Origin of the sequence: Streptococcus gallinaceus (genome assembly GCF_040545695.1) — a bacterium.
GTDB lineage: Bacteria > Bacillota > Bacilli > Lactobacillales > Streptococcaceae > Streptococcus > Streptococcus gallinaceus.
The window spans coordinates 173015-230475 of record NZ_JBEPMK010000004.1; the positions used below are offsets into that span (position 1 = coordinate 173015).

Annotated in this window: 59 protein-coding genes, 3 tRNA genes and 3 pseudogenes (2 of these 65 running past the window's edge); 11 read left to right on the top strand and 54 right to left on the bottom strand. The window is 43.6% G+C overall.

All coding sequences use genetic code 11. The features are described 5' to 3' along the window. The 15 genes and pseudogenes from grpE to ABID27_RS06830 all read right to left on the bottom strand — a co-directional run. Positions 1 to 436, bottom strand: the 5' portion of a protein-coding gene (gene grpE, locus ABID27_RS06760) for a nucleotide exchange factor GrpE (protein WP_253364943.1). It extends 92 nt beyond the left edge of the window; 436 of the gene's 528 nt are visible here — the first part of the coding sequence; its start codon is at positions 434 to 436; its stop codon lies off the left edge, out of view. Between the two features lie 12 nt (positions 437 to 448). Then, complete coding sequence (hrcA, locus tag ABID27_RS06765) at positions 449 to 1483, bottom strand: heat-inducible transcriptional repressor HrcA (RefSeq protein ID WP_354281206.1); 1035 nt, start codon at positions 1481 to 1483, stop codon at positions 449 to 451. A gap of 161 nt (positions 1484 to 1644) precedes the next feature. Further along, on the bottom strand, positions 1645 to 2187 hold the full coding sequence (locus ABID27_RS06770) for a DUF2812 domain-containing protein (protein WP_354281144.1): 543 nt from the start codon (positions 2185 to 2187) through the stop codon (positions 1645 to 1647). Beyond that, positions 2177 to 2500, bottom strand: a complete 324-nt coding sequence (locus ABID27_RS06775) for a PadR family transcriptional regulator (RefSeq protein WP_253364939.1) — start codon at positions 2498 to 2500, stop codon at positions 2177 to 2179. Before ABID27_RS06775 ends, ABID27_RS06770 begins: the two co-directional genes overlap by 11 nt. A 105-nt stretch (positions 2501 to 2605) precedes the next feature. Next, on the bottom strand, positions 2606 to 3301 hold the full coding sequence (locus ABID27_RS06780) for a histidine phosphatase family protein (RefSeq protein WP_253364937.1): 696 nt from the start codon (positions 3299 to 3301) through the stop codon (positions 2606 to 2608). 89 nt (positions 3302 to 3390) lie between these two features. Continuing rightward, positions 3391 to 3972 carry a TlpA family protein disulfide reductase gene (locus ABID27_RS06785; RefSeq protein ID WP_253364935.1) on the bottom strand — a complete coding sequence of 194 codons (582 nt, stop codon included), beginning with the start codon at positions 3970 to 3972 and terminating at the stop codon, positions 3391 to 3393. Between the two features lie 74 nt (positions 3973 to 4046). Then, complete coding sequence (locus ABID27_RS06790; RefSeq protein ID WP_253365006.1) at positions 4047 to 4799, bottom strand: M15 family metallopeptidase; 753 nt, start codon at positions 4797 to 4799, stop codon at positions 4047 to 4049. A 301-nt stretch (positions 4800 to 5100) separates the two neighbouring features. Continuing rightward, complete coding sequence (locus tag ABID27_RS06795; protein ID WP_354281147.1) at positions 5101 to 6438, bottom strand: PFL family protein; 1338 nt, start codon at positions 6436 to 6438, stop codon at positions 5101 to 5103. Positions 6439 to 6449: 11 nt separating this feature from the next. Then, complete coding sequence (locus ABID27_RS06800) at positions 6450 to 6716, bottom strand: ACT domain-containing protein (protein WP_253364931.1); 267 nt, start codon at positions 6714 to 6716, stop codon at positions 6450 to 6452. 94 nt (positions 6717 to 6810) lie between these two features. After that, positions 6811 to 7911: a type 2 isopentenyl-diphosphate Delta-isomerase gene (fni, locus tag ABID27_RS06805; RefSeq protein WP_354281149.1), complete on the bottom strand. Its 1101-nt coding sequence runs from the start codon at positions 7909 to 7911 to the stop codon at positions 6811 to 6813. A gap of 9 nt (positions 7912 to 7920) precedes the next feature. Next, positions 7921 to 9000, bottom strand: a complete 1080-nt coding sequence (locus tag ABID27_RS06810) for a phosphomevalonate kinase (RefSeq protein ID WP_354281151.1) — start codon at positions 8998 to 9000, stop codon at positions 7921 to 7923. After that, positions 8997 to 10025, bottom strand: a complete 1029-nt coding sequence (gene mvaD / locus ABID27_RS06815; RefSeq protein WP_354281153.1) for a diphosphomevalonate decarboxylase — start codon at positions 10023 to 10025, stop codon at positions 8997 to 8999. Before mvaD ends, ABID27_RS06810 begins: the two co-directional genes overlap by 4 nt. A gap of 1 nt (position 10026) precedes the next feature. Beyond that, the gene (gene mvk, locus ABID27_RS06820) at positions 10027 to 10977 is read right to left on the bottom strand and encodes a mevalonate kinase (RefSeq protein WP_354281155.1); all 951 of its coding nucleotides are present in this window, start codon (positions 10975 to 10977) and stop codon (positions 10027 to 10029) included. A gap of 315 nt (positions 10978 to 11292) precedes the next feature. Continuing rightward, complete coding sequence (yajC, locus tag ABID27_RS06825; RefSeq protein WP_253364920.1) at positions 11293 to 11613, bottom strand: preprotein translocase subunit YajC; 321 nt, start codon at positions 11611 to 11613, stop codon at positions 11293 to 11295. A gap of 63 nt (positions 11614 to 11676) precedes the next feature. Next, positions 11677 to 12785: pseudogene (locus ABID27_RS06830) on the bottom strand (MFS transporter). Between the two features lie 205 nt (positions 12786 to 12990). Here ABID27_RS06830 and ABID27_RS06835 point away from each other — a divergent pair. Beyond that, positions 12991 to 13275: a DUF2316 family protein gene (locus ABID27_RS06835; RefSeq protein WP_253364909.1), complete on the top strand. Its 285-nt coding sequence runs from the start codon at positions 12991 to 12993 to the stop codon at positions 13273 to 13275. Between the two features lie 53 nt (positions 13276 to 13328). On the opposite strand, the gene ABID27_RS06840 is transcribed toward ABID27_RS06835, so the two are convergent. The 7 genes from ABID27_RS06840 to ABID27_RS06870 form a co-directional block, all read right to left on the bottom strand. Beyond that, a complete protein-coding gene (locus tag ABID27_RS06840) occupies positions 13329 to 13946 on the bottom strand; it encodes a hypothetical protein (RefSeq protein WP_253364908.1) in 618 nt (205 codons plus the stop codon). 174 nt (positions 13947 to 14120) lie between these two features. Further along, positions 14121 to 15896 (bottom strand): oleate hydratase, encoded by a 1776-nt coding sequence (locus tag ABID27_RS06845; RefSeq protein WP_253364907.1) that lies wholly within the window; start codon positions 15894 to 15896, stop codon positions 14121 to 14123. Between the two features lie 97 nt (positions 15897 to 15993). Beyond that, on the bottom strand, positions 15994 to 16533 hold the full coding sequence (locus ABID27_RS06850) for a TetR/AcrR family transcriptional regulator C-terminal domain-containing protein (protein WP_253364906.1): 540 nt from the start codon (positions 16531 to 16533) through the stop codon (positions 15994 to 15996). A 49-nt stretch (positions 16534 to 16582) separates the two neighbouring features. Continuing rightward, positions 16583 to 16942 carry a DUF2200 domain-containing protein gene (locus ABID27_RS06855; protein ID WP_354281158.1) on the bottom strand — a complete coding sequence of 120 codons (360 nt, stop codon included), beginning with the start codon at positions 16940 to 16942 and terminating at the stop codon, positions 16583 to 16585. Between the two features lie 49 nt (positions 16943 to 16991). Further along, positions 16992 to 18284 (bottom strand): adenylosuccinate synthase, encoded by a 1293-nt coding sequence (locus tag ABID27_RS06860; RefSeq protein ID WP_253364904.1) that lies wholly within the window; start codon positions 18282 to 18284, stop codon positions 16992 to 16994. A 220-nt stretch (positions 18285 to 18504) separates the two neighbouring features. Further along, positions 18505 to 19074, bottom strand: a complete 570-nt coding sequence (locus ABID27_RS06865) for a DsbA family protein (RefSeq protein ID WP_354281160.1) — start codon at positions 19072 to 19074, stop codon at positions 18505 to 18507. Then, entirely contained in the window at positions 19074 to 19934 is an 861-nt protein-coding gene (locus ABID27_RS06870) for an SDR family oxidoreductase (protein WP_354281162.1), read from the bottom strand. Before ABID27_RS06870 ends, ABID27_RS06865 begins: the two co-directional genes overlap by 1 nt. A 137-nt stretch (positions 19935 to 20071) precedes the next feature. Here ABID27_RS06870 and ABID27_RS06875 point away from each other — a divergent pair, with 137 nt between their 5' ends. The 4 genes from ABID27_RS06875 (at position 20072) to dusB (ending at position 24761) form a co-directional block, all read left to right on the top strand. Beyond that, positions 20072 to 20506: an Rrf2 family transcriptional regulator gene (locus ABID27_RS06875; protein ID WP_253364899.1), complete on the top strand. Its 435-nt coding sequence runs from the start codon at positions 20072 to 20074 to the stop codon at positions 20504 to 20506. A gap of 87 nt (positions 20507 to 20593) precedes the next feature. Beyond that, on the top strand, positions 20594 to 22843 hold the full coding sequence (gshAB, locus tag ABID27_RS06880) for a bifunctional glutamate--cysteine ligase GshA/glutathione synthetase GshB (protein WP_354281164.1): 2250 nt from the start codon (positions 20594 to 20596) through the stop codon (positions 22841 to 22843). A gap of 69 nt (positions 22844 to 22912) precedes the next feature. Then, positions 22913 to 23785 (top strand): Hsp33 family molecular chaperone HslO, encoded by an 873-nt coding sequence (hslO, locus tag ABID27_RS06885; RefSeq protein ID WP_354281166.1) that lies wholly within the window; start codon positions 22913 to 22915, stop codon positions 23783 to 23785. Beyond that, on the top strand, positions 23772 to 24761 hold the full coding sequence (dusB, locus tag ABID27_RS06890; RefSeq protein WP_253364896.1) for a tRNA dihydrouridine synthase DusB: 990 nt from the start codon (positions 23772 to 23774) through the stop codon (positions 24759 to 24761). Before hslO ends, dusB begins: the two co-directional genes overlap by 14 nt. 132 nt (positions 24762 to 24893) lie before the next feature. On the opposite strand, the gene glpK is transcribed toward dusB, so the two are convergent. The 5 genes from glpK to ABID27_RS06915 all read right to left on the bottom strand — a co-directional run bounded on the left by glpK (position 24894) and on the right by ABID27_RS06915 (position 31032). Continuing rightward, the gene (glpK, locus tag ABID27_RS06895; RefSeq protein WP_354281168.1) at positions 24894 to 26399 is read right to left on the bottom strand and encodes a glycerol kinase GlpK; all 1506 of its coding nucleotides are present in this window, start codon (positions 26397 to 26399) and stop codon (positions 24894 to 24896) included. Positions 26400 to 26469: 70 nt separating this feature from the next. Continuing rightward, positions 26470 to 27507 carry an AAA family ATPase gene (locus ABID27_RS06900; protein ID WP_354281170.1) on the bottom strand — a complete coding sequence of 346 codons (1038 nt, stop codon included), beginning with the start codon at positions 27505 to 27507 and terminating at the stop codon, positions 26470 to 26472. Between the two features lie 101 nt (positions 27508 to 27608). Then, positions 27609 to 28121 (bottom strand): GNAT family N-acetyltransferase, encoded by a 513-nt coding sequence (locus ABID27_RS06905; protein WP_253364894.1) that lies wholly within the window; start codon positions 28119 to 28121, stop codon positions 27609 to 27611. Continuing rightward, entirely contained in the window at positions 28122 to 30572 is a 2451-nt protein-coding gene (locus ABID27_RS06910; protein ID WP_354281172.1) for an ATP-dependent Clp protease ATP-binding subunit, read from the bottom strand. Between the two features lies 1 nt (position 30573). Then, complete coding sequence (locus ABID27_RS06915) at positions 30574 to 31032, bottom strand: CtsR family transcriptional regulator (protein ID WP_253364891.1); 459 nt, start codon at positions 31030 to 31032, stop codon at positions 30574 to 30576. 143 nt (positions 31033 to 31175) lie between these two features. Here ABID27_RS06915 and ABID27_RS06920 point away from each other — a divergent pair, with 143 nt between their 5' ends. Next, positions 31176 to 31535: a DUF6568 family protein gene (locus ABID27_RS06920; RefSeq protein WP_253364889.1), complete on the top strand. Its 360-nt coding sequence runs from the start codon at positions 31176 to 31178 to the stop codon at positions 31533 to 31535. 36 nt (positions 31536 to 31571) lie between these two features. Here ABID27_RS06920 and ABID27_RS06925 read toward each other — a convergent pair whose 3' ends face one another. The 3 genes from ABID27_RS06925 to rpsB form a co-directional block, all read right to left on the bottom strand. Then, entirely contained in the window at positions 31572 to 32714 is a 1143-nt protein-coding gene (locus ABID27_RS06925) for an MFS transporter (protein ID WP_354281208.1), read from the bottom strand. A gap of 75 nt (positions 32715 to 32789) precedes the next feature. After that, positions 32790 to 33830 (bottom strand): translation elongation factor Ts, encoded by a 1041-nt coding sequence (gene tsf / locus ABID27_RS06930; protein ID WP_354281175.1) that lies wholly within the window; start codon positions 33828 to 33830, stop codon positions 32790 to 32792. A 113-nt stretch (positions 33831 to 33943) separates the two neighbouring features. Then, complete coding sequence (rpsB, locus tag ABID27_RS06935; RefSeq protein ID WP_253364885.1) at positions 33944 to 34720, bottom strand: 30S ribosomal protein S2; 777 nt, start codon at positions 34718 to 34720, stop codon at positions 33944 to 33946. 247 nt (positions 34721 to 34967) lie between these two features. Here rpsB and ABID27_RS06940 point away from each other — a divergent pair. Then, positions 34968 to 35038: transfer RNA gene (locus ABID27_RS06940), tRNA-Cys, on the top strand. Positions 35039 to 35140: 102 nt separating this feature from the next. On the opposite strand, the gene nusG is transcribed toward ABID27_RS06940, so the two are convergent. From nusG to pbp2a, 4 genes are all read right to left on the bottom strand, one after another. After that, entirely contained in the window at positions 35141 to 35680 is a 540-nt protein-coding gene (gene nusG / locus ABID27_RS06945) for a transcription termination/antitermination protein NusG (RefSeq protein WP_253364883.1), read from the bottom strand. A 111-nt stretch (positions 35681 to 35791) separates the two neighbouring features. After that, positions 35792 to 35968 (bottom strand): preprotein translocase subunit SecE, encoded by a 177-nt coding sequence (secE, locus tag ABID27_RS06950; RefSeq protein WP_253364881.1) that lies wholly within the window; start codon positions 35966 to 35968, stop codon positions 35792 to 35794. Positions 35969 to 35977: 9 nt separating this feature from the next. Further along, entirely contained in the window at positions 35978 to 36130 is a 153-nt protein-coding gene (rpmG, locus tag ABID27_RS06955; protein ID WP_253364879.1) for a 50S ribosomal protein L33, read from the bottom strand. 48 nt (positions 36131 to 36178) lie between these two features. Beyond that, positions 36179 to 38359, bottom strand: a complete 2181-nt coding sequence (pbp2a, locus tag ABID27_RS06960; RefSeq protein ID WP_354281178.1) for a penicillin-binding protein PBP2A — start codon at positions 38357 to 38359, stop codon at positions 36179 to 36181. A gap of 152 nt (positions 38360 to 38511) precedes the next feature. On the opposite strand from pbp2a, the gene ABID27_RS06965 reads away from it, so the two are divergent. Together ABID27_RS06965 and ABID27_RS06970 are read left to right on the top strand one after the other, a co-directional pair. Beyond that, a complete protein-coding gene (locus ABID27_RS06965; protein ID WP_253364874.1) occupies positions 38512 to 39480 on the top strand; it encodes an NAD(P)/FAD-dependent oxidoreductase in 969 nt (322 codons plus the stop codon). Position 39481: 1 nt separating this feature from the next. After that, a pseudogene (locus ABID27_RS06970) lies at positions 39482 to 40345 on the top strand (RluA family pseudouridine synthase). Between the two features lie 27 nt (positions 40346 to 40372). Here the strand turns inward: ABID27_RS06970 and purR are convergent. The 6 genes from purR to rsgA all read right to left on the bottom strand — a co-directional run bounded on the left by purR (position 40373) and on the right by rsgA (position 45630). Then, the gene (gene purR, locus ABID27_RS06975; protein WP_354281180.1) at positions 40373 to 41194 is read right to left on the bottom strand and encodes a pur operon repressor; all 822 of its coding nucleotides are present in this window, start codon (positions 41192 to 41194) and stop codon (positions 40373 to 40375) included. A 93-nt stretch (positions 41195 to 41287) separates the two neighbouring features. Then, positions 41288 to 42229, bottom strand: coding sequence for a 3'-5' exoribonuclease YhaM family protein (locus ABID27_RS06980; protein ID WP_354281210.1), 942 nt, complete (start codon positions 42227 to 42229; stop codon positions 41288 to 41290). Beyond that, positions 42219 to 43457: a DNA recombination protein RmuC gene (locus ABID27_RS06985; RefSeq protein ID WP_354281182.1), complete on the bottom strand. Its 1239-nt coding sequence runs from the start codon at positions 43455 to 43457 to the stop codon at positions 42219 to 42221. The genes ABID27_RS06980 and ABID27_RS06985 overlap by 11 nt, the downstream gene beginning before the upstream one ends. 1 nt (position 43458) lies before the next feature. Then, positions 43459 to 44091 (bottom strand): thiamine diphosphokinase, encoded by a 633-nt coding sequence (locus tag ABID27_RS06990; RefSeq protein ID WP_354281184.1) that lies wholly within the window; start codon positions 44089 to 44091, stop codon positions 43459 to 43461. Beyond that, positions 44084 to 44743, bottom strand: a complete 660-nt coding sequence (gene rpe, locus ABID27_RS06995) for a ribulose-phosphate 3-epimerase (protein WP_253364864.1) — start codon at positions 44741 to 44743, stop codon at positions 44084 to 44086. The genes ABID27_RS06990 and rpe overlap by 8 nt, the downstream gene beginning before the upstream one ends. Positions 44744 to 44757: 14 nt before the next feature. Then, positions 44758 to 45630: a ribosome small subunit-dependent GTPase A gene (rsgA, locus tag ABID27_RS07000; RefSeq protein WP_253364862.1), complete on the bottom strand. Its 873-nt coding sequence runs from the start codon at positions 45628 to 45630 to the stop codon at positions 44758 to 44760. A gap of 116 nt (positions 45631 to 45746) precedes the next feature. On the opposite strand from rsgA, the gene ABID27_RS07005 reads away from it, so the two are divergent. After that, positions 45747 to 45829: transfer RNA gene (locus tag ABID27_RS07005), tRNA-Leu, on the top strand. 90 nt (positions 45830 to 45919) lie between these two features. After that, positions 45920 to 46008, top strand: a tRNA-Ser gene (locus ABID27_RS07010). 38 nt (positions 46009 to 46046) lie between these two features. Here ABID27_RS07010 and ABID27_RS07015 read toward each other — a convergent pair. The 14 genes and pseudogenes from ABID27_RS07015 to ABID27_RS07080 all read right to left on the bottom strand — a co-directional run. Further along, positions 46047 to 46889 carry a methyltransferase domain-containing protein gene (locus ABID27_RS07015; RefSeq protein ID WP_253364860.1) on the bottom strand — a complete coding sequence of 281 codons (843 nt, stop codon included), beginning with the start codon at positions 46887 to 46889 and terminating at the stop codon, positions 46047 to 46049. Position 46890: 1 nt separating this feature from the next. Beyond that, the gene (gene rsmA, locus ABID27_RS07020; RefSeq protein ID WP_354281187.1) at positions 46891 to 47763 is read right to left on the bottom strand and encodes a 16S rRNA (adenine(1518)-N(6)/adenine(1519)-N(6))-dimethyltransferase RsmA; all 873 of its coding nucleotides are present in this window, start codon (positions 47761 to 47763) and stop codon (positions 46891 to 46893) included. Then, positions 47764 to 48000 (bottom strand): hypothetical protein, encoded by a 237-nt coding sequence (locus ABID27_RS07025; RefSeq protein WP_253364849.1) that lies wholly within the window; start codon positions 47998 to 48000, stop codon positions 47764 to 47766. After that, the gene (locus ABID27_RS07030) at positions 47997 to 48323 is read right to left on the bottom strand and encodes a hypothetical protein (RefSeq protein WP_253364847.1); all 327 of its coding nucleotides are present in this window, start codon (positions 48321 to 48323) and stop codon (positions 47997 to 47999) included. The genes ABID27_RS07025 and ABID27_RS07030 overlap by 4 nt, the downstream gene beginning before the upstream one ends. A gap of 217 nt (positions 48324 to 48540) precedes the next feature. Next, complete coding sequence (locus ABID27_RS07035) at positions 48541 to 48693, bottom strand: hypothetical protein (RefSeq protein WP_253364845.1); 153 nt, start codon at positions 48691 to 48693, stop codon at positions 48541 to 48543. A 279-nt stretch (positions 48694 to 48972) separates the two neighbouring features. Continuing rightward, positions 48973 to 49542, bottom strand: a complete 570-nt coding sequence (rnmV, locus tag ABID27_RS07040) for a ribonuclease M5 (RefSeq protein ID WP_253364837.1) — start codon at positions 49540 to 49542, stop codon at positions 48973 to 48975. Further along, positions 49535 to 50308, bottom strand: a complete 774-nt coding sequence (locus tag ABID27_RS07045; RefSeq protein WP_354281190.1) for a TatD family hydrolase — start codon at positions 50306 to 50308, stop codon at positions 49535 to 49537. The genes rnmV and ABID27_RS07045 overlap by 8 nt, the downstream gene beginning before the upstream one ends. Positions 50309 to 50381: 73 nt before the next feature. Beyond that, a pseudogene (locus ABID27_RS07050) lies at positions 50382 to 52046 on the bottom strand (glycoside hydrolase family 13 protein). 107 nt (positions 52047 to 52153) lie between these two features. Beyond that, positions 52154 to 52291, bottom strand: a complete 138-nt coding sequence (gene rpmH, locus ABID27_RS07055) for a 50S ribosomal protein L34 (RefSeq protein ID WP_082781213.1) — start codon at positions 52289 to 52291, stop codon at positions 52154 to 52156. Positions 52292 to 52484: 193 nt separating this feature from the next. After that, positions 52485 to 53117 carry a ribonuclease P gene (locus tag ABID27_RS07060; RefSeq protein WP_253364831.1) on the bottom strand — a complete coding sequence of 211 codons (633 nt, stop codon included), beginning with the start codon at positions 53115 to 53117 and terminating at the stop codon, positions 52485 to 52487. After that, a complete protein-coding gene (gene jag, locus ABID27_RS07065; RefSeq protein WP_253364830.1) occupies positions 53110 to 54057 on the bottom strand; it encodes an RNA-binding cell elongation regulator Jag/EloR in 948 nt (315 codons plus the stop codon). The genes ABID27_RS07060 and jag overlap by 8 nt, the downstream gene beginning before the upstream one ends. Before the next feature lie 21 nt (positions 54058 to 54078). After that, positions 54079 to 54891, bottom strand: coding sequence for a YidC/Oxa1 family membrane protein insertase (locus ABID27_RS07070; RefSeq protein WP_354281193.1), 813 nt, complete (start codon positions 54889 to 54891; stop codon positions 54079 to 54081). Further along, positions 54875 to 55234, bottom strand: a complete 360-nt coding sequence (rnpA, locus tag ABID27_RS07075; protein WP_253364827.1) for a ribonuclease P protein component — start codon at positions 55232 to 55234, stop codon at positions 54875 to 54877. The genes ABID27_RS07070 and rnpA overlap by 17 nt, the downstream gene beginning before the upstream one ends. A gap of 177 nt (positions 55235 to 55411) precedes the next feature. Then, positions 55412 to 57461: part of an isopeptide-forming domain-containing fimbrial protein coding region (locus tag ABID27_RS07080; RefSeq protein WP_354281196.1), annotated on the bottom strand (this coding region is incomplete at its 5' end). Its footprint extends 641 nt past the window's final position; the window shows 2050 of its 2691 annotated nt.

Genomic DNA, 57461 nt, shown 5'->3' on the forward strand with positions numbered 1-57461 from the left:
GGGCATCATCCGCAGGCACTGTTTGGATAGCCATGTGGAAGTTGTGGTCGAAGTTGCCTTCTGTTGACACTTCTTCGATTCCTTCCTCTTTCAAGGCTTGAACCAAGCTTTCTTGGACCATTTCCAAGCCTTTTTTAACGTCTTCTGTCAACCCTTCAACAGCTAAAGCACGCTCTAGGTTGTCCAGACTTGGCAAGACTTTTTTAGCAAGATCTTGCGAGCGATAGCGTTGCAAGTTTTGGCGTTCTTCGTTGGCACGACGTTGGATATTTTGCATTTCAGCATGCGCACGCAAGTATTTATTTTCAAAATCCTCTGCTTTTTCCTGTGCTAATTCCAAATCGGTCTTTTCAGGTGCTGTCTCAGTAGCTTCAACAGTTTCATCAACCGTATCGACTTCCTCGACTACTTCCTCTTTTTTAATATCTTCTGACACGATGGCCTCCTTTTAATGTACTTCGTAATGATTGCTATTGAGATAGCGGTAATAATCGCCCAATTTCATGAAGAGCACGCGACCGATAATATTGATCAGACTCATCTGTCTGCGATAGTCCATGTCAACTGGACCAATCAGATTCAACTGCGCTATTCCCCTATAGGGAATTGGAAATTGGTGCTGAATAACCGTCACATCTTGCAGAGCCTTTTCGGGGTGATCGCCAACCCAAATCTTGGTTGACTCCATCTCCTTGAGACCGTTACGCAAGCTAAACGCCACCGCTTGTTCATTGTCTAGAAATTGGTAGATTCCCAATCCACTGTATTTCAAGGAAGCAACCTTCCCTGAAATAAATACCGTCTCTTGGAAAAGATTTTCAAAAATGTAATCCATCAAGTCCAGCACATTGTCCGTCGTAGTGAAATACTTCTGCACCACTTGAGGAATCTCTGTCCGCAAACGATAATGGATATCCAAAACCGTCTGACCACAAAAACGTTCATCAACCAACTGCTTGAAAATCAGCAAATCCCGACTGAGAAAGTTCTTAGGAATAGCAAACTGAACGGTAACCGGCTTGGACTCATCCAAAGTCAAGACTGCCAAGGCATCATGACTGCTGAGCTGCACGATATCGAAGGAAGTCAGGCATTGATTTTTCGGTTCAACATCTAACAATACAGATGTAAATCCTGTCAACTCCGCCAATAGTTGATTGGCCCGCTCCAGTATATCCTCCAAGCGAAAGGCTTCAAAATCAAAAGCCTTCATAACTTTATAGATGTCATCCTCATTGATCAGCTCACGATTGAGCGAATGAGTGACAAAATACTGAAAACCTGCTCGACTAGGAAGCCGCCCCGATGAGGTATGCGCCTTTTCCAACAAGCCCAACTGCTCCAGCTTGGCCATATCGTTTCGAATGGTTGCACTAGATGATGCAATCGCCTCTTGTAGCGCCTTAGACCCGACCGGCTCATGGTAGCGCGTAAACAAATCCACTATCAAATTTAAAATATCATTTTGACGCTGGGTTAGCACACCACCACTTCCTTTCTGACAATCTAGCAATCATTAGCACTCTATATGACCGAGTGCTAAGTCTATGATCTTATTATACTCCTAAAAAATGGATTGTCAATAGAAAAAGACCAAAAATTAGCACTCTTTTATCAAGAGTGCTAAAAAATCAGTCTGCGGATCTAGCTATTGAATTTTTTCACCAATCGACGGTAGCCTAGCCATTCATAAATCAGCACACCTGTCAAAGTAAAGATAACTAAAAATAACAATATATGAATAACCCAACTACTTTTGAATCGTTCAAGAGGAAGCCAATAGAGGTTAAAAACATTGATAAACAAAGCAAGTAGCTGAAAACCAAGCGTCCGTTTTATCACGCGCCCAATCATGTCCAACTTAGACTCAATATCACTGAAGAGCTCCTGTTCCTCACCAGATTCAAAGTTCGCAACTGCCTTACGAAAATAGGAAAAGCAATTAAAGGTTTGAATATATTCCCAACCATAATCTGCAAAAAGTCGCGTATAAGTTTCCTTTTCAGACTCTTCCTCTCGATAATCCAGCTTATAAATAACATCTGCCGGCTCTACTTTTTCAAACTGATAAATGAAACCGTTGGTCTTTTTCAACTTCCAGCCTTCCTGGTGCATCTGGCGAAGATAGTCTTCTTCCTTGTCAAAATCAACAATGGTAAACCACCGACATACTTTTTTACCGGTCATGTTTCTCTCCTCTGCTATTATGATACAAGCGCTCAATGCGAACCAGCTCAATAGCCAGTATCTCGCGTCCCAAAGCTGTGATGAGATAGATTTTCCGTTTGCTCTCTTCTCTCACAAAGGCAATCAAGCCATCCTTTTCCATCTTTGCCAAGGTACCGTACATGGTTCCAGGACTGATGATCACCTGCCCTTTTGTCATCTCCTTAGTCCGCAAGGTAATGTCGTAGCCGTGTCGTTCCTCTTGCAAGGCAAATAAGATATAGAAGGCCGTCTCGGTCATGGGAATATATATCCGCTTCAATTTTTGATCCATACTACCTCCCAATTCGATATATCGAGCCTCTATATAAAATATATCGCAACTCGATGTATTTGTCAATGAGAAAATAAAAAAAGAATGCATAAAGCATTCTTTCCCCTATTCCTCTGCAGCGATAATTTCTGCGCCGCGGTGGCGATAAGACATATCTCCGACAGCTTCGATGTGGAGTTTGCCATCTTTGTAATGTAAAACTGTGATAGAGCCATTATCAAGAGAGAGGTTTGTTGGACGCTCTGGCTCCAGAAGATCCACCAAGGTTGCAATGGTCATACCGTGGCTGACAACCAAAGCATTGCCGCCCCCTTGTTTTTCGAGATTTTCTGCGATAGAAGTAAATCCATCCAAGATACGACCACTCAACTGCTCCCACGTTTCAGCCCAGTTAGCTGTATCTGCTTCATAGACACCATTACAGATTTGCTCGAAATCCATCTTATCTGCTTCAACAATCCCATTGATACGAGGGAGCACACCACTAAAGAGCTCCACGTCGTACATTCCTTCAAAACTACCAAAACACCACTCACGAATCCGTTTGTCCTGATAGTAAGGAATTTGCCCTAGAATCCCTAGTTCACGCTGGGCAATGGTAATCGTCTGAACCGTCCGACCCAGGTCGCTTGAAACGGCTAGCTTGAATTGCAATCCAGCATCCTTTAGCCCCAAACCAAGCTCACGGATTCCCTCTTCACCATTTTTTGTCAAAGGCGTGTCTGCCCAGCCTTGGATACGACCAATGGTATTAAACATGGTTTTACCGTGACGGGAAATGTACAATTTTGTCTCTGTCATTTTACTTCCTCCGAATATTCCTTATCTTATTATAGCACGAAATAACACTTCTATTCAGAAAAAAATCGCCTCTAGAGAGACGATTCCGATTAGATAACGGCTTTGAAGTTAGACTCCAATTGTTTTTGAGATTGGTTTACTTCGTAAGCAAATTTGATTTCACCATCTTTATCCAAAATATACATAGTTGGAATGTATTGGACACCTACTGAATCTGCTGCTACGAGATTATTGTCATAATAATAGGTAAAGTCATACCCTTTGTCCGCAAAGTACTTCTGACCAGCACCCAATTTTTCACGGCTACCATCTACGATATTGATCATGACAAAGTTAACATCATCTTTATACTTTTTGTACATGCTGTCAATGATTGGCAACTGCGCTTGGCAATCAGGACACCAGCTAGCCCAAAACATAACAAATGTTGGCTTATCTGATGTCTGCAAACTAGAAAATGCAACTTTTTTATCATTTTCATCTGTAAATGACATCGTCTTGATATTGGTCCGAATCGTGTCCGTTACTTTCTTTTGAACACCGTCGTTCTTACTCGACGAAGCTGTCGTAGAACTAGTCGTAGACGGACTTGAGTCCTGTACTAAGAAATACACACCACCTACAAGAGCAAGGCCTGCAAGCAGAGTTAAAATCCAATACTTGATTTTCATAAATTCCTCCATTTCTGAAAAACTATTATATCATACTTTTTCAAAGACAGCTTTTTCGAGGTTTTCTTTTTTTCTTATTTTCTATTTTTCTGAAGCAAGGCGACGTATTCTTCCAAGCTCAACTGATGTTCCGTCATATATTTGGCCGATTCGACACCGACATAACGATAATGCCAGTCTTCATAGCCAACCCCTGTCGATTCTGTCTTTCCTTCTTGAAAACGCAGAACAAATCCGTATTCTGGGGCGATTTGTTGAACTTGACTCGCAATCTGCGGGTCACTTTCGTTCAAGGAATTCACCGTGCTCATGTCGATAGCCAGCCCCGTCATATGCTCACTCGCCCCCGCTGGTTGTGAATACGTCTGCACTTTGGCCTCAGCAGCCTCCCGACTGAGACTGGTATCCGCCGCCATTTCTTGCTGGATATAGGAATTGTAAATCGTTTCCTGATAAGCGACGCTGCGGTAGCCAGAAATAAGGTGTTCATTTGGGTCAATCGCTTGCGCTGCTGCTAAAAACTTAGTCACATTTTCTGCAATTCGAGCATCTACCGGTATCCCACTAACCTCTGCCAACTGGGGATTCAACTCTGCACGAACATGTTCCCGATTGACCAAGAGCAACTCCCAGTCACTCGATGAAACCGCCGGCAAATCCGCTTGCTGGCTGGAAGAGGTTGAGGAGGTTCTGGTCGACTGGCTTGTCTTAGAAACCGAACTTGCTTGTCTTTGAGACTTTTTATCCGTTACAACTACCACCATGCTTGTCAAAGCGAGAACAAACAGCACTACTATACAAACTATCTGATACCCCTTATTTTTCATCCGATATCCCTCCATCATTTTCCTTCATTATAGCAGGATAGCAAACGAAAGAAAAGAGAGAGTGGGACAAAAATCGTGATTTCGCAGAAATCGATTTTGTCGTCCCGCCTCAGCACAGTTGACTAGCTTCAAAGGTTCGAGGAACTTTTGAAGGTTGGAGATAGGGCTAACAAAGTTAGCCTCAAATATTCGAAATTGCTTGCATAGCAAGGAATGAGAACACTCAGTCAACCACTGCGTTAAACTGTTAAACTTATTAAAAAATTGAAGAAGCTAGGACTGATTCCCGGGTTCTTCACTGCTAATTTTTAAAACTGTGAATCGGTGCTGGAATTTGTCCCCCACGCGCAATGAAATCAGCTGATGAATTTTGATTAACGCGCATGACAGGAGCAGTTCCTAGCAAGCCACCAAATTCAATCATATCGTCTTCTTTTCCTTTAGGAATAATCCGTACAGCTGTCGTTTTTTGATTGATCACACCAATGGCTGCTTCATCCGCAATCATAGCTGCAATAGTCTCATAAGGCGTATCCTCTGGAATGGCGATCATGTCCAAACCAACCGAGCAGATAGCTGTCATGGCTTCCAATTTTTCAAGATTGAGTGAGCCATTTTGCACCGCAGCAATCATGCCCTCATCTTCTGAGACAGGAATGAATGCACCTGATAAGCCACCGACTTGGTTACAAGCCATTACGCCACCTTTTTTAACGGCATCATTGAGAAGGGCAAGCGCAGCTGTTGTCCCATGAGTCCCGACCGCTTCAAGTCCCATTTCTTCCAAGACGCGAGCGACAGAATCCCCAACTGCTGGAGTAGGAGCCAGTGACAGGTCCACAATCCCGAACTTAACGCCCAAGCGTTCGCTGGCCATTTGCCCAACCAACTGACCAATACGGGTGATCTTGAAGGCCGTCTTTTTAACCGTTTCTGCAACGACATCAAAAGATTCCCCGCGCACTTTTTCAAGGGCACGTTTTACCACACCAGGTCCTGAGACACCGACATTGATGACCACATCCGCTTCGCCAACGCCATGGAAAGCCCCTGCCATAAAGGGATTGTCTTCAACAGCATTGGCAAATACAACCAGCTTGGCAGCTCCCATATCAGAAGCTTGAGCCGTTTCCTTGATAATGCGTCCCATGTCTCGCACTGCCGTCATGTTGATGCCTGACTTGGTGGAGCCGATATTGACAGAGGAGCAGACCTTGCTCGTTTGAGCCAAGGCTTGAGGAATCGAGTTAATCAAGATTTCATCCCCTTTTTGGTAGCCTTTTTGCACCAAAGCCGAAAATCCACCAATGAAATCCACACCAATCTCATGTGCAGCCTTATCCAAGGCCTTAGCAAGAGGCAAATAGTCTGTAGCATCCGTTGCTGCACCGATTAAGGCAATAGGCGTCACCGATACACGCTTGTTCACAATAGGAATCCCCAACTCAGCTGCAATCTCATCTCCAACAGCCACTAGATTTTTAGCCTTGCTAGTCACTTTTTTGTAAATTTTTTCAGCCGCACGGTCAATATCTGGGTCGATGCAATCAAGAAGCGAAATCCCCATAGTAATGGTCCGAATGTCGAAATTCTGCTCCTCGATCATGGCAATTGTTTCCGTAACTTGTCTAATATCCATGAATCAACCTCCTAGATATTGTACATAGCGTCAAAAATAGCCGCACTTTGAATGTTGATTTTCACTTGAAGCGACGCTCCAAAAGTTTCTAATTCTGAACGTAAAAAGCTGAAATCCTGCTGTTCATCACTAGACACGACGGCCATCATGGTGAAGTATTCATCCAAAACAGTCTGCGAAATATCATCGATATTTAAATTCAAGTCAGCCAACTTACCTGCTACACCTGCCACGATTCCTTTACTGTCTTTTCCAACAACGGTTACAATTGCTTTCATTTGTCTGCTCCTTTTATTTTTATCATTTTATCATAAATATACGGCTTATTATATTAAAAGTAAACAAAAAAGGGAATAACTATCCCTTTTTCTATTATTTACGAACATTTCTGTGATTTGCAGAACGACTTGCATATTGTTTCCAATCAATTCCACGCGCTTCACACCATCTCTGTACATTGGCTCCTAAAATGATGTCTTTCTGGCGCAATTCAGCAACGTTACGGGCACCAACCAAGGTCATCAAGGAACGAGTATAGTCTTTAAAGCTATTTAGCTCACTCAGCATCGGCTCTAAACCTCGCTCACTGGTGAAAATCTTCAAGAAACGATTGGATAGACCCACTGCATCCGCCCCCAAAGAAAGAGCCTTAATAATATCAAGCGGATTTTTTACACCGCCAGAAGCAAGAACTTGCGGACGAATCTGGTCAGGCATATTCATGGCTTCAACCAGAGAAGCCACGGTTGAATTTCCCCATCCTTCTAAGAAATCATAAGAATCCAACACGCGACGGGCACTTTCGATTTTCACAAAATCTGTCCCACCTGTGCCTGAAACATCAATGGTCTGAACACCTACAGATGTCAATTGCTCGACTGTTTCACGACTCATCCCAAAGCCAACTTCTTTGACAATCACCGGCACTTCAATTTCCTTGACGATTTTTTCAATATTGGTCAGCCACATAGAGAAATCGCGGTCTCCTTCAGACATGACCAGTTCTTGTGGTGCATTGAGGTGGATTTGCAAGGCATTAGCCTCAAGCAAGTCAACTGCTCGCTTGGCATTTTCTACATCATGATGCGCGCCAAGGTTGGCAAAAATAATCCCCTTTGGATTTTCAAAACGCAGAACCGAAAATGTCTTGGCCACTTCTGGGTCCTTAATAGCTGCGCTAACCGAGCCAGAGGCTACTGGCGTTTTACTAAGGCAAGACATAATCCCAATCGTTTGGTTGATTTCACCTGTTTTTTTAGTTCCACCTGTCATGGCGTTGATGTAATAAGGGGTAGGAAGTTCAATTCCAGCAACGGTCGTTGAAATATCAACATCTTCCACACTCATTTGAGGTAGGGATTGATGAACAAATCGAGCTTCCTCAAAATCACGAGCTGTTTCTTCACAGTATTGGTGAAGGGCTAAATCCACATGCTGGTCTTTTCTATTTGCAAAGTAATCGTAAATAAACATCTTTTCTCCTTACTGCCTTGCGGCAATCGATAGGGGCAATACTTGAATTTTTTCTTGTGCCCAAGCAGCGATAATGGCTTCTTTTTGCTCAGCTTTTTCCACAAAACAAATCCCGCAGTCGCCACCACCAGCTCCTGATGATTTAGCGGCCGCTTGATACCTTTCTGCGATACGACAGAGGGTTTCCAAAGTCTCTGTCTCAATCACCATCTCCATATCCTCGGCAAACTGCCTGAGCAGAGCCCGATTTTCAGAAATAGCTAGTTGGAACTTTTGGGCATCATCTAGTCGACAGGCTGCAATCAACTGTTCAACACAGACCCGGCTGGCTGCTAAAAATCCTTGGTAGGCAACTTCTTTTTCTGCTTCATTCAAATGACCTTGTACATGACTTACCAAGTCTGCTGTTGAAGCAGCAGCACCTGTCCAGCCCACCATCATTTCCACATGACGAGGGAGGTCTAAACTCTCAATTGCCAAACCTGCCCAAGGCTGCTCAATCAGTTCTGATATGTTTAGCTGAGCCATTTTTTCAAAAAGCCAGGAACGATCTACTGAGTGATAGGCAATCACTCCACCAAAACTAGAGGCTGCAATATCTCCAAAAGAGCCTTTTATCCCCAAACTCACCTGAGCCAATACGGACAATTTGTAGACCAAGTCCGGTCTTGCGTCCTGCCCAAAAAAGGTCAGGACAGCCTGAACCACTGCTACAGTCACCGCACCAGATGAGCCCAATCCGTACTTTTGACCCGTCTGTTCATTATCCAACTCAGAGGAGATAGATAGCTTATAAAGTACGTTTGCCTCTACTCGTTGTAAAGCCAGATAATCTTCTGTCGTCTGCATAGCGGACTCAATCAGGGCGTAGGGATGACTGGTGTGGCAATGAATTTTTGCATTTTTCCGAGTCCAGTCCACAAGCAACTGAGGATTCTGACTGGAAAAAATGGTCCCCGTTTCTGCTGATTCCATAGTCACACAGATGGTTTGATTAAGAGCAGCAATCACAGCTGGGTAACCCGCTTCCACCACCGCATACTCTCCAGCTAGATAGAGTTTTCCTGGTACTCTTATCGCTACCTTCATCTAGGCTCTCCTGTAAATGTTGCAAGTGACGCTTGCCACTCTTCCTCTGTCAAGACAAAGGCATCCTTGCCTGGCAAGCTTGGAATGATTTTTTCCGCTGGTAAGTAGTCTTGTAAGGCTCGGACCAGTCGCTCCATGTCTGATTGGCGGCACAAAACTTTCACATTTGGGCCTGCATCCATAGTCATATAGGCCGAGATTCCCAGCTCTTCTCGAATGGTCCGAACAGCTTCTTGTGCCTCCAAACTTTTGGCTGAAAAATAGGTAAATGGCGGATTAGCAGAAAGGGTTGTGGCATGCATCTTCATACCGTTGTGTTCCGTAATCTTACCAAGTGTTTCAAAATCACGAAGAGCAATGGCTTTCTTGATATTCTCCAAATCTTCTGCAGCAGTGTCCACCCAAGCCTGGTAAAAAGAGGAAGTCGCAACCGTATGCTCCATTCCCACACGACTCGCAATCTTCTTCTGACCTGTATTGACCGCTAAAATAATCATTCCAATATCCCAGCTAGCGTCATCCACAGGACGAGCCATCGAGTCAGCTGAACAAGTTCCCTTGTCCCACTCGACAAAGCCTCCAAACAAACTACGGGTACTTGAACCTGACCCACGACGAGCAAATGTCGAAAGTTCCTCAGGACTCAGCTCCAACTCAAGCGCTGTTGCAGTTGCCAGAGCCAGAGCAGCAAAAGCTGAAGCTGAGCTAGCCAGTCCTGCTGCCGTTGGCACAAAATTCAAACTCTCAACACGAGCAAATCTGCTCTCATCTTTATATTCGCGAAACAAATCCAAAAAACGAGAAATTTTTGAAATTTCTTTTTCTGATTGCAATTTTCCATTGAGAGAAAAACGATCTTCCGTCAAATTATCGTCAAAAACAACCTTCGTATCTGTGTAAAATGCATCCAGTGTCAAGGATAAGCTTGAATTCATGGGCAAAAATAAGTCCTTGTCCCGCTTTCCCCAGTACTTGATAAGGGCAATATTGGTATGGGCACGAGCCCGGCCAACTGCTTGTGTCATATTATTCTCCTAAATATTGTATCCACGTCCGACGTGCCCCAGCATCTGTCAAGGTTGCCGCAATCATTTGGGCGGTTTTCTGGTCAGCTGCAAGAGCAATCATACAACCTCCGCGGCCACCACCCGTCAACTTAGCACCAAGCGCACCTTGTTGACGAGAAATGGTCACATACTCATCTAAGGTGTCCATCGAAACACCTAGCTTTTGCAAATAGATCTGAGCTTGATTCATCAAGTCACCTAGCACGCCCACCTGCCCCTTTGCTAAAGCATCACGCGTTGCTTGGGTTAACCGTCCCAACTCCTCAATCCAAGTCTCCGCCTCAGGATTTTCAGCTACCAGACGAGCCACATCCGAAATGGCTTGATGGGTATTGCCTGTGATTCCCGTATCTGCTACGACTAGATAGGCATCCAAGCGGAGCGAAATAGCCTCTATCGTTTGCCCTTTGACAAAGTAAATCGGAGATTTCCCGCTGGTTGTCAGGGCGTCGATGCCCGAAGGATTCCCGTGGGCTATTTTTTCTGAGGACTGGACAATCTCCCACAACTCTTGGTCTGTTAATTCTTTCTGATAAAAGGCGAATAAGGACCTAGCAACGGCTACAGCCACAGCTGCACTTGAGCCCATGCCCCGCTCAGCTGGAATACTGGAGCGAATCTCAATATGAATGGCTGGATCTGTCGGAGCCCCAATACGATAGAGGGAAAACCGAATGGCATGCTTCAAACTTTCCCACACCTTGGGCATTTGATGAACCAATCCCTCATAAAAGGCACAGGAAACAGACAAGGCATCCCCTTTTTTACTGACCTGAGACACAATTTCTACCGCCGAAAAAGGCATGGCAATAGCTGGTTGCCCATAGACAACCGCATGTTCACCCATTAAAATGATCTTGCCACTTGCTTTTCCAATCGCCACATCAGAACCTTCTTTCTCAGATTTCATCTTTACTATTGTACCATTTTCTATAAAAAACTTCTAAACAAAGAAAATCACCCAACAGTCGTTAGGTGATTCTCTAGGAGATTTATGAAAAGAAAATTTTAGGATTGAACTTAGTATACAAAGACAAGCTTAATCTTTTCTGAAGAATTTCTAAAAGAAAACTGAAACAGATAATCAGGCAAACAACAAAGAAAGACAGCCCAACCGAACTACCTTTCTGGAGATATATGAAAAAGAATAGACTAAGTATAGCGTTGCTTCCTTAAAGAAGTCTTAAACTAGTGATTTTTTTACAAAAAAAATAAAGAGTAGGAACTACTCTTCATTTGATTCTACTGCAGACTCGATCTGTTCAGTTGCTGACTCAACAACAGGGCTTGCTTCAACTTTTGCTTCTGTCACGCGCTCACGAATGGCAAAACGAGCAAATGTCAAGTAAACACCGTCTACATCCAAGACAACTTTTTTATCGTCGATTTCATCAACAATACCATACAAGCCACCAATTGTAAGGACTTCATCCCCTTTTTGGATAGCACTCATCTTTTCTTGCTGTTTCTTTTGTTGTTTGCGTTGGCTATAAAACATCCAAGCAATCATTGCAAGCATAAGGATGGGAAAAAGAAATTGATTCATTCTGACACCTCAAAATATTTAATAAGTTCATTATAACAGATTGAAGGAAAATTGCAAAAAGAACTAAATCTTCTCAAACCCTTCTGATCGAAGAATGGCCAGGGTCATGATGACAGTTGTAACGAGAAGAAAAATGACAGCTGGTTGCCATGAACCAAAAAAGGAATACGTATAGCCGAATAAAACAGGGCCAATCGCTGCCAAGAAATACCCGCCTGATTGAGACATGCCAGACAGTTCTGCTGCTTGAGCCGGCGAATGAGTTTTCAACGTAAAATTAACCAACATATAAGGGAAAATAGCCGAAACTGAGCTACTAATCAGCAGATTGACCAGTAACCAGTAGCTAAAGTGGGCTGATTGAAAGAGAAGTAAACCAACTCCCAAGACGCCACACAAGCCGAAAAATCCCATCACCAGCTTTCGTTGTTGCCTCTGTAACTTGGTCACCAAAGTAGGAATAATCATTGAAAACGGAAGGCTGATAAGCGAATAAATTCCCGCTAAAACTCCTGCCAACGCTTGACTCAAACCTGCTTGGTGAGCCATAGTCGGAAGCCAGGTCATCGCTATATAAAATAAAAGCGACTGTAATCCGCCAAACACCAAAATAAGCCAGGCCCGCTGATTGCGCCAGATAGAAGTCTGTTTTCCTGCTTAACAGCTGTTGAAATGGGCGGGTATTTGCCAAAATTCGGCAACCATACTAGAAATACAATCACAATAACCGTCGTCAGCTCCCAAATGAAGCCCCGCCAAGAAGTCAGCTCCGTAATCGGAACAGCAATCATAGAAGCCAGCGCAGAAACTAACCCCATGGTAGTCGTGTAAACAGTTGTCATCAGGCCGATTTTTTCTGGAAAATGCGCCACGATGAGGCTTGGTAACAGTACATTTAAAACAGCGATGGAAGCTCCTAACACCATGGCTCCCATGTAAAACAAGGGAAGATTGACCAAACGGATAGCCGAGCCGATCGCCATGATAAACAGAACGAGGACGAAGAGCCGTTCCACTCCCATTTTCCGTGCCAACTGAGGGGCAAAGGATGAACAGACCGCAAACATTACTAAAGGAAGGGAGGTAACCAGTCCCAAGGAACTGATGGATACGCCAAAGGCTGCTGCAACCTGCGGTAAAATAATCGGAATGGTGGTAAAGGGGATTCTCAAGACGAACCCAATTACAATAACTCCAATAAAAATAAGCCAATTTGTCGATGTTTCAATCTTTTCTCCTGTCTGCCATTATAGCAAAGAAATAGAAATATATGAAAAAATGGCAGAATATGACACCTTTCTTGAAGAGATTGACGTCCTGTGATATATTAGATAGCAACCTATGTATTTATTTTCTAAAAACCTAAAGGAGAAAACAATGTTAACTAGACAAGAAGTCATTCATACTGCTCAGGAATTACAGGAAAATTACCGTCGACTTGCCTATCCCGAAGAGCGAGTTCTGGCAGATACCAAACTCTCCAGCCGACAGTTGCAGCGCGTCCTCCAAGTCAACGGAGCAGATCCCGGCCATGTATGGATGGTGCGTGATTACCTAGAAGAAATGCTGCAAAAAGAGGGAAAAGAAGTATATCCATTTAGCCGCTTGGCTGATCATAGTGCCAATCGTTGGTTTTCTTATGAAAAACCTTGGAAATACTGACAAAGACAAAAAAGCTCAACTTAGACAGGCTAGCTGCTAGGCTGAGCTTTTTATTATTGCAAGCTACGGATAATTTCCACACGGGTAATCCGGTCGCCGTGCATATTGTCGATACGAAGGGCAAAATTATTGTAGTAGAGGCAGGCCCCAATCGCAATCGTTTTTTCCTCTTCTTCCAAACGACGAACCATGAAGTCGCGCAAAGTCTCATGTTTCTCACCCGGAATCGATACGCGGGCAAGGACATTGGCGATTTTCACCTTTTGGCTAGCACGGACAACGATACTGTTTGAAGTGTCAAATTGAGTAAAGAGGTATTTCCGAACGGCAAAGAGAACGGCTACGGAGACAATCCCGATGAGGAAATCCGTTTCACTTGGATGATTGACAACTAACTGACGGGCAATGGCAAAGAGCAATACCTCGATAACCGTGTTTGGAGATGGTTTTGAAAACATCTTAATCAACTCGATACCAACGGCAATCGTCATCGCTCGAGCCAAGAAGTCTCCAAATAAATTGTCCACATTTCCAGTTGCAACCACGATTCCCATCAAACTCTGAACGAGTGAGAAGGTGAAAAATACCAGCGCAATAGCTAAAATAACAGACAATAAAATTTCAAGGTAATAAGCGATTTCAGTGACTAATTCTTGTAAAAACTTTCTCATAAACTTCCTTTTCTTTCCTATTCATTGGGCGAAGCCCTCTATTTATTATAGCATGATAACGCTTGTATCTCTATCAGAAGGTTTTGTGAGATTTTTTACATAGCCTCCCAACGCCCATTTTCTAAAGTTTTTGAATAAAAAAACGGAGAGAATCCTCTCCGGAAAATGCATTTCTTATAGCAAATGATAGCGTTCAAGTAATTCTTCGACAACTGTTCCCTTTAATTTCTTGCTCAGGCCCTTTTCAGCAACTTTGGCAAACCAAGGAAGATTCATGTCGCGTAATGTTTTACCATCCATCATCTTAGCTGTCGCATCCAGCAAGCAACGGATATCGTAGACAGAGTTGAAGACTTCAGGCACACCACGGTCGATATCCAACAAGGTATAAACAGCTTCCATGGCTGTCCGAACAGATGTTTCTGTTGTGAAAACACAATCTCTTTCCACTTCTACAAATTGACCGATAAAGGCAAAGTTAATGCAATCATCTGGCACAACTTTTGGCCTATCACCAACTGCCCGTGGCATAAAGAAGGCTGTAATATAAGGCATCATACATGGAATGCAGGTCACATCTTCCTTAGCCAAGGTGTCGATTTGATTTTTTGGCACACCAAGATGATAAAGCCATTCTCTTGTGATATCGTAGCCACTACAATTTTTCATTGGCTTCTTCACATAATCACCAAGACGGTCTGTGTACAGTCCATAAATCCAGACGACCAGTTGGTCCTTAGATTGATTCTTAAAATGAGGTTGGCGATTCAAAGTATAACTCATGAGCCAACTAGAATCCTTGGCCGTCACGATGCCTCCAGTCACGACTTTTCCACTAAACGGATCGCGTTTACAAACGGCTTCAATATATTTTGGAATGACATCTCCGCGAACTGTTGCTGTAGCGGATTCCCAGTTGGTTTGAGCGATGTTGGTGCAGAACTTTTCAGGACGTCCAAAAGCTCGGTCTTGCCCTGCAATCTTCCGCCAAAGTTGCCAACTAGCACCCTCACCATTTGCGACCTTGGCCTGTGGTGCGTGTTCATGGTCTCCCAAGCTAGCCTCTTCTACACAAGAACCATTGGTCACAAAGACCAAATCATCAGACGTGAGTTCAATGTGTTCTTCTTGACCTTCACGAATCCAGTCCATCCCAACAGCTACTTGCTTCCCATTGCGACGTTCAAAATGGACATTGGTCACTTGCGTTTGGTATTGGAAATGGACATTGTGCGCTTCCAGATACGAAATCAATGGCAAAATCAAGGATTCGTATTGATTGTACTTGGTGAATTTCAAGGCAGAAAAATCAGGTAGTCCACCGATATGATGCACAAAGCGATGCAAATAGCGTTTCATCTCAATCGCACTATGCCATGTTTCGAAGGCAAACATGGTTTGCCAATAGAGCCAAAAATTGGATGCATAAAAATCTTCTGAGAAGACATCGTCAATTGTCTTATCTTCCAACTCCTTGTCGCTTGTCAAAAACAATTTGACCAATTCTTGCGAAGCCTTGTCAGACAAGGTAAACTTGCCATCTGTATGAGCATCTTGGCCTTGGTTGACAGTTGCACGACAGAGAGAGTAGTTGGGGTCCCGTTTATTGAGCCAATAAAATTCATCCAAGACAGAAGCATCTTCTACTTCTAGAGAGGGAATGGAGCGGAACAGATCCCACAAGCACTCAAAATGATTTTCCATTTCCCGGCCGCCACGAATGATAAATCCTTTTTGACTGTCTTCAATCCCGTCGCAGGCACCGCCTGGAATCTCAGCCATTTCCAAAACGTGAATGTGTTCTCCCTTCATCTGTCCATCACGAACCAAGAAAGCAGCCGTTGCCAAAGCACCAAGCCCCGCACCAACGATATAAGCCTGCTTTTCATCAACTCGTTCTGGTTTTAAAGGACGAGCAAATGCTTCATAATTCCCATTTGAATAATACATAGGACAAAACTCCTTTACCTTTTGATAGCTCTATTAAACACCTTTTTAGGGACGAAAAAAATAGACAATGTCTGCGACTTGTCTAAATTTTTTATATTTATCCATGATTATTTGACAAAATAGTGACAGTCTGAGAAATCCGTTGCACCAAAGACTGAGCTGACTCACGATGTCCCGCAGCAATCCAGTCCAGCAAAAATCCCACAAAAGCATACTTGTAAAAATCCGTGATATTCTCCACTTGCTGAGCGGATAATCGAGCTGACTGGTGATTAGCAAGCACCACTGGCTTAATCAGTGACGCAGCCCGTTCATAGAGAAAGTGCTCAAGATAGGACCGATTAACCGAATGATAACTGTGGTAAATGAAGAGCTCATTGGCTTCGATATAGTGGCAAATAGACAAGAGGCCTTCCTGCCAAGAGGTAGACGTTCGATTTGCCCCAATCATAGCTTCGCCATCATTGATAAAGACCCATTCCAATAGATCGTAAATGTCCTTAAAATGATAATAAAATGTTTGGCGATTGACCCCCATGAACTGGACTAGCTCGGTCACTGTGATTTTATCAAACGATTTAGTCTGCATCAGGTCTTTCAATGCTTGCTCAAAGGCTAATTTTGTCAGTAATTTCATCTTGTCACCTCTGACTTATTGTAACACAGTGAGCTGGAAATACATAGACCTAGTCTTTGGCGTACTTGTCTATCACTTGCTCAACGGTTTTCCCCTTGGCTAGCCAGTCGACTAATTTATCCAGACGACGCAGTTCTTGCATGGTTGGGTCTTCTATTGTTTCAATCTGCACATCACAGATTTTCCCTGTGATATTTGTCCGGGCGGGATGATAGGCTGGACCTTGATTGATAAAATCTCCATAGGTTGTTTCAGACTGCTTGAGCTCTGCCAATTGCTCCAAGGAATAGCCCGTCAACCAACTCGTGATGGCATCAACATCTGCCTCACTCCCCCCTTTTCGCTCCACCTTGGCCACCAAAGCCTTATAGATCGATGGAAAGGTCATCTGATAAATACGATGTGTCATGTTTCTCCTTTGAAAAAGTCACGGCATGCCGTGACTCTCATCTTCTATATTAAATATTTGCCCAAACAGACTCAAGAATGTTTGTCTGTTCACGACCTGGGCCTACTGAGAAGGTTGAAATGCGAACACCAACCAATTCACCTACACGACGAACATAGTTACGTGCATTTTCTGGTAGGTCTTCTAAGCTACGACATGCTGTGATGTCTTCTTCCCAACCTGGAAGTTCTTCGTAGATTGGCTTACAACGTTTGAGCTGCTCAAGACTTGCTGGGTAATGGTCGATACGCTCTCCATCCAAGTCGTAAGCCACACAGATTTTCACAGTGTCAAGTCCTGACAAGACGTCGATTGAGTTCAGAGACAAGTTTGTAATCCCTGATACGCGACGGCTATGACGCATGACAACTGAGTCAAACCAACCTACACGACGTGGACGACCTGTTGTTGTTCCGTATTCTTTACCGATTTCACGGATACGGTCTCCGGTTGCATCGAAGAGTTCTGTTGGAAATGGTCCGTCACCAACACGGCTAGTGTAGGCTTTACATACCCCAACAACCTTGTTGATTTTTGATGGTCCAACACCTGAACCAATGGTTACGCCACCGGCAACTGGGTTTGAAGAGGTAACAAATGGATAGGTTCCTTGGTCAATATCCAACATGACACCTTGTGCCCCTTCGAAAAGGACACGTTTGCCATTGTCAAGAGCATCGTTCAAGATAACAGATGTATCTGTTACATATTGCTTGATTTGTTGACCGTATTCATAGTATTCTTCGAAGATATCATCAAATGCGATGGATTCTGAATCGTACATTTTCTCAAAGAGACGGTTTTTCTCTGCCAAGTTTGTTTTCAAGCGTTCTGCAAAAATCTCTTTATCCAGAAGGTCAGCGATACGGATACCAACACGCGCAGCCTTGTCCATATAAGCTGGGCCAATCCCTTTGATGGTCGTACCGATTTTGTTGTCGCCTTTGGCATCTTCTTGTAATTGGTCAAGCTTGATGTGGTAGGGCAAGATAACGTGGGCACGGTCTGAAATCCGAAGATTGTCCGTCGTCACCCCTTCTTCATGTAGATAAGCCAGTTCTTTCACCAATGACTTGGGATTGACCACCACACCGTTCCCGATCACAGAAATTTTCTCTTTGAAGAAAATACCTGATGGAATCAAGTGCAATTTGAACTTTTTACCGTCAATCACGATGGTATGTCCTGCGTTGTCACCACCTTGGTAACGTGCAATCACTTCTGCATCGGCTGATAAGAAGTCTGTAATTTTCCCTTTACCTTCATCGCCCCATTGCGTTCCTACAACTACTACTGATGTCATATTGTGTATACCGGGCAACTCAGTGCCCAATCCTTTCCTGATCAACTAGGCAGGAGTTTCACCTGCAAGTTTTACATTACACTCTATTTTATAAAAAAAACGAACATTTTTCAAGAAGATACCTTAAAAAAGAGTGAACAGGCCACTCTTTTTCTTATTTTTTGATGATATTATGCCATTTGCTGAACAAGTCTGTAATGACTTTCCAACTCTTCCAGCGTCATAGCTCCGCTACGCAAATCGTAAATTTTCCCATTTTTTCAATTAGGAGTGTTGGATAAGATTGGACACCAAATGCACGCGCCTTGGCAATGTCTGAGTGGTTTTTCCCGCTGGCTTGCTCACCCAGAAAGGCTTGAGCCAGACTATCTTCTTCTAGTCCGTAGGCTTGGGCTAGGTCTGTGTAGGTTGCGACGTCAGAGAGGGATTTTCCATCTTGGTAAAAGGCCATTTGTAGATCTTGGGCTAGGTCCAAATGCTTGTCCATAGGAAGTTGATCTCGCAATAATCCATAGCCAATCGCGGCATCATTGGAAGACAAAACCAAGTCGCCTACTTCCAATAGTTTCTCATAGGTTGAACCAAAGGTAACACCAAACAACTCTTGAATCTGCTGATTGGCTTCTGGGAGGTGTGGGTACTGAGACAGACTGGCCCCGCGGTCAAACAATCCTCCAGAGATGACTTCCATATCAAGCTCAGGATGTGCTTTCATAAATGGAAGTAAGACCGCTCCGAAACCATAACACCAGCCACAATAAGCATCCCAAATATAGTAAACTTTCATCATTAAGCCTCCAATAAGGTGCGAAGGCTCTCTACAACAGGAGTCGCTGGGCGTCCCAAGATGGCTTCCAAATCTGAAGTCTGAGCATCTAAGTAATTTTCAGCGATGGCTGCTTGCAAGCCTGCAAAATCAGGAGCAGCTTGTTCTGGGAAGCCTCCTGCTACTAAGGCTGCAACGACATCATCAAGACTACCTTTTTCAGCTACCATGTCTTTTCCTGTCGCTTGTGATAGAGCAGCAGCCAAGTCAGGATAGGCCAAGCTTTGACCAGATAATTCAAGAATTTCTTGTGGACGATCAGCTAGCAATACTTTTGCACCCGCTTCTGCCAAATCCTTACGAGACACCCAAGCGACCTTGCTGTCTGCATTGGCACCGTAGACTAATTTTCCTGATGTCAGGGCTGGCAAGATGAGCGGCATTTCATTTTCCAAGTACCAGTTGTTGCGTAGGCTAGTGAAGGTGAGACCCGATGCTTTCAAGGCTGCCTCAGTATAACGATGGTCGTCTCCGAGGGCAAAGTCTTTTGCAACTGTATCTGCACCTGCAAGTGAGGTATAGGCCATGTAGCTCACACCTGCTGCTACTGCTGCATCAATCACATTTTGATGCTCTGCCTGACGATTGCCGGGAACACCTGAAACTAACAAGACTTTATCAATCCCTTTACAAGCCGCGAGCAGACTATCCTTATCTGTGTAATCTCCAATACGAATCTGAATACCAGCCTCTTTCAGAGCTTTCCCTTTTTCCTCTGAACGCACCAAGGCAAAAATATTTTCCTTATCAACGGCTGTTTGTAAGTAATCAATCACAGCACGACCATAGCCACCATTTGCACCTGTAATAAGATAATTTGTCATCGCTATACCTCTTTTGTTGTATTTTTATTTTATGCATGTAGTTTGCAAGATAAAAACTAACTTGTCAAGAGAAATGTTTTTTTATTTTATACAAGTGTGCTATAATAAGTCTACATTCTGAAAGGAAAGGTTTTCTTATGAAACAATCCGTCTTATTAAGCGATAGTGTCCATATCATGGTCTACCTAGCCACTGTGACCGAGCCTCATTTGCTAAAAAGCGATGCCATTGCAGATAGTATCCTGACCAATCCATCCAATGTCCGAAAAATCATGGGGCAATTAAAAAAAGCAGGTCTCATCACTAGTCAACAAGGCAAGGCTAGCCCACAGATTACAAAGCCCTTGACTGACATCAGTCTACTCGATATTTTCAAATCACTTCCTGGTGAGAACGAGCTCTTGTCCGTTGATAAAAAAACCAATCTCGAGTGCAAAGTCGGAGCAAATATCCAAGCAATTCTGCAGGAACGCTACCAAGAAATTCAAAAAATTGCTGAGGAAGAAATGGCCAAAACAAGCCTTGCAGAGCTAGTCAGTGACCTGACAGCGCAGACCGCCACTTGCCCCTGACAAGCCAGTTCAGCCGTAGCGGAAATTTGTCATTCAGCGCCAAAGAGTTTACAATAAAACTAACGAATAAAGCAAGGTAAGACACGCATGAAACTTTCACAACTTTTACAAAATGCACCCGCAAATTTGCCTATTTTGCAAGCAACTTTTGGTCTGGAAAGAGAATCCCTCCGCATCAATACCCAGCACCGAGTTGCCCAAACACCACACCCATCTGCTTTTGGTTCTCGAAATTATCATCCTTATATCCAAACAGACTACAGCGAGCCACAAATCGAGCTCATCACACCAATCGCTCAATCAACCGAGGAAGCACGTCGGTTTTTGGGAGCTATTACCGACGTAGCGCAACGCTCATTGGAACATGATGAGTACCTTTGGCCTCTTTCCATGCCACCATACATCACGGCAGATGATATTCAGATTGCTGCTTTAGAGGACCCTGTCGAATACCGCTACCGTCAAGGATTGGCAGAACGTTACGGCAAACTCCTCCAGTCCATGAGCGGCATTCATTACAATATGGAGCTGGGAAAAGACCTGACTGCTCAGCTTTTTTCACTCAGTGGTTACTCAGATAAGCTGGCTTTCAAAAATGACCTCTATCTGAAAATCGCGCAAAACTTTCTCTACTATCGCTGGTTTTTGACCTACCTCTATGGCGCAACACCAATTGCTGAAAAAGGATTTTTAGAAAAAGACTTGACGCGCCCTGTTCGTTCTCTGCGCAATAGTTCCTACGGCTATGTCAACCACGAAGACATCCATGTCTCCTTTGCCAGCTTGGAAAACTACATTTCCGACCTAGAGGGTTATGTGCAGTCGGGGCAATTATCCGCAGAAAAAGAATTTTACTCTGCTGTTCGTCTACGTGGTAGTAAGTTTGTCCGTGACTATCTGGAAAATGGAATTCAGTATATGGAATTCCGCTCCTTTGACCTCAATCCATTTGACCATCTGGCCATCAGCCAAGAAACCATTGATACTGTTCACCTCTTTATCCTTAGCTTGATTTGGATGGAAGATTTGGACAATGTTGATGAGAAATTATCTTGGGCGACTGACCTCAACGAAGCCATTGCCCTTGCTCATCCTTTGGATCCACTACCTGACCAAGCCCCTATACAGGATATTTTGACTGCCATGACAGCTGTCATTGATCAGTTCCAGCTGGGGGATTACTACCTTAGCTTGTTGGAAAAAGTCAAAGCGGCACTTGCAAATCCAGAGTTGACACTTGGTGGGCAGCTTTTTGCTCAGATTGACCAACTATCATTGGAAGTATTTGGACGCAACCAAGGCGCAGCCTTTCATCAGCATGCCTGGACGGCACCTTATGCGCTCAAGGGCTACGAAAGCATGGAACTCTCTACTCAGATGCTCTTGATTGACATCATCCAAAAAGGGGTTCATTTTGAGATTCTGGATGAAAATGACCAATTCCTCAAACTCTGGCATGGCAACCATGTCGAATACGTCAAAAATGGCAATATGACTTCTAAAGATAACTACGTTGTCCCACTGGCTATGGCCAATAAAACTGTCACCAAGAAAATTTTGGATCAGGCTGGTTTTCCAGTTCCAGCAGGTAGCGAGTTTGCTACCAAGGAAGAGGCCCTCAACTACTATCGCTTAGTTGCGGATAAGGCCATTGTCGTCAAACCAAAGTCTACTAATTTTGGTCTAGGGATTTCCATTTTCCAAGAACCAGCTAGCTTGGCGGATTATGAAAAAGCCATTGATATCGCCTTTGCGGAAGACTCTGATGTCTTGGTGGAAGAATTCATCCCGGGAACTGAATACCGTTTCTTCGTTCTTGATGGTAAATGTGAGGCAGTTCTGCTCCGCGTCGCTGCCAATGTCGTTGGAGATGGTCGGCAGACCATTCGCGAGTTAGTCGCAGAGAAGAATAAAAATCCTCTCCGCGGACGTGACCACCGCTCTCCCCTTGAAATCATCAACCTTGGTGACATCGAACTTCTCATGCTCGAACAGCAAGGCTACACAGCCGATACCATTTTACCTACTGGTGTCAAAGCTGACTTGCGTGGCAACTCCAACATCTCAACGGGTGGTGATTCCATTGATATGACAGAGCAAATGGATCCTTCTTACAAGCAACTGGCTGCTGATATGGCTAGCGCCATAGGAGCTTGGGTCTGTGGGGTCGATCTCATCATCCCTGACCGCCACCTAATCTCCACAAAAGAAGTGCCAAACTGTACCTGTATCGAGCTCAATTTCAACCCGTCCATGTACATGCACACCTATTGTCATGAAGGACCAGGCCAAATTGTAACACGAAAGATTTTAGATAAATTATTTCCTGAGGTTTAATGACCAGCTTGCCATTTGGCAAGCTTTTTCTCTTCGCTCCCACCTTGCTTTTGTGCTATAATATTCCTTATGGACAAACTGATTAAAACTATTTCAAGTAATGGGCATTTCCGTGCTTTTGTGCTCGATAGCACAGAGACTGTACGGACTGCTCAGGAAAAACATGACACAATGGCTTCTTCTACAGTGGCTTTGGGGCGAACTTTGATTGCCAGCCAAATTTTAGCTGCAAATGAAAAAGGGGATACAAAAATCACCCTAAAAATTCTCGGAGATGGTGGTCTTGGTGCAGTCATTGCCGTTGCAAATTCTAAGGGACAGGTCAAGGGCTACATCCAAAACCCCGATGCTGACTACAAACGGACTTCTACAGGTGAGGTTATCGTAGGCCCACTCATCGGTGCAGGGCAATTTTTGGTCATTACCGACTATGGAACAGGCCATCCTTACCATTCTATGACTCCGCTCATTTCCGGGGAAATCGGTGAAGACTTCGCCTACTACATGACAGAAAGTCAGCAGACACCATCTGCCATCGGGCTCAATGTCCTCTTGGACCAAGATGATAAAGTCAAGGTCGCTGGAGGCTTCATGTTGCAAGTCTTGCCTGGTGCGACCGACGCTGAGATTAGCCGCTTTGAAAAACGGATTCAAGACATGCCTGCTATTTCTAGCCTCTTGGCCTCTGAGAATCCTAGTCAAGCTCTCTTACAAGCCATTTATGGTCAAGATGAGTACAAACTCTTATCAGAAGAGCCCTTGCACTTCGTTTGTGACTGTTCAAAAGAGCGCTTTATGGATGCACTCGCTAGCTTGCTAACCTCTGACCTACAAGAAATGAAAGAGGAAGATAAGGGAGCTGACATTACCTGCCAATTCTGCGGCAGCCACTACCACTTTGATGAAACAGACTTGGAGGAACTCATTCATGACAAATCTTAACACCCCCTTCATGATTGGAAATGTCGAAATTCCCAATCGTACCGTACTAGCTCCTATGGCTGGTGTGACAAACTCTGCCTTTCGTACCATTGCCAAGGAAATGGGTGCTGGACTGGTTGTCATGGAAATGATTTCCGAAAAAGGCTTGCTTTACAATAACGAAAAAACCCTCCACATGCTTCATATCGATGACAATGAAGCTCCAGTTTCCATCCAACTTTTCGGCGGAGATGCTGAAGGGCTCAAGCGTGCGGCGAACTTTATCCAAAACAACACTAAAACCAACATCGTTGACATCAACATGGGTTGTCCCGTTAACAAGGTCGTAAAAAATGAAGCTGGCGCTAAATGGCTCAAAGACCCTGAAAAAATTTACCATATCGTCAAGGAAGTGACTTCTGTTCTCGACATTCCCTTGACAGTTAAAATGCGGACTGGCTGGAATAGCCCTGACCTAGCTGTTGAAAACGCCCTGGCTGCTGAGTCTGCCGGTGTTGCTGCCTTGGCCATGCACGGACGTACCCGTGAGCAAATGTATACAGGGACAGCGGACTTAGAAACTCTGACCAAGGTTGCCAAGGCCATTACCAAGATTCCATTCATCGCAAACGGCGATATCCGTACTGTCCAAGATGCTCGTCAGCGTATCGAAGAAGTCGGAGCCGATGCCGTCATGGTTGGACGTACTGCCATGGGGAATCCTTACATTTTCAATCAGATTAACCACTATTTGGAAACTGGCGAAATCCTGCCTGACCTCTCTTTCGATGATAAACTCAACATCGCATTTGAACACTTGACACGTCTGACAGCCCTCAAAGGGGAAGGCATTGCTGTTCGTGAATTCCGTGGACTAGCACCTCACTACCTTCGTGGAACAGCCGGTGCTGCAAAAATCCGCGGAGCCGTTGCCCGTGCCGAATCCATCGCAGAAGTCCAAGACCTCTTTGATCAAGCACGCGCACATGCCAAATAAAACCTAGATAAGCCATATTTATTAAAATAAAAGGAGTTGGAACAAAAGTTCCCAACTCCTTTTTTGTACTAGAAAACAGTGATTTAGTGAAAAGAGACTTCTACGAAATCACGATTTTTTCCTACTCTTTTTTTATTCATCCTCGGCAAAAACCTGAGTAGCCTTGACTGCTTGTTTCCAGCCTTTATAAAGCCGTTCTTTTCTCTCCTCTTCCATCATTGGTTGGAAGATTTGCCCGAGGTGATTTAAGGATTGGAGTTCGTCCAAATCTTGCCAAAATCCTACTGCTAGACCTGCCAATAAAGCTGCACCCAAAGCTGTCGTTTCCAGATTTTTAGCACGCTCGATTTCAATACCTAGAATATCTGCCTGAAACTGCATCAGATAGCTATTCATAGCTGCACCACCATCCACTTTTAACCGAGGAATTTCAATCCCCGAATCCAGACGCATGGTATCTACCACATCCCGAACCTGATAGGCAATCGATTGGAGAGTAGCCTTCACAAAGTCTTCCTTGCTGCTCCCCCGCGTCAAGCCAAAGACAGCTCCACGCGCTTCTGAATTCCAATAAGGTGCCCCCAAGCCCGTAAAGGCAGGTACAACATAGACTTCATCATCACTTTTTGAATTCCGCGCCAGGTCCTCAGATTCCTTGGAGCTCTCAATCATCCGCAAACCATCACGCAGCCATTGAACTGCACTCCCTGCAATGAAAATCGACCCTTCCAGCGCATAATTGACCTGACCATTAATGCCGTAAGCAATTGTCGTCACCAAATTATTTTCAGACAGTTGCATCTCCTGACCTGTATTCATGATGATGAAAGAGCCTGTGCCATAGGTATTCTTGATCATGCCCGGTTCAAAAGCCAGCTGACCAAATAAGGCTGCCTGCTGGTCGCCTGCCATCCCCGCAATCGGCACCTGTCCACCATAGAAATGATAGGCTGCTGTCGTCCCATAAATCTCTGAATTTGACTTCACCTCTGGCAACATGGCAAGTGGAATGTTAAGCAAATCCAAGATTTCTTGGTCCCATTTGAGTTCTTTAATATTGTAGAGCATGGTCCGCGACGCATTGGAATAATCTGTCACGTGCACTTGCCCGCCGGTCATTTTCCAGACAAGCCAAGTATCAATGGTGCCAAAGAGCAATTCTCCCTTTTCCGCACGCTCCTGTGCTCCATCAATATGGTCCAAAATCCAGCGAACCTTTGTCGCTGAAAAATAAGCATCTATCATCAAGCCCGTCTTCTCATGAATCATGTCAAGATGACCAGCCGACTTGAGGTCCTCAGCTAAATCCGCTGTCTGACGTGACTGCCAGACAATGGCATGGTAAATCGGTGCTCCTGTCTGTTTGTCCCAGACAACCGTTGTTTCACGCTGATTGGTAATCCCGATCGCCGCAATCTGGTCTGGCTTAATCCCGCTTTCAATAAAAGCATCCGCAATCACCGACTGCACCGAATGCCAGATTTGATTGGCATCATGTTCTACCCAACCTGCTTGTGGAAAAATTTGTGGAAACTCTTTTTGGCTACTTGCCACTTGTTGGCCATCGTGATTGAAAATAATGGCTCTCGAACTGGTTGTTCCTTGGTCAATAGCCATAATATAAGGCGCTGTTGTCATATCAACCTCTCGTAAACGTTTTCTTTTATTATACCTCAAAAGAGTAAAAAAAGCAGGATGAACCTGCTTACTAGTCTCCTTGATAAATGGCATCAATCAACTCAATGGCTGTTTGATAATTTTCAGCATAGCTTCCATCTAAGAAATGCAGAGGCACCTGCGGATGATTGCGCATCACCAATTCTTTCAAGAGCTCAGTAAATGCTTGACGAATCGACTCATCGGCCATGGACATATCACGGAATCCATCATCCACATAAGACCCCGTTGGCAATACAAAGAGAATCAAAGCCCATTTCTCACTCTTGGCAGTATCTGCACAAAGCGAGTGAAAAGAGGTCGACGTCTTACCGATATAGTAATCGTAGTAAGCCTGAGTCACTGTCGAGTTGGTATCAGCAATAACCAGCCCTTGATTGCTATCTGAGTCAATCAGGTCTGCCGTTTGACGGTACTGCCCCGTCAAGAGATAATTGTAGTCCTTGCCTGTCAACTCATCATCGCGGACATTGTAGCGCTGCTGGTAATAGCGCGAGTACTCAAGCGACACCGGACTAGAATAATACCGCCCCAAATCACGTGCCAAAGTCGTTTTCCCATTAGAGGCCGAGCCAACAATCAAGACATTTTTTGAGAAATGACGTCGAAAAGGTCTCGCAATCTCATTCCAATACTTGATTGGATTTTCTCGAATCAAGGTCGCTGAAATTCCAAAATTTCGCTCTGTAAAATGTGCCTTAAAGCCACGGCTTTCGAGTTCCTCAGCATAATTTTTTTCTGAAACATAGAAATACAACTCTTCGTCATCAGCGATGTCCGTCATCGCTGTCAAAGCATTCAGCCAGGGAGTCCAGCCTTTTGGATAAGGAGGCATTCCAGTCTCATCCAGCATCAGCACCGTCACCGAAGACTCATCATTAAAGGTCTCACGGATATAGCGGAAGCGCTTCTGCAAACCCAATCCAATCTTGTGGCCACGGTCATTTCCATAACCAGAAACGATCACAATGGCACGGCTACATTCTCGCTTAGCGCGCTGAATGAGGTCAATGTGTCCCTTATGCATGGGTGCAAAAGTCCCAAAAATTACTGCAACTTGTTTTTTCATAGTCTTCCCTTTTAAACTTACTCCCTCTATTTTACAGAAATGACGCGCCTTTGCCAATTATTTGGCACATAAAAGAGACTGGACTTTCGTCCAATCTCTGCTTACAAATCCTTCAGATAGATATAATCCGTATCCACCGTGTCTCCCATCTGAAAATGATGCTCACCGACATGGCGGAATCCATGACTTTTGTAAAATGCAAGAGCAGATTGATTGTGTTCCCAGACACCTAACCAGACGGACTGGCATTCCTTTTCACGTGCTCGCTCCAAAGAAAATGCCATTAGTCGACTACCATAGCCACGACGTTTTCTATTGGCACGCACATAAATCCGCTGAATTTCCAAGGTATTGTCCGCGACATATTCTGTCTGGGCAGCTCCCGTATTGAGCTTGAGATAGCCGGCTATCCCCATCTCATCCTTCAAAAAGTACACTTCTGACTCTGGATTTTCCAACTCAGCGACCAATACATCTCTGCTATAAACATCATCCATGTAGGCTTGAATATCCTCTTCCCGATTAACCGCTCCAAATGTATCATAGTAAGTTTCTCGGCAGACTTCCTGTAAGGACACCACCTCATCTGGCCCGATTTTAATCAATTCTAACATCTAGTTCTCCACAATGTCAAACTTAAGCTGTCCAGCCTTCACACCAATCTTGAGTGTCTGACCCGACTTGACTTCCTCGCGTAGCAACATTTCTGCCAGCTGGTCTTCCACCTTGTTCTGAATCAATCTACGCAAAGGACGGGCTCCCATCTCAGGGTCGTAGCCCTCTTTAGCCAGCAATTTCAGTGCAGATGGTTGGAATTTGAGGTCAATCCCTTTCTCAGCTGTCACAGCATAAAGTGGTTTAACCATGACTTTGACAACTTCTTCCATATCCTTGTCTGACAGGCTGTGAAAAACAACTTTCTCATCAATCCGGTTGATAAATTCTGGACGATATGCTTTTTTCAATTCTTCAAAAATTCGTTTTTCCACATGGGCTTGATTGTGAGACAGATCCGTCGCCCCAAAACCAACCGTCTTATCATCTCGCAAGGCTGTCGCGCCTAGATTTGATGTCATGATAATAATGGTATTTGAAAAATCAACCTTACGTCCCTTATTGTCCGTCAAGACCCCATCATCCAAGACTTGCAAGAGGACATTGAAGATATCCGAATGCGCTTTTTCCACCTCATCAAACAAGAGAACCGCATACGGTTTATTCCGCACTTTTTCAGTCAACTCACCGCCCTCATCATATCCAACATAGCCTGGAGGCGCACCGTTAAGACGAGATGCCGCAAATTTTTCCATGTATTCTGACATGTCAAAGCGGATAAGCGAGGACTCATCATCAAAGAGCACTTCTGCCAATGCCTTGGCTAACTCGGTCTTCCCAACCCCAGTTGGCCCCAAGAACAGGAAGGAACCAATTGGGCGTTTTCCTGTACGGATACCAGATTGGTTTCGACGGATAGCACGGCTAATGGCTGAAATAGCTTTGTCTTGCCCAATCACACGTTGGTGCAGTTCTTTTTCAAGATTAAGGTATTTCCTGGCATCTGTTTTACTCAACTTCGTAACAGGAATACCTGAAAGGCGGCTCAGGGTCACTAAGACATGATCTTCTGTCACTTGAAGATTGTAATGGCTAGATGGCTGCTCATCTTCTAACTCTTTGACTAGAAGGCTTGCGACCGTCTTGTACTTACCAGCTAGTAAGGCACGGTCAGCAGCTGACATACTGGCATCTTCCACCGCTACTTTCCGACTATTTTGGACGGTGGCACTTGCTTCATCCAAGAGGTCAATCGCAGAGTCTGGAAGATTTTTCCCCGTCAAATACCGTTTGGCAAATTTTACAGCCGTTACAATGGCTTCATCTGTAATTTCCACCTTATGGTGTTTCTCATACGATTGCTTCAAGCCACGCAAAATAGCAATGCTATCTTCCACGCTCGGCTCTTCTACCGTTACTTTGGCAAATCGACGCGAGAGAGCCGCATCTTTTTCAATGTGCTTTTGGTACTCATCCTGCGTTGTCGCACCAACCATATGCAAGGTTCCACGAGATAAGGCCGGTTTTAAAATATTGGCCGCGTCCAGAGTCGAGTCAATCCCCGAACCAGACCCCATGATGGTGTGCAATTCATCGATGAACAAAATAACCTTACCATCTTCTTCAATATCATTGATGATATTGTTCATTCGCTCTTCAAAGTCCCCACGAAAACGAGTTCCAGCTACCACTGCCATCAATTCTAATTCCAGCACCCGCATACCAGCCAAGCTTGCGGGCACATCGCCACTTGCTACTCGCTGCGCCAAACCAAGCGCCAAAGCTGTTTTACCGACACCTGCTTCACCAACTAGGACAGGGTTATTTTTCGTTTTCCGAGACAAGATTTGGATCATCCGCGAAATCTCTTGGTCACGTCCGATGACAGGCTCCATCTTGCCTTCCTTAGCCAAGGCTGTCAAATCACGACTGTAATCTTCCAAACCGCCACTTTGAGCCTGGGGCATTCCCATCATTCCCGCAGCAGAATTCTGTGGACTAGGATTGCCACGAAGCAACTGGCGAATGGCCTTCAAATCATCCTTGCTGAAGCCAGCCTTGATTTCCAAATTCTTCCGCAAATCCACCAAGCGAATCTTATCGTCCGAGTCCTCCAAATGAAAACCAACTCTATCTAAAATCAGCACCGCAGCCGAACGCTTGTCCAAAAGCATGGCAAGAAAAAGATGTTCTGTCCCAAGCTGACTTGCCTTGACAACATCTGCAATCTTTTCAGCCCAGTCCAAGGTTTCCTTTGACTTCTTAGAAAGCGGCAAAATGCCTTCAAAGGCAATATGATCCTGGTAAAGGTGGTCTGTAATCACGTAGGCCGCATCTTCAAAATCACTCCCATCAATAGGGTATTCCGCCAACACTGTCCCTGCAATGGTATCTTGATTAACTACAAAGGCTAGCAAAAAATGCCATGTCTCAACAAAATCACTTCCATAGCGACGTGCAATAATCTGCGCATCTTCAAGCGCACGCTCCACTCCAATCGAATACTTCATTCTAGTCCTCTTTCCTATCAATAGCACTTAATATCTCACGCATCATTCGAGCACGAATATAGGAAGCCTCTTCTCCCAGCACCTCATTTCCAGCAGTCGCTAAGAAAAGATTTCCCTCTCTCTCTGTAATCAATCCCTCATCAAACAAGAGCTGCATCAGGTCTTGAAAGACTGCCCAAGACAGGCTAATCCCCATATTTTTTTGTAAATCGCGAATGAGCTCATGCTTATCCGAAAAAGTCACCCGACCAATCCGAATATAGCCTCCTCCACCGCGCTTACTCTCAACGATATAGCCTCGACTGGCTGTAAACCGTGTTTTAATCACATAGTTGATCTGGCTTGGTACCACCTCAAAACGACTGGCCAACTCACTTCGTTTGAGTTCTGCAACACTCGCTGTCTCTAAAATGGCCTTGATGTGTTCTTCAATATAATCCGATGTATTCTTCATGGCCAACTCTTCCTTTCCATACTGACTAACTTTGACTATTCTTTTATTATATCGAAAATAGCCCTATTTGGAAAGCAAAGACCACTTTTGCTATCCCTTACTTGAAAAATCACCGTCTTTTTCATATACTAAAACAAAAAGGAGAAATTATGTTTACACCACAAGAATTTTTAGAACAAGTCCAGCAATTTACAACTGTTACTCCTGCAGAAGCTAAAGAATTATTGCAAAAAAAGGACGGTAGCATCCTCTTTATCGGGCGTGAAACCTGCCAATATTGCCGACGTTTCTGCAAAACATTGGCTCAATTTGCAGCTGAAGACAAGCAAACCATCTACTTCCTCCACAGCCAAAGCCCTGACTATTCCGCAGCAGAAATTGCTGACCTGCGCAACCAATACCAAGTTGTGACCGTTCCAGGCTTTCTTTTTGCCACTCCAGACGGTGTCCGAGTTCGCTGCGATTCTAGCATGACCATCGATGACATCCGCACTTTTACAAGCCTATAAAAAAATAAGAAGCTGGAATAAAAATTCCAGCTTCTTTTATTTTCTTGCCAAACGGTAACAGACCAAGGCCAATACCATCATCCCAGCAGTTACAAAAAATGGAAGGACGTATACATCCAGAGCCAAGGCCGCCAAGGCTTTTGTCAATACTAAAGGTGTCAAGATAACCCCGACATTTCCAGCAGTAAGTGCCATACTAGTGATAAAATTGATTTGTTTTGGTTTATATTGTTTAGCAATCGCATTAAAGATTGCTGACATGCCACCCACAAAACTCGCGCCAATCAAGATAGAAGCAATGTAGAAGACAATCAGGTGATCGCCGAAAGTAAACAGCAGATTTCCCACACCCATCGCTACCAACATAACTGGCAAAGTTGCTTCCTGCAAAGCTTTGGCCAATTTCCCGAAGAAAACTCCCAAGATAATTCCTGAAAATGCCAACACGGTCAACATCTGACTTGAGGCTAATTCACTGTAGCCATAGCGAGTCACAAGAAGGCTCGGAATCTTCACTGTCGCGCCAATATAGGCAAGCCCAATAAAAAAAGTTATCAACATCCAGAGGATTACTCCCTTGTCAAATACGACTGACTTTCCCACACTTTCCCCTGCAGAAGGAATTTCATCCACAAGTTTGTGGAAAACAAACAAGACTGGCAGAGCCAATAGATAAACCAAGAAAATATAGCGCACTCCGACCAACAAGGCCAAGCCAACTAAAAAGGTCGTAACCGTTTTGCCCACATTCAACACAGCTGTACGTAGGCCAATCATGCTCGCCCGTTTTTCCCCATCAAAATAGTCACTAATCAAGCTGATTGACAGAGAATTGTAGAGACCAATCCCTACTCCCAACAAGAGACGACTAATGAGGACCAACTGAAATTGCTGGCTCGAAAAGGATAGAATTCCCGAAAGCAAGATTAAGACGAGACCCAGTTCTACTGTATTTTTCTTGCCTAATTTCGTCACAATCAAGTTGCTCAAAATCACCACAATCGTGATGGTCATCGCTGGAATCGTCACCAATGTTTCCACAGAAGCTAGACTAATTTGGGGATTACTAGCATGATAAAAAGTATAAAGCTTTGGAATAGCCGGCGCAATCGCCAAATGCGACATCAAAAAGAAAGAGATAGAGAGCAAGGCTGCACTCAAATAATTTTGTTTTTTCATCATTCCTCATCATTCCTAAACAATAGAAAAGGCTGACGACTTGCGTCAGCCTTTTCCTGCATAAATGTAAATTTCTTATTTACCAAGAGCTGCCGCCATTGTAGCTGCAACTTCTGCTTCAAAGTCATTTGAAGCTTTTTCAATACCATCACCAACTTCGAAACGAGCGAATGTTACGGCTTTAGCATTTACTGACTCAAGGTAAGCTTCAACTGTCTTGCTGTCATCCATGATGTACACTTGTGCAAGAAGTGTGTAAGCTTGGTCAACTTTAGTGTTGTCAAGCATGAAGCGGTCCATTTTACCTGGAAGGATTTTGTCCCAGATTTTTTCTGGTTTGCCTTCAGCAGCCAATTCAGCTTTGATAGCTTCTTCAGCAGCAGCAATTACTTCGTCAGACAATTGAGCTTTTGAACCGTATTGAAGGTGTGGAAGAGCTGGTTTACCAACCATTGCACGGCTTTCGTTATCTTGATCGATGACGTGGTTCAATTGAGCCAATTCGTCTTTCACAAATTGTGGGTCCAATTCAGTGTATGAAAGAACTTGTGGTTTCATGGCTGCAACGTGCATTGAAACTTGTTTAGCAAGCGCATCGTCGCCACCTTCGATAACAGTGATAACACCGATACGACCACCGTTGTGTTGGTAAGCACCGAAGTGTTGCTCATCCGTTTTTTCAACCAATGCAAAACGACGGAATGAGATTTTTTCTCCGATTGTAGCAGTTGCTGATACAAATGCTTGTTCCAATGTTTCACCTGAAGGCATTGTCAAAGCAAGTGCTTCTTCGTTGTTAGCAGGTTTGCCTTCTGCGATAACTTTAGCTGTTTCGTTTACCAAAGTAACGAATTGGTCGTTTTTCGCAACAAAGTCAGTTTCTGCATTCACTTCGATAACTGCTGCAACGTTACCGTTAACGTAAACACCTGTCAAACCTTCAGCAGCAACGCGGTCTGCTTTTTTAGCAGCCTTAGCCATACCTTTTTCACGAAGTAATTCGATTGCTTTTTCGATATCACCGTCAGTTTCTACCAATGCTTTTTTCGCGTCCATAACGCCAGCACCTGATTTTTCACGCAATTCTTTAACAAGTTTAGCTGTGATTTCTCCCATGTCTATTCTCCTATTATTTTTTATTGATGAATAATAAAACGAGACAGAGCGGTCTGCATCTGCCCCGTTTTAATGTTTATTTACTTATGTTGAACTGTACTCAAACGTACTGATTATTTACCTTCAACAACTTCAACCAATTCTTCGATTGATTCAGTTGATGCTGGTTCAGCAGCCAATTCAGCTTCTACTGCTGCAACGCTGTCTTCACCTTGGTTACCTTCGATGATAGCGTCAGCCATTTTAGCTGTGATCAATTTAACAGCGCGGATAGCATCGTCGTTTGCTGGGATGATTACATCAATATCATCTGGGTCAGTGTTTGTATCGACCATCGCTACAACTGGGATACCCAATTTTTTAGCTTCTTTAACAGCGATTTGTTCTTTATGTGGGTCAACAACAAACATTACGTCTGGAATACGTGGCATATCTGCGATACCGCCCAAGAATTTTTCAAGACGAGCGCGTTGTTTGTTAAGAAGTGCAACTTCTTTCTTAGGAAGAACTTCAAAAGTTCCTTCTTCTTCCATACGGTTGATTTCTTTCAAACGAGCGATACGTTTTTGGATTGTACCCCAGTTTGTAAGAGTTCCACCCAACCAACGGTGGTTGATGAAGTATTGACCAGCACGGATAGCTTCGTCTTTAACTGCTTCTGCAGCTTGTTTTTTAGTACCAACGAACAAAATAACTGCGTCGTTTGCTGCTGCATCACGAACGAATTCGTAAGCTTGGTCAGCCAATTTTACAGTTTGTTGCAAGTCGATAACGTGGATACCGTTACGTTCTGTGAAGATGTATTTAGCCATCTTAGGGTTCCAGCGACGAGTCTGGTGACCGAAGTGTACACCAGCCTCAAGAAGTTGTTTCATTGAAATTACTGCCATGAGTATTTCTCCTTTTGTTTTTTCTCCTCTCCCAAACGTCAGCTTGCAGAGCAACCACAAGGGCAACAGCCCCACAATGGATTCAGGATGAGTATTTGTTGCATACACAACCTCATCAGTATAACAGATTTTGCTCCATTTATCAAGTGAAATCAACCATTTTCAGCCCAAATACCAATATTTTCATTCGCTAGCAATTTTTCCACTTGACCAAAAATCTATTTTACGGTAGAATAGTTTCTGTTATGGCGGTATAGCCAAGTGGTAAGGCACGGCTCTGCAAAAGCTTGATCGTCGGTTCAAATCCGTCTACCGCCTTTATGTGTCTAAAGAAAAGTTCGATATTTCGGGCTTTTTTGTTTTATCGGCAAGTATACTGCACTCCACATTCAAAAAACCAGTCCTTTGGACTGGTTTTTCTTACAATTCTGCGATTTGGTTTAGGCTAACTTCTGCTACAGTATCGTTACCGAACATAGAGATAATCATTTTCACCTTGTTGTTATCAATCTCAGAAATCTTGCCTTCATATCCAGAAAAGGCTCCGTCAATGATACGAACAGTGTCACCAACTTGTACCTTAATATCAAATTCTTGAACAGTTTGTCCCATTGATACGAGGATTTGACGGATTTCTTCTTCCAAAAGCGGAGTTGGTTTTGAACGGTTTCCGTGTGACCCAACGAAACCTGTAACGTTTGGTGTGTTACGTACAACAAACCAAGCTTCGTCTGTCATGACCATCTCAACCAAGACATAACCTGGGAAACGGTTTTCTTCTACTTCTTTTTTCTCGCCATTTTTCTCAACTTGGACAGTCTGAGTGGGAATTTCTACGCGCAAGATATTGTCCAACATGTCATAAGTGTGGGCACGTTGAAGAAGGTTCTCCTTGACTTTATTTTCATAACCAGAGTAAGTTTGAAGGACAAACCAGCCCTTATCAAAAGAATCTAACATAATTTGCTTCCTTTCGTTTTTAGGAATTTTTAAATTTTTTCATAAGAAAAAAGCCCGAAGGCTTTCGCTGTCTTCATTATATCATGGCAAGAATGCCCATGCAAGTATTTACTAGAAAAGATTAAGCATGGCAATCAAACCTTTTGACAATACTAAGTCAAAAAGGTAGATGATGATCACAAAGAAAGCTGAGTATTGCAAAACAGAAACAAAGTCTGTCCATCCTTGCTTTTTCGTCGGCCAAGTCGTGTCTTTAAGAATTTGAATCGTATCTTTCAAAAATTTCACGTCATTCTCCTATCTGGTTTCTTTGTGGACCGTATACTGACCACAATGTTTACAATATTTATTTACTTCTAATCGTGTTGGTTTTGGAGTGCTAGAAAGCTTAATTGAGTAGTTTCTAGAACCGCAAATGGTACACGCTAGGCTTGCTTTTTTTAATGCCATAGAGCCCTCCATCTCAACTATTTTACCATTTTTTTATCCATTTGACAACTAGTTAAACCAAGAGTTTACTGTATCCCAGAGTGTTTTTGCACGTCCTGGCAGATTAGCATCCTCTAATCCCTTTTTGGTTTGCTCTAACAGATTTTTTGCCTTATCTGAAATATCTTTGATATTGGCATCAATATCTACCTTGCTCTTGTGGCCTGTATCTGGTGTCGTCGCTACAATTCCGTTAGCAACATAGGCATTTTCTACATTAAAGCTAGTTCCAGCCGTATTTGGCAAGATTGCACCCGCCACCGTCTGAAAGACGACTGGCGCCATCCACGAATTGCTGCCGTCAATATAATGGTGCTCATCTGTTTTTTCAAAACCGACCCACTGGGTCATGACCAAATCAGGTGTGTAGGCGATAATCCATTGGTCATTAATCAAGTCTGCATTGAAACTGGTCTCCGTTGTCCCTGTTTTCCCAGCAAGATTGTAGCCATAAACATCTGCATTGGCACCTGTACCATTTGTGTAAGTCCCTAGCATCATCGAAGTCATCTTGTCCGCGACGGATTTGTCAATCACGCGCTTGCTGGTTGATTTGTGCTGTGCCAACACTTGTCCACTTGCTGATTCAATTTTTGTAATCAGATGGGCATCTTTCATCACTCCACCATTTGCAAAGGTTGAATAAGCCTGAGCCATCTGCAATGGATTCGTTGAAACACCGCTACCGATTGAAACTCCTAGAACACGGTCAACCTTGTCCATATTGAGACCAAACTTACTACCGTACTCAAAGGCTGTATCTACTCCCAGTTGATGGACAATCGAAGCTGCTGGAAGGTTGTAGGATAGGGCTAGGGCTTGGTACATGGGGATGGTTTCCGATGTGTTGTAATCGTAGTTGTGGAGGGTGTAATTGCCATAGGTCTCCGTATGATTATCCAGAGCCTTATCAATGGCCCATCCAGCAGAAACGGCTGGTGCATAGGCTACTAATGGCTTAATGGTCGATCCTGGACTACGTGCAGATTGGGTTACAAAGTTAAAACTACGAAAGGTTGCATTTTCAGAACTATTGACACGGCCAACAAGAGCACGAACACCGCCAGTTTTAGGATCCAAAGCAACATGAGCTGACTCTGCAATTTCTCCATCATGAGGTGACGCTGGGAACATACTTTCATCATTGTAAATCAACTGCACGCTGGCTTGAGAATTTTGGTCCATCTCTGTGTAAATGCGGTAGCCGTTGTTAATGATATCACTTTCTTTGAAGCCGTATTTTTCAATAGCTTCTGCCACCACCGCATCAAAATAAGATGGGTAGTTGTAGTCGTCCTGCTTGCCTGTATAGGCATCATGGAGCTGACTAGACAAGTCTACGGCTTTTTCTGCCTTCAAGGTTGCATCATCGATATAACCTGCTTCCTTCATCACGCCCAGCACCGTATTGCGGCGATTGGTTGCATTTTCAAGCGAATAATAGGGATTGTAAATCTCCGGACCTTTTAGCATCCCCGCGATAACAGCTGATTGTTCGATGGATAAATCTGCAGCGCTGATGCCAAAGTATTTCTTACTGGCATCTTCTACACCCCAGACACCATTCCCAAAATAAGCGTTGTTGAGATACATGGTGAGGATTTCATTTTTACTGTACTTTTTATTGATTTCCAGCGCTAAAAAATATTCCTTGGCCTTACGGCTCACTGTTTGTTCTTGGGTTAGGAAGGCATTTTTTGCCAACTGCTGGGTAATGGTCGACCCACCACCTGAGCGCCCCAAAGTCACAAGAGCCAACAGAGTCCGCTTGTAGTTAATTCCCGAATTTTTATAAAAAGTGCGGTCTTCTGTAGCAATGACGGCATGTTCCAGATTATCTGAAATGGCATCTAGCTCCACATAGGTCCCCTTTTGACCCGAAAGCGTACCAGCCTCTTTTCCATCTTTATCATAAATGACCGTACGCGCCTTCAGCGCAGCCTGCAAATCTCCCACATTCGCAGTTTTTGCCAAGTAGAATAAATAACCCCCAACAGTCAAGACCACGACTCCGATGACAATCAAAAAAATCTTAGTCAGTTGATAGCGACGCCAAAAACGACGAATAGGTTCTGGAATCTTTGACTTTTTCTTTGGGTGATCAGCTAGCTCTCCGCGACGGCTGCGGCGACTGAGTCGCTCGCCTTCTTGCGAAAATTCATCATCATATAGATTTCTATCTTCTTGCATGACATTCCTCTTTCTTATCTATTTAGTTCATTATACTACATTCTATTCTTTCTTAGGAAAATTTACTGGGCTCGGTGTTCCAGCGGATTTTCCCAAGTCAATCCCCTAGAATTATGATAAAATGGATGTATTCTGTTTTGAAAGGGAACATTATGTCTGAAACTTTTGATATTACGATTATTGGCGGCGGTCCTGTCGGACTTTTTGCCGCTTTCTACGCTCATTTACGTCAAGCCAAGGTCAAAATCATTGATTCCTTGCCACAATTAGGCGGGCAACCTGCCATCCTCTATCCTGAAAAAGTGATTTTGGATATCCCTGCCTATCACCGCATCACTGGTCAAGAATTGACCGAACGCCTCTTGGAACAACTGGAAAGCTTTGACACAACTATCTGCCTCAATGAAACTGTAACAGCTATTCATCACGGCGAAACTATCACTCTTGATACAAGCAAAGGCAGCCACCAAACCAAAACCGTTATCGTTGCAATGGGTGGAGGAGCTTTCAAACCACGTCCGCTTGAAATTGAACATGCTGACCAATTTGAAAATGTCCGCTACCACGTTTCTAATCTGCAGCAGTATTCCGACCAAGACTTAGTCATTTTAGGCGGTGGAGACTCTGCTGTGGACTGGTCTTTGGCCTTCGAACCAATCGCCAATAAAACGAGCATCGTTCATCGTCGCGATAATTTCCGAGCTTTAGAGCATAGTGTAGAAGCCCTTAAGCAATCCAGCGTTGACATCTATACACCATTTACTCCCAAAGCCCTTATCGGCGAGGGAAAACGAGCTACTCATATTGAGTTTAACAAAGGAAAAAGTGATGAAACACTCACTTTGCCTTTTGACCAACTCTTTGTCAACTACGGCTTCAAGTCCTCCGTCGGTACCCTCAAAGAATGGGGCCTGGACTTGCAACGCAATCGCATCATTGTCAATAGCAAACAAGAAGCCTCTCTTCCAGGTATCTATGCAATTGGAGATTGCTGTTTCTACGAAGGAAAAGTTGACCTCATCGCAACTGGCTTAGGTGAAGCTCCTACAGCCGTTAACAACGCGATGAACTTTATCAACCCCGCAGAAAAAATCCAACCAAAACACTCTACGAGCTTGTAATATGAAATACACCATCCTCATCCCACCAGCTTTTCCACAAGCAACGGTCAAGGAAGTCTTAGAAGACTACTTTCTCATTCCACGGAAAATCCGTCACTTTTTGCGCACAAAAAAACACGTCCGTGTCAACGGGCAGCCCATCAATTGGCAAAGTAGGATTTCAGCTGGTGACCTTTTGGAACTGACCTTTGACGAAGAAGACTATCCTGAAAAATCTATCCCTTTCGGCGACGCTGACTTAGTGGATTGCCTTTATCAGGACCAACACCTTATTATCGTCAATAAACCCGAGGTCATGAAAACTCATGGCAATGAACCAACGTAAATTGCCCTACTCAACCACGTTTCCGCCTTTGTCGGCCAGACTTGTTATGTGGTTCATCGGCTCGATATGGAAACAAGCGGCGCTGTTCTTTTCGCAAAAAATCCATTTATCCTTCCCATTCTCAACCGCCTCTTGGAAGACAGAAAAATAAGCCGACAGTATCTGGCTCTCTGCCAAGGAAGTTTTGAATCCGAAAAAGTGACTTATCGCGATAAGATTGGGCGCCATCGCCACGATAGGAGAAAACGAGTGGTTGACCCGCGCCAAGGACAAAGGGCAACAACCCACGTCCAAGTACTAGAAAAAATTGGACGCAACAGCCTTGTCCAATGCAGACTCGAAACCGGTCGAACACATCAAATCCGCGTCCATCTTTCTCACCACGGACACCCCATCATTGGCGACCCACTCTATCATCCACAAAATGGAAGTCGACTGATGCTTCACGCTCAAAAACTAAGCTTGGTGCACCCATTGACGCTAGAAACCATTTCCGTCACCGCACATTCAGATAGTTTTGAGAAAAATCTAAAGAAATAAAAAAGACGAACCGCTTGGTTCGTCTTTTTATTTCATATCATCAAAGATATTTCCCAACTCAACACTGACTTTATTTTCTTTCACGTTGATGTCCGTTACTGCCAGCAAGGATTTGTAATTGGCAACATTACGATCACCGTTTTGATTTTCAGCAAAAACAGCAACTCCGGCTAGACTACTATCAAATTCTTTCAAAAGGCTGATCATCCCGTTGATGGTGCCCCCATTTTTCAAGAAGTCATCAACAATCAATACACGGCTTCCAGCTGGTAAACTCCGTTTTGACAAGAACATTTTTTCAATGCGGTCGCTGGAACCTGACACGTAATTGACAGAAACGGTTGAGCCTTCTGTGATTTTCAAGTCACGACGCACAATGACAAATGGTACATTGAGGACATTGGCTACAGCATTTGCCAAAGGAACTCCTTTTGTCGCTACGGTCATAACAGCGTCAATCTGCTGGTCCTTAAAGCTTTCTGCAATGATGCGACCAATATTTTTCAAGGTAATAGGCGTAGACAAAAAGTCTGAAGAATAGATGTAACCGCCAGGCAAGATACGGCTACTTTCAGCCATACGATTACGCAGCCTCTCTGCAATCTCAAGCGCCTCTTCCTTAGACATAGACGGTGTGAAAACCACGCCACCGCTAGCACCTGTGATGGTTTCAATATTCCCAATCGAGCTTTCTTCAAAAGCTTTTTTGATGATGGCAATATCTTCTGAAATGGAAGACTTAGCAGACTCGTACTTGTCAGCAAAAAGATTCAAACTGGTCAACTGGTAAGGGTGGTTGATGAGGTAATTTGAAATCACAACCATCCGTTCACTTCTTCTTAATTTCATAAAATTTCCTTTTTGTTTTTTCCAATTATTATACCATAAAAAAGAAAAAAGGCGAACTTTTTATTTAAAAAAATTATCCTTTTTCGTTGTTTTTTAATCAATATTCGGTTTATAGAAGGTACGATTGTCCATTGCGAAGATACGATTGGTCATTTCACCCGGTCCCACCTTGTCCAGAGCCGTCATCATCATCATCATTTCCGCATCGATATTGTCAATCATGTGAATAATCTCCGCTTCCATGATTTGTGGACGAACAGGGCTACCGTATTCGAGCAAGCCATGGTGGCTGAGGATGACATGGCGCAAGACAGTTACATCCTCCTTGGCATCGTCAATTTTGAGCTCTATCAACACCTTGGTAATCTCTTCGTCAATCAGAGAAATATGTCCAATTAGATTGCCTCGAACGGTATAGCCAGTATTGTCTGGACCCGTTAGCTCGATGACCTTGGCCAAGTCATGCAGCATGATTCCTGCAAAAAGAAGGCTCTTATTAAGCTGTGGATAGACATCCCCAATCTTATCCGCTAAGCGAACCATGGTTGCCGTATGAAAAGACAAACCTGAATAAAAGGCATGGTGGTTTGTCTTAGCCGCAGGATAAGAATAAAACTCCTTGTCGTATTTGCTGTATAGGGCACGCACAATTCGTTGCCAAACAGCATTTTCAATACGGAAAATGGTTTGACCGAGGTATTCACGCGTATCTTGGACATCCACTGGTGGTTTCTCCTTAAAATCAGCTGGGTCACTTGGCTCACCATTTTTCGGCAAACGTAGCGTGATTTGATTGACCTGAGGCATATTGTTGTAGACCTCGCGGCGCCCTTGCATATGAACGACTGCTCCAGCCACAAAATCTTTTATTTTTCCCGGTTGTGCATCCCAGATATTTCCGGAAATTTCACCCGTATCATCTTGGAATGTTAGAGCTAGAAAGTCTTTCCCAGCTCTGGTTTGTCGCAATTCAGCCGACTTAATCAGGTAGAATCCTTCAAAGAATTCGTCCTTTTTCATTTGGTTAATTTTCATCTTCATTCTCACTTATTTCTGGAATATTGAGCAGAGAGCGGGTCGTCTCATCCTCGTATAATTCGATATTTCGAAGCGTCCGTTCAATGGCATTGGTGCGACGTGTCAGCAGTTCATCTAGATTGCTGCTAGCATTGTTGAGGTGCTTTTGAGCCTTAACCAAAATCCCACCAAACTTGCCAAATTCAGTTTTGACATTGCCCAAGACCTTACTGATATCATCTGCCGAGCGCTGAATATTGAGCGTTTTGAAGCCGACAGACAAGGAGTTAAGCAAGGCAGACAAGGTCGATGGCCCCGCCACAACAATTTGCTCACTACGACGCAAGTCGTCGAAAAATTCAGGATTGCGTACAACTTCCGAGTAGAGCCCTTCCGTCGGTAAAAAGAGAATCCCAAAATTAGTCGTCTCAGGCGGATTGAGGTACTTGGTCTTGATGTCCTTGGCAAAACGTTTGACGCTGGCCAAGAGGTTTTTCCGGTGGAGCTCAATCTCTTCCTTGCTCCCCGCCTCGTAAGCATCTTCCAAGCGGTAATAATCCGCCAACGGAAACTTGGAGTCAATGGGCAGATAGACGGTTTCGTCCTGGGATTGCCCCGGAAGCTTAATAGCATACTCAACTCGTTCGCTAGAGCCCGCTACCGTAGCACATTCGCGTTCGTACTGGCTGGGCGTTAAAATATCCTCGATAATTTGCCCCAGTTGCAACTCGCCCATAATCCCGCGCGTCTTGGTATTGGACAAGACTTTATTTAAAGTAGTAACATCGCGCGCGACATTTTGCATCTCACCCAAGCCACGGTTGACAGACTCCAACTGCTTGGAGACTGTTTCAAAAGAGGCTTGCAAACGTGTCTGTAGAGTCTTTTCTAACTTTTCTTCTACCGTCTGACGCATTTCTTCCAAACGTTTTTCATTGGAATCTTGTAGCACCAAGAGACGGCGTTCGGTCACTTCACTATTTTGTTGCAAACTTTGCTGAATATCCTGACGAAGGTCCGTTAAATGCTGAAAAAGCTCTCTGCGCAGCTCTGTCATTTCCTTATGAATGGCTTGTTCTTGCAATAATTGCTGGCGCTCCAACTGGAATGTCAGCTGATCTGACAAATGGTCAGCTGTGTCTTCTGACGCCTCTTCTAATTGATGCGGCAATTGCTTGAACTGAAGATAGAGGAAAACAAGCCCTATCAAGTTCAAGATGACAAGTAAGACGATGATTCCTTCCATACTAACTCCTGTCCTTACTATAAATGACAACAACATAGCCCGAGTCCAACTCAATCACTAAGTCCTCATCTATAAATTCGTTGCTACTGTAACATTTTTTGAAAAAATAATTGCTGGTATTAAGCGGGTATTTCGCCCCCTCGATGGTCAATCTGCTACCATCCGACGGCATAAAGGAGACGTAGGTCATTCCCTCTACCGGCTCAATCAAGTGACGTCCTTGAGGGAAAAAACGTACCAGATTGAGACTATCTTGCAGCTTAATTTGCTGCATAAATGAAGCTAGACTAGGCTCGCTAGCCAGAAAAAGATTGGACATCATGTGGTCCAGACGACCACCAAAAGCCCCCAAAACACTGACTTGGGCCTCTGGATACTGCTCAAAAACCGTCTTCAGAGCCAATTCCAAGTCCGTATCATCCTTTTCGGCTGGCGCTTGTGTCAACGATTTGGCTTCCGCCTTAATCCACTGTAACTCCTCTGCAGAAACTGAGTCAAAATCCCCAACCGCCATATCAAGTGGTAAGTTGTGCTTCAGAAGGAAAAGAGAACCTGCATCTACGCCGACAAAGACATCAAAGCCTGTCATCACCAGATCCAAGTCTCCGCCTGCAACTACCGCAACCTTAATCATTGAGCACTGCTCTCAAGGCATTCACACCCGTTTGCAAATCTCTCTTGAAAAGATAAGAACCCGCTACAAAAACATTGGCTCCAGCTTCCTTAGCTGAAGCAATAGTCTTGTCATCAATCCCACCATCCACTTCAATATCAAAGCTGAGACCTTTTTCTTGGCGCATCTGAACCAAAGCTGCAATCTTATCTGCCATCTCTGGGATATAAGCCTGACCACCAAAACCTGGATTCACAGTCATAATCAAGACTTGGTCTACCAAGTTCAAAACATGCTCAATCGCAGCCAAAGGCGTTCCCGGATTGATAACGACACCGGCTTTCATACCAGCAGCCTTAATTTTTTGTAGACTACCGTGGATATGGACCGTCGCTTCTGCATGAATGGTCATGATATCCGCCCCTGCACGCGCAAAACTGTCAATATGATTTTCTGGATTAGACACCATGAGATGACAGTCAAAAACAAGCTTGCTGTGGGGACGCATAGCGGCGACGACATCTGCACCAAAGCTAATATTTGGCACAAAATGACCATCCATAATATCAATATGAACATACTCGACACCTGTTTCTTCCAAGCGTTTGAGCTCTGTTTCAAAGTTTGCATAATCTGCTGCTAAGATGGATGGGGCGATTTTGTAATGTGACATAGATGACCAACTTTCTATGGTTTTTTAGAAACTTTCTTATAGGTTTCTCGTTTATTTTGGATTTCGCTGAGAAACTGTAGATAATTATCGTAGCGACTTTGGGCAATCTTGCCAGCTTCAACGGCTGGTTTGACAGCGCAAGACGGCTCGTGGGTATGGGTACAAGTACGGAATTTGCATGCTTGACTGCTCTCGGCGATTTCGGGGAAGCAATCCGTCAACATTTCTGCCTCTGTCACTTCGTAGTCCAAGGACGAAAAGCCTGGAGTATCAGCGATTTTCCCACCATTGACCGTATAAAAACTAACCGCACGTGTCGTATGACGACCACGACCAAGACTCTCGGAAATTTCTCCCGTTCCCAAGGCCAAATCCGGTGCTATCTTGTTGAGAAGAGTCGATTTTCCAACCCCAGTTTGCCCCATAAAGACAGTCACCTTATCGGTCAAGAGAGGCAATAACTCCTCCAACGAGTAACAAAAATCATAACCAATGGCTTGGTAATCCTTGCGAATCTGATTCATACTAGACAGGTCATCCAACAAGTCCATTTTAGAAATGTAGACAATAGGATGAATGTCCTTGTGCTCCAGTAAAACCAAGAAACGGTCCAGGAGATTAGCATTAAAATCCGGCTCCTTGGCAGACATGATGACCACTGCCTGATCAATATTGACAATGGGAGGTCGGACCAAGCTGTTTTTTCGCTCCTCAATACTGAGAATATAGCCTTCTGACTGCTCCTCCGCAGAAAACTCCACAAAGTCCCCTACGTATGGTTTCTGACCTTTTTTTCTAAAATTTCCACGTGCTCTTGTCTGATACACCTGTCCGTCTGATTCTACATAATAAAATCCGGCAAGTGCCTTGATAATTCTACCTTGCATCTTTCTCCTTTGGTCTTTTGACCACTCTAATAGCCCTATTATATCAAATTTTTAGCTAAATTTGTGTCTGGCTACTAGCCAAATCTTGTTTTTTAGCGTATAATGAAAGAGTTCCAGCGGAGGTGGTGGAACGGCAGACACGCATGCTTCAGGCGCATGTGCCCGTACGGGTGTGAGGGTTCAAATCCCTTCCTCCGCATCTTTTGCGAGCTAGGTCTTCATTATCAAAATGAAACTCACAAATCTATTTTTTCTTAATTTCATCTCTGAAATTATTTTTTTATTTTTTGGAAAGGTGGCCCAGCCTGGTACGGCACCGGACTCGAAATCCGGCAAGTGGATTTTATTCACGCGCGGGTTCAAATCCCGTCCTTTCCTTAGAAAACTACAAAAAGACGCATACTCTATTGCGTCTTTTATTTATTTTTAGCTTTTCCCACCAATACGAGCGCGCTGACGGTGATTTCTGTCACATCCGACCAATCAATCTGGCTACTGTCAACATGAAACAACAAGGGCGTCATTTCGATGAAAGCCTGACGTTCTGCAGCCGAACAAGCAGTCGTTTGCGAAACTTCTTCTTGAAAAAGGATATCAAAGGATTCCTGAAAATGGTCGATAATTTTCTGGTTTGAATATTCCTTCTGCTGGAGTTGGTCGTTGGCTTTCGCCCGTAGCTCCTTGACATGGTCTGCAGTTGGCACGACCTTTAGAATCAAGCCATCCTCTGCCAACACACGCTGAAATTCACCGTAGTTAGCTGGAGAAAAAATGTCTAAAATAAGGTCAATCTTGCCATCTTGTACGGGCAAATGAGCCAAATCCGATACAAACCATTTCCCACGGTGTGTCCTATCACTCTTGGCCGCAATCTGGACCGAATCTTTGGAAATATCAAAAGCCAAGATTTCTTTGTCTCTAACCTGCAAAAGCTGACGCGAGTAATAGCCTTCTCCACAGCCGATGTCTAATATAGTCTGCACCTGCGGATGCTGGTCTACCACCCGTTCAACAGCCTTTAAGACAGGCTCATAAAAACCCTTGTCCAAAATCAATTGACGATTTTCAAAGGATTTCTTACTGTAATGGTCATCTACCTTTTTCCCACCGTGCAGGTTCACATAGCCAAATTTTGACAGGTCATAGGTATGATTATTGGCGCACTTTAGGCTATTTTCCACTTTCTCAAGGACATTTTGACAAATAGGACAGGCAAAAAACACCGCACTATTTTCAAAACGCTGCCGCTTATCCACCATCCTACAATCCAACTTCCTTGAGAGCATCTGCTAGTGCTCCAAAATCCTCAATTGAGAGCGCTTCTCCCCGCACACTTGGTGTCAGACCTGCTTTTTCAAGTGCCACTTCCAATTGTGCCTTAACTTGGTCAGACTTGCCAAAACGATTGGTCAAGTTGTTCCATAAGGTCTTACGGCGGTGTACGAAGCTAGCTTTTGCTACATCAAATAGAAAATCTTCATCCTGCACCCTTACCAAGGGTGCTTCGCGGCGAACCATTTTCAAAATGGCCGAATCCACGTTTGGCGCGGGCACAAAGACCGTACGAGGTACGATAAAGGCAACCTTAGCCGTCATGTAGTACTGGACAGCGATGGACAAACTACCGTAGGCCTTGGTATCTGGCTCTGCTGAAATGCGGTCTGCCACCTCTTTTTGCATCATGACGACAAACTCTTGAAAAGGAATCTTGCTCTCAATCAAGTGCATCAAAATCGGCGTTGTGATGTAGTAAGGAAGGTTAGCCACCACCTTGATCGGCAGGTCTGGATTAGCAAACTCCTTGATACGGCTCTGCAAATCTGACTTGAGGATGTCTTCATTGATAACCTTGACATTGTCAAAGTCACGAAGTGTATCCGCCAAAATCGGAATAAGACGGTCGTCGATTTCAAAAGCCATAACCTCGGCAGCATTTTCTGCCAAAAACTCCGTCAAAGCACCGATACCCGGGCCAATCTCGATGACATTGACACTCTTGTCAATGGCTGCCGTGTCCACAATCTTCTGCAAAATATTGGTATCGGTCAAAAAATTCTGACCGAACGATTTCTTAAAAGTAAACCCATGGCGCTCAAGCACCGCGCGGGTCACGCTATAATCTGCAATTCTCATTTAATTTCCACCTAAAATATTCCTTAACACTACCACTATCCCTACAACACCTCCAAAAATATACCATTTATATTTTTCAAAAAAACTTGGTTGAATAGACTCCCCGACATTTCCCTCTTCTCCATCCACTTCTAGAATAACAGAACCTGTTTGACTTTCAAACGATATTGACGGACTGTAGCCGTCTAGATAGCCGATAATATCTGCCCTATCAGCCAGAGAAAAATTATCCCTCAACTTAGATACTTTTTTTCAGTAAATGCTTCTTGATTTCCAAGCATCTCATCAGAAAAAACAGTATAGTCATCGTCCATCAACAAAATGTCTGTCACATCAACTCCAACATACTCGTATCCCTGACAATTTGCAAAAACGAAGGAGATAAATTGATCATAGAGAGCTAAACTTTCAGGAAAACAGCTCTCAATAAATTTTCGATTTTTCTTTGCATACCGTTTACTATCTTCAATAGGAATGCGAACTGCTAATATTTTGCGACAAATATTCCTCAATGTACTCAGAATCCTCACTAAAAATATCTCTCCAATGAGAAATCCCATGCTTTATTTCTTTCTCACTCCACAAACATTGCCAAAAAGCAGGTATCTGATAAATACTTTCTGAAAGTGTTTGGTACTTTTGCTTGTCAAATACATACAAAAGGCTACGGTTCGCCATACTTTCTCTATTCTCCCTCTAATTTTTACTATTTTTATCAAAATTATCGCCATTACTTTCCCCCATTATACCATATTTCCGAAAGGGAGTTAGACTGGATTATTCTACTGATTTTGTATCAATTTTTTGATACTTTTTCTCAACTATTTGTTTTTCAGTTGATTTTATATAATAATTTCCTAGTATTATCTTTAGTTTAACTATTCTGTATGAAAATCCCAACTCAACCAGTTTGTTCAGCCCATTTTTCATGATGATTTTCCTCAATCACTTATCTTTCAATCATTTGGAAAGAACTCGTAACAGGTGCATAAAGAGTTTCTCTTCCCCCACGCAGTTGATTAGGTTATCTTTGGAGCACGAAAAACTAACAAAGGTCCCAATCAACCACTGCGTCTGGTTATTCAATCTAACATAAATTTAGGAGCTAGGCTTTTCACCCAACTCCTTTTCCTTCTTTATGGTGTCAATGACTGCTCACTTCATCAAATTCAAAACCCCAGTCAAATACTGCAATTCTCCACTAATAGCTTAAAAAGAGTATCTCCCCATCACAGCTTCCAACTCAGCCAAGGTCACCCCAAACAATTCCAAGCGTTTAAGAAGTTGCTTGCCATTGCAATAACCGATACGGAGCTCTTCCCCTAGATATTCACGGCGTTTGCGACTATCTGCTCCCATGAGCAAGCCAAAACGAATAAGGTCTGCTCGGCTAATGTCAAAATTATTCTGATCATCGTAGTGCCCCATGACTGACGAGAGAGCTTTTTGCAGGTCTTCAAAGCTGGCATGTTCGATACCGAGTGAGCGCCCCTTTGTTTTTGATTTTGGGACTGCTTCGCCTCGGTTGAGAAAGGCGTGTTTTGCGGTCGGAACAGCTTGCATAATCATTTTCCGAATCCGCTCACCATTGTAGTCTGGGTCAGTAAATACGATGACACCGCGCAGGTCATTGAGTTTTTCGATGCGCTCTAGGTCTTCGTCTGTGATGGCAGAGCCACGGGTTTCGTAGGTGTCCACATCATAGAAGCGACGCAAATTGGCAGTGTCGTCTTTTCCCTCGACGACCACCACTTCTTGTATTTTAATTTTCTCAGTCAAGATTAAACATCCTCATAGCATTTCGATAAGTCGCGTCAGCTACTTCTTCCACAGTCATGCCTCGCAACTCTGCGATTTTCTCCACCACATAGCGAGTGTAGGCTGTTTTGTTCTCGCGACCACGTTTTGGTACCGGCGCAAGATATGGTGCGTCCGTCTCAACCAAAATTTTATCCAGTGGCAAATGCTGCGCTGCTTCTTGGATATCCAGTGCTTTTTTGAAGGTTACAACACCAGAAAAAGAAATCATCATGCCCAGGTCAACAAATTTCTGTGCGTCAGCCAGACTTCCGGAGAAGGAATGCATGATACCACCTCGTGGTCCGACACCTGCTTCTTTGATGATTTGGTAGGTATCTTCAAGGGCATCACGGGTGTGAACAACGAAAGGTAGGTCGTGGTCTTTAGACAACTGAATTTGACGTTTGAAAACTTCAAATTGAACTTCTTTTGGGTCTTCCATCCAGTGATAGTCCAGGCCAATTTCACCAAGTGCGATAACCTTGGGATTAGACAGATTCTTGACAATCATGCCTTCAATCTCTTGAGTGTAAGAGCCCGCTTCAGTTGGATGCCAACCAATCGTACTATAAACCTCAGGAAATTGATCTGACAACTTTAGACTACGCTCAATCGTTTCTTGATCAAAACCGACCACATTCATCTTGGTCACACCAAGCTCACGCGCAAGGTTAATTTCTTCTTGTTCTATTCCTTTAAAATTTTCCACATTCAGGTGGGTGTGGGTATCAAAAATTTCTAACATATCTCCATTATAGCATAATTTAAGGGATTTTATGGACTTGAAAAAGAGCCTGAAAACCAGACTCTTTCTCCAACTATAGGGCAACTACCACTGCTTGGTAAGGCTGCAAGTGCACTACATTTTCCTGTAAATCGACCTCGTGACTATTTTGCAAAATAATCTCTTTAGGAACCGCTGATAGAGTCAGCAAAGTTGCTTCCGGCTGAAAATTGACCACTACTTGAATAATTTCTTCCCCGGAACGCTCATAGGCGATAACATTTTTCACCTCTTCATAAAGTGGTCGGAAGGCTCCCGAACGAATGGTTTCTCCGTAGACAGGATGACGATAGAGCGCCGTCAAAGCCCGATAATAGCCAAGTACTGACTTCGCTTCCTTTTCCTGATCTGCAACGTTGATAGCCGTATTAGGATAGGGACTTATCAACCAAGGCTTGATCGTCGAAAATCCTAAACACTCTTCATCGGTCCATTGCATGGGAGTACGGGCATTATCTCGGCTATATTTCCCCGCGGTCTGCAGTGCTGCTTCAGCTGAGACACCGTATTCCAAGGCAACATGATATTCATTGAGAGTGCTAATATCATCAAAGTCCTCTAGGCGTGTAAAGACTTGATTTTCCATACCAATCTCTTGTCCTTGGTAAATAAACGGAATCCCTTTCCGCAACAACTGAATGGTCGCCAAGGCTTTCTTACTTTGGTCCGACAAGTCTGCCTTAGGGATAAAATGAGATACCCCACGCGATTCATCATGATTTTCAATAATAGTAGATAAGACACCAATTTCATCTGCACGCTTATGCGCATCAAAAATACTTCTCTTGATTTCTTCTGCACTAGGCTCTACAAAATCATGCCAGCCATTGCCCTTTTGCCCCAAAATAGCCTGCTTAAAGTCAAAGATAGACGAAAACATCCCATCTTCCCCGATAAAGAAATGCAGTTCCTCCTCCGTCTCATTAAAGACCTCACCAACTGTGAAAGCATTGTGAGGATCAAAGCAAGTCTCTTTCAACTCACGCAAAAATGGCTCAATGGGTTGAGCATTCTCTAGCGAAGCTTGAACAGCTACCAAACCATCTTCCCCATCTGCTGGAAGAGATGTCCAGCTCAAATCTTTTTTAATATTGATAATAGCATCAATCCGAAAACCTGCAATCCCCTTTTCCAACCACCAGTTAATCATGTCAAATAATTTCTGACGCACAAGAGGATTTTTCCAGTTCAAATCAGGCTGCGCCTTATGAAAGGAATGCAGGTAGTATTTCGTAGTATTGGGTACAGGCTCCTAGACACTTCCACCAAAATAACTCCGCCAGTTACTTGGTGCCGCACCATCTTTCCCCTCAACAAAGTAGAAATAGTCCGCATATTCCCCATCTGGATCTGCCAAGGCTTTTTGAAACCACTCATGCTGGTCAGAGCAATGATTGATGACCAAGTCCATGATGATGGAAATTCCCCGATTTTTCGCCTCTGCAATCAGCTCATCCATATCTTCCATGGTCCCAAAAATCGGGTCAATGACATAATAATCTGCAATATCATATCCCTGATCAATAAAAGAACTCTTGTAAACAGGCGATAGCCATAAAATATCAATCCCCAAATCTTGTAAATAATCTAATTTCTCCGTAATCCCACGCAAGTCCCCAATACCATCGTGGTTACTGTCATTGAAACTTTTAGGATAAATCTGGTAAGCAACCTTACCCTTCCACCAATTTTTTTCCATTATTTCCCTCTTCCTATTCAGTCAATCAACTTCTGAAAACGCTATCATATACTGTAGCAAAAAAACCAACAGACTCGAGTTTCTGCTGGTTTTTTATTTTGTTCATCTTATGCAGCTGTAAGCACTTTGCGCCCTTTACGGCGACGAGCTGCTAATACGCGACGTCCATTTTTTGTAGACATACGGTTACGGAAACCGTGTTTACGCGCGCGACGGATTTTACTTGGTTGAAAAGTACGTTTCACGATGAATACCTCCTGATAGATTTTCGTATTCGTTTAGCCGGCTAGATTGATCAGATACTAAACATACTAGACTAGTCTACAGTATTTCCCTACTTTTGTCAAGCACATCTACCTTTTCATGTAAATTTTCAACAATTTTAAATCGAAAATAGACCCTTTTACAAAATTCACAAGAAAAACTACACTCCTGGAACTAACTAACTCTTGTAGCCGCGTAATAAGGCTTTAACAGCTCCATTCCTTGGTAGAGATGCTCAATCAAGTCAGCCATATTCAAGTCCTCTGTCAAAGGAATATCGGTCTTTGCTAAGACTTTTCGAATTTTGCCACTTTCAAGCCCTGCTCTTAAATACAAGCGATTTTCCTCAGTCGCTGGTAAACGGACAACCTCATCGTCAGCTAGATACTGGTAATAACTGCCCGGCAACGCAGCTGTCTTGACAACTTTAGCCTGCTTTTGTAAGCTTTGGTCATCCCGCTTGCGTTCAATGATACTCACTTCAACTGAAATGCCAAACTCTGACGGATTTCCATAGAGTCGAAAGGCAAACATGGGCTCCGACCACACCTCTCCTTGGTTTAAATAGACCCAGAAATGCGGGCGAGCGACCTGCGCTTGGTTGGCCCAATTACTCACTCGGTCCAGCTGAAAATGTGGATAAGCTTCTTGAAAAGCTTTGGCAATTTGAGAAAAAGCGAGACGAGCAGCTTGCCCCTCCCGCTTTAATTCATTCATCGTTTCTTTCAGATTGCCTGCTTTTTCTGGCATGATGTACTTGGTCCCCTGAGCGCCCAAATACCTTGATAAATCTGAAAAATTAATCACGGCTACCCTCGATATCTACTACTACGTAACGATTTGGCTCACTGCCTTCTGAGTAACTTGTTAAGCCATCCATTTTAGAAATAATACGGTGGATGATTTTACGTTCGCTGCTAGACATTGGGTCAGTGTGGTAAGCCTCCTGGTCTTCCAAAACACGCTCAGCTAGTTTTTGCGCATAGCCTTGCAAGACTTCTGCACGGTGCTCTACATAGTCGTTGACATTGATAGTAATGTAGAAATTACGCTCGTAACGATTGTAAAGGAAGTTTTGCGCCAAGAGTTGCAAAGCTTTCAACACCTTACCATGATAGCCGATAACGCGGCCTGGTTCATTGGTATCAACTTGAATATTAATGGTGCGGCGATTATGACTAGCTTCAATCTGAGCATCCACATCCATGTCATCTAAGATTTCTTGGACGTAGCCAGAAACCTCAACCACAACTTGGTCAATATCGTAGCTTTTCTCGACTTGAATATCCAGATTATCAAAACTATTAGATGGTTTCGGTGTATCTCCCAAATGCTCATCCTTGATGATTTCGATGCGGCCTGTTTCTTCTAAGATTGTCTTAGCTTCTTTATCGTTTTTAAGAATTTCCGCCTTGATGTCTTCTTCTAAAACTTGACCAGATTTTTCAAATTCTTTTACAGCTGCTACAACTTTCCCAAGATCAATCGTTGCCTCAGACACGCTCTTAACAGGTTCGTTTAATTCATTGATTTCACTTGGGACACCACGAACAGCCTTTTGATTAGCTCTTGCGACTGTTGTCTCATTGATGACATCAATATCTACTTGGGCTGGTTTTTTACCAAAACCAAGGAAACCACGCTTTTCACGTGCTAAAACAGTAATGTGTGCTTTCTTGCGTGGAATATTCAACTCATTCAAGCCATTTTGAATGGCTTCTTCCACAGTAGTTCCTGTAAATTTCATACTCTTATCTCCTATTTCAGATTATTTTTTCTTACGAGCTTTCTTCTGAGCACGACGAATCTTCGCTTCGCGCTCTTTTTCTGCATCGATTTTAGCTTGACGCTCTGCAATAATTTTAAATGGATTGTTCAATAGTAAGGTTTGGAATACTTGGTAAGCGTTGGAAACAACCCAGTAAAGTGAAACCCCACTGGCAGCCGTTAGAGCAAACCAAAAAATCATAATGGGGAAAATAATCATCATGGCGACCATAGCGCCATTCTTTTCAGGAGCAGCCTTATTGGTCAACCACATGCTCAAAAGGGTGAAGCCAGCTGCTAATATTGGCAAAATAAAGTAAGGATCTGTTGCACCGAGATTGAGCCAGAGGAAGTGCCCAACCTTAAGCTCTGGTACACGACTAAGCGCTTGGAAAAGGGCAATCAGAATCGGCATTTGAATGAGAATCGGCCACATAGAAGCCGTCAGACTCACACCATGCTCTTTGTAGAGTTTAGAAGTCGCTTCACTCAAAGCTTGACGACTAGCCATATCTGTGCCAGGATACTGGGCTTGCAGTTCCTTGAGCTTAGGCTGCAACTCCTGCATCTGACGCGATGACTTCATCTGAATCTGAAATAGTGGCAACAAGAGGGTTCGAATAATCAAGGTAAAGAGAATAATCCCGATACCGATGTGTCCACCGATTGATAAGTGCTGGATGAATTGACCAAACCAATAAACAAGTTTGTCCCATGCTCCCGTAGACTGACTCGTCACAGCTCCTGTCCCGCAGGCAGCCAATACGAGGAGTGACAAGCTCAGCAAGCCTGCCAATTTAATTTTCTTTTTCAAGAGATACACCTTCCTGGTAAATAGTTGCTAATTTCAAAACATGCAGTAGATTTTTTCGTACTTCTTGGTAGGACAAGTCCTCCACCCCTTTTCGGGCAATTACCACAAAGTCATCCGTTGTTAGGTAGGGGGCAAATTCCATCAAAACATGACGTAATTTCCGCTTGACACTATTCCGCACTACAGCATTTCCCAGTTTCTTACTGACTGATAAACCCACCCGATAATGGCCTTGTTCTTTGGGCAATCGATAGACGACAAATCTGCGATTGGCAACGTTTTTCCCTTGTGTAAAAATATCGTTAAAATCGCGTTTTCGCTTGACACGATAGCTTTTTCTCATCGTCCACTCCATCTTTCAAAATTAACACTATTATAACACATTTGTAATAGAAATTTCAAAAAAAGCCAATAAACTGCATGTTTACCGACTTTTTTGAACGATTTATTTGAAAATCTAAGCATCTTTAAATAAAAAACAGGGGAACTCAGTTCCTCTGTTTTTACTTAGAAAGAGATATTAAATATCTTTTCTTTTTTTACCGTAGGCGTAAGCCAAAATACCTGCAATTCCGAGACCAACAAGTGTCCAGATATCTGATTTCGTTGAACCAGTACGTGGCAAGACCTTCTTAGGAGTTGGTGCTTGTGGTGTTGGTGGAGTTGGTAATTCACCTTTCGGTTTTTCTGGAACAGTTGGAGGTGGAGTTGGTGTTTTTGGTTTAGGTGGGTAAACTTTGACAGGATTTGTCTTCTTCGTCAAGTCGCTATGTGGATTGTGGTTGAATTGTACAGTAGCTGTATTTTCAATACCTTTTGTAAAGTGTATATCCTTCAAGGCTTTAACGTCCTTGATAGATGAGTAGATGATAACACTTACTTTACGTCCTTTGAGGGCTTCCATTGTGTACTCGTCTGAGAAGTCAACTGTAACAAGTTGGCCTTCCACCTTAATTGTACCACCCAAAGCTGCAATAGCTTCAGAAGTCAATTCGCCTTTTTCGTTGACTTTCGCAAGTTCAGCAAGTTTCGCTTGAAGCTTAGCTTGTTTGTCCTTAGCTTGGTCAAGTGCTTTTTGTTTTTCATCAACAACTTTTTGTTGGTTAGCTGCTTCCACCTTCACTTCAGCTTCTGTTTTAGCAGTTGCCAAAGTTTCTTGTGCCTTAGTCAATGTTGCTTTCGCTTCAGTCACCTTAACTTCAAGGTCTGTTACAACTTTTTCTTGCTCAGCAAGAGCCGCTTTATCCGCTGCAGGCGCTGAACTTGAAGTTGTGGTAGTAGTATCCGTTGTTGATGGAGTTGTTGTATCAGTTGAAGCTGCTGCTTTCAACTCAGCCAATTTCGCTTTCGCTTGAGTCAATTGTGCTTCTAGGTCAGCAACAGTTGCCTGTGCTTCTGTTACCTTATCTTTTGCTGCTGCCGCAGTTGAAGAAGCGTTGATTTCATCAAGTTTTGCTTTTTCCGCATCAAGAGCCGCTTGTGCTTTTTCGACATCTTCGTCAATAAAGTTAGCTGTAGCTGCAGGTGTACCTGTCACCTTAACAGCAACTTGTTCTTTCTTCACAGTGAAGAGAGCGTCCAAGTTATCTGTAACTGTCAAGCTTGTCAAGTTCATACGTTTATCATCAGCCTGATCTGCTGGAACAACTGAATGAATATCGAAGCGGAATGCGTCAGTGGCTTGTGCCAGGAGTTTGCTCAATGCTTGCTCTTTACCATCCACACCGCTCACTGTCTTCTTAGGAGCTTCTGGAGTTGGCTCTTCTGGAATTGGTGGCGTTGGTGGGTTTGGAGTTGGCGGTGTTACTGTTACAGGAACGGTATCTTTGTGTTTCTTCACACTGTTGCTATCTGTGAAGTCAAGATTTGCAGTATTTGGAATCTTGTGACCGTTATTCACATACGGTGTCAAATCTGCATCCTCTTTGATGTAAGCGGGGATGTAGAGTTGAAGTTGCTTGTAGCCTGCAAGTTTTGCAAAGTCTACAACTGTCGCAACAACACGATTGCCTTCAACTGTTACCTTCACAGCATCAGTTGAGTATCCATCTACATAGGCAACAACTTCACCATTGATTGCCAAAGCATCTACCAATGTATCCGTTACAACAAATTCTCTATATGTAGCGATGTCTGATGGAATATCCGCATTGACATTGTACATGTAAGCTTTATTTGTTGGGATATCCAAGTGAGTTTCTGTACGATTGATTTTCTTATCAATACCTGGCTCATTTGGTGTTGGTGGTACAACTGGAACTGTATTTGAATCTTTCTTCATTCCTGGATCATTGTTAATGATGTAGTTAGCTGTATTTGGAATGCTTGTTTGACCGTCTGTCATGTATGGTCTCAAGTCTGCACCATCTTTGATTTTAGCAGAGAATACCACTTGCATTGCTTTACCAGCATTTGCTCGTGCTTGCTCTTTTGTCAATACAACACGCAAGTCTTGTCCTGTTGTTGTGATTTGACTAGCTGGTACTGATTGGCCATTGACAGTAGCCTTAACAGCTCCTTCAAATGTCAATACATCTTTCAATGTATCTGTTACTTCAAAGGCAGTAACA

What these genes read in the sequence shown, in the direction of transcription:
- tsf (WP_354281175.1), bottom strand. Translation starts at nt 33,830, where the DNA reads ATGGGAGAAATCACAGCTAAACTTGTTAAAGAATTGCGTGAAAAATCA.
- ABID27_RS06850 (WP_253364906.1), bottom strand. Translation starts at nt 16,533, where the DNA reads ATGAAATTACTGACAAAATTAGCCTTTGAGCAAGCATTGAAAGACCTG.
- ABID27_RS06870 (WP_354281162.1), bottom strand. Translation starts at nt 19,934, where the DNA reads ATGACAAATTATCTTATTACAGGTGCAAATGGTGGCTATGGTCGTGCT.
- purR (WP_354281180.1), bottom strand. Translation starts at nt 41,194, where the DNA reads ATGAAATTAAGAAGAAGTGAACGGATGGTTGTGATTTCAAATTACCTC.
- ABID27_RS06845 (WP_253364907.1), bottom strand. Translation starts at nt 15,896, where the DNA reads ATGTATTATTCAAATGGGAATTATGAAGCATTTGCTCGTCCTTTAAAA.
- ABID27_RS06910 (WP_354281172.1), bottom strand. Translation starts at nt 30,572, where the DNA reads ATGAAGTATTCGATTGGAGTGGAGCGTGCGCTTGAAGATGCGCAGATT.
- ABID27_RS06905 (WP_253364894.1), bottom strand. Translation starts at nt 28,121, where the DNA reads ATGTTAGAATTGATTAAAATCGGGCCAGATGAGGTGGTGTCCTTACAG.
- ABID27_RS07035 (WP_253364845.1), bottom strand. Translation starts at nt 48,693, where the DNA reads ATGAAAAATGGGCTGAACAAACTGGTTGAGTTGGGATTTTCATACAGA.
- ABID27_RS07015 (WP_253364860.1), bottom strand. Translation starts at nt 46,889, where the DNA reads ATGGTGGATAAGCGGCAGCGTTTTGAAAATAGTGCGGTGTTTTTTGCC.
- ABID27_RS07030 (WP_253364847.1), bottom strand. Translation starts at nt 48,323, where the DNA reads ATGGGATTTCTCATTGGAGAGATATTTTTAGTGAGGATTCTGAGTACA.
- nusG (WP_253364883.1), bottom strand. Translation starts at nt 35,680, where the DNA reads ATGTTAGATTCTTTTGATAAGGGCTGGTTTGTCCTTCAAACTTACTCT.
- ABID27_RS06865 (WP_354281160.1), bottom strand. Translation starts at nt 19,074, where the DNA reads ATGATGAAAGTTTACTATATTTGGGATGCTTATTGTGGCTGGTGTTAT.
- ABID27_RS06785 (WP_253364935.1), bottom strand. Translation starts at nt 3,972, where the DNA reads ATGAAAATCAAGTATTGGATTTTAACTCTGCTTGCAGGCCTTGCTCTT.
- ABID27_RS06855 (WP_354281158.1), bottom strand. Translation starts at nt 16,942, where the DNA reads ATGACACATCGTATTTATCAGATGACCTTTCCATCGATCTATAAGGCT.
- rsgA (WP_253364862.1), bottom strand. Translation starts at nt 45,630, where the DNA reads ATGCAAGGTAGAATTATCAAGGCACTTGCCGGATTTTATTATGTAGAA.
- hslO (WP_354281166.1), top strand. Translation starts at nt 22,913, where the DNA reads ATGGACAAACTGATTAAAACTATTTCAAGTAATGGGCATTTCCGTGCT.
- ABID27_RS06795 (WP_354281147.1), bottom strand. Translation starts at nt 6,438, where the DNA reads ATGGATATTAGACAAGTTACGGAAACAATTGCCATGATCGAGGAGCAG.
- gshAB (WP_354281164.1), top strand. Translation starts at nt 20,594, where the DNA reads ATGAAACTTTCACAACTTTTACAAAATGCACCCGCAAATTTGCCTATT.
- ABID27_RS07045 (WP_354281190.1), bottom strand. Translation starts at nt 50,308, where the DNA reads ATGTTAGAAATTTTTGATACCCACACCCACCTGAATGTGGAAAATTTT.
- ABID27_RS06810 (WP_354281151.1), bottom strand. Translation starts at nt 9,000, where the DNA reads ATGAAGGTAGCGATAAGAGTACCAGGAAAACTCTATCTAGCTGGAGAG.
- ABID27_RS06790 (WP_253365006.1), bottom strand. Translation starts at nt 4,799, where the DNA reads ATGAAAAATAAGGGGTATCAGATAGTTTGTATAGTAGTGCTGTTTGTT.
- mvk (WP_354281155.1), bottom strand. Translation starts at nt 10,977, where the DNA reads ATGAAATCTGAGAAAGAAGGTTCTGATGTGGCGATTGGAAAAGCAAGT.
- ABID27_RS06800 (WP_253364931.1), bottom strand. Translation starts at nt 6,716, where the DNA reads ATGAAAGCAATTGTAACCGTTGTTGGAAAAGACAGTAAAGGAATCGTG.
- ABID27_RS06770 (WP_354281144.1), bottom strand. Translation starts at nt 2,187, where the DNA reads ATGACCGGTAAAAAAGTATGTCGGTGGTTTACCATTGTTGATTTTGAC.
- rpsB (WP_253364885.1), bottom strand. Translation starts at nt 34,720, where the DNA reads ATGGCAGTAATTTCAATGAAACAACTTCTTGAGGCTGGTGTACACTTC.
- ABID27_RS06775 (WP_253364939.1), bottom strand. Translation starts at nt 2,500, where the DNA reads ATGGATCAAAAATTGAAGCGGATATATATTCCCATGACCGAGACGGCC.
- glpK (WP_354281168.1), bottom strand. Translation starts at nt 26,399, where the DNA reads ATGACAACAGCGCCTTATATTATGGCTATTGACCAAGGAACAACCAGT.
- dusB (WP_253364896.1), top strand. Translation starts at nt 23,772, where the DNA reads ATGACAAATCTTAACACCCCCTTCATGATTGGAAATGTCGAAATTCCC.
- ABID27_RS06925 (WP_354281208.1), bottom strand. Translation starts at nt 32,714, where the DNA reads ATGAAAAAACAAAATTATTTGAGTGCAGCCTTGCTCTCTATCTCTTTC.
- ABID27_RS06840 (WP_253364908.1), bottom strand. Translation starts at nt 13,946, where the DNA reads ATGAGAAAGTTTTTACAAGAATTAGTCACTGAAATCGCTTATTACCTT.
- ABID27_RS06985 (WP_354281182.1), bottom strand. Translation starts at nt 43,457, where the DNA reads ATGGAAGGAATCATCGTCTTACTTGTCATCTTGAACTTGATAGGGCTT.
- rpmG (WP_253364879.1), bottom strand. Translation starts at nt 36,130, where the DNA reads ATGGCATTAAAAAAAGCAAGCCTAGCGTGTACCATTTGCGGTTCTAGA.
- mvaD (WP_354281153.1), bottom strand. Translation starts at nt 10,025, where the DNA reads ATGACACAAGCAGTTGGCCGGGCTCGTGCCCATACCAATATTGCCCTT.
- fni (WP_354281149.1), bottom strand. Translation starts at nt 7,911, where the DNA reads ATGTTTATTTACGATTACTTTGCAAATAGAAAAGACCAGCATGTGGAT.
- pbp2a (WP_354281178.1), bottom strand. Translation starts at nt 38,359, where the DNA reads ATGCAAGAAGATAGAAATCTATATGATGATGAATTTTCGCAAGAAGGC.
- ABID27_RS06835 (WP_253364909.1), top strand. Translation starts at nt 12,991, where the DNA reads ATGTTAACTAGACAAGAAGTCATTCATACTGCTCAGGAATTACAGGAA.
- rpe (WP_253364864.1), bottom strand. Translation starts at nt 44,743, where the DNA reads ATGTCACATTACAAAATCGCCCCATCCATCTTAGCAGCAGATTATGCA.
- ABID27_RS06990 (WP_354281184.1), bottom strand. Translation starts at nt 44,091, where the DNA reads ATGATTAAGGTTGCGGTAGTTGCAGGCGGAGACTTGGATCTGGTGATG.
- ABID27_RS06860 (WP_253364904.1), bottom strand. Translation starts at nt 18,284, where the DNA reads ATGACATCAGTAGTAGTTGTAGGAACGCAATGGGGCGATGAAGGTAAA.
- rnpA (WP_253364827.1), bottom strand. Translation starts at nt 55,234, where the DNA reads ATGAGAAAAAGCTATCGTGTCAAGCGAAAACGCGATTTTAACGATATT.
- ABID27_RS06780 (WP_253364937.1), bottom strand. Translation starts at nt 3,301, where the DNA reads ATGACAGAGACAAAATTGTACATTTCCCGTCACGGTAAAACCATGTTT.
- ABID27_RS06920 (WP_253364889.1), top strand. Translation starts at nt 31,176, where the DNA reads ATGTTTACACCACAAGAATTTTTAGAACAAGTCCAGCAATTTACAACT.
- ABID27_RS06900 (WP_354281170.1), bottom strand. Translation starts at nt 27,507, where the DNA reads ATGAAAAAACAAGTTGCAGTAATTTTTGGGACTTTTGCACCCATGCAT.
- ABID27_RS06980 (WP_354281210.1), bottom strand. Translation starts at nt 42,229, where the DNA reads ATGAAAATTAACCAAATGAAAAAGGACGAATTCTTTGAAGGATTCTAC.
- yajC (WP_253364920.1), bottom strand. Translation starts at nt 11,613, where the DNA reads ATGAATCAATTTCTTTTTCCCATCCTTATGCTTGCAATGATTGCTTGG.
- rsmA (WP_354281187.1), bottom strand. Translation starts at nt 47,763, where the DNA reads ATGAGAATTGCAGATTATAGCGTGACCCGCGCGGTGCTTGAGCGCCAT.
- jag (WP_253364830.1), bottom strand. Translation starts at nt 54,057, where the DNA reads ATGAAATTTACAGGAACTACTGTGGAAGAAGCCATTCAAAATGGCTTG.
- ABID27_RS06875 (WP_253364899.1), top strand. Translation starts at nt 20,072, where the DNA reads ATGAAACAATCCGTCTTATTAAGCGATAGTGTCCATATCATGGTCTAC.
- ABID27_RS06965 (WP_253364874.1), top strand. Translation starts at nt 38,512, where the DNA reads ATGTCTGAAACTTTTGATATTACGATTATTGGCGGCGGTCCTGTCGGA.